This window comes from Winogradskyella sp., assembly GCF_016744625.1.
In the GTDB taxonomy this organism is placed as follows: domain Bacteria; phylum Bacteroidota; class Bacteroidia; order Flavobacteriales; family Flavobacteriaceae; genus Winogradskyella.
Map to the genome: position 1 here is coordinate 1 of NZ_JADGDZ010000007.1, position 57,671 is coordinate 57,671.

The window sequence follows — 57,671 nt, forward strand, 5'->3', positions numbered from 1 at the left end:
CTTTTTGTTTGCGTTCTTCGAGTAGTTTAATTTCATTTTGTTTGATGATGAGTTCTTGCTCCTTCTTTTCGGTTTGGTATTGCACTTCTAGCTCGTTCATACGTTTAATATTTTCTTCACTTAATATTTCATCATGAAGTTTGTGATAATCTGTATGATATTCATATGCTTTTTTGTAACGACCTAATCCTGCATACGATTTAGACATCTCAAGAAGATCACCAATCTTCTTTTTACGAGTGCCAGTTTCTTCAGCGATTTGCAAAGCATCTTTCATATGTCTAAGTGCTTTTCTGTATTCACCCTTTAAATTATAAAGTTCTCCCAAATGACGGTGATTTAAGCCAATCAGTGAGGTTTCACCATACTGCTTGCTAATTTCCAAAGCTTTATTATAGTAGTCTTCTGCTAGTAGCAAACTATCTTGTTGGGCATAAATCCAACCTATATTATCATAAGCACCAGCTAAATCATTATTGTAATTTTTCTCTTTATAATATGGAACAGCCTCGAACAATAAAAACTTAGCTTCTTCATATTCTTTCTGACCTTTTAAGTTAAGAGCCAAATTCACATTAATGGCAGCCAAATCATCTTGTAAATTCAATTTTTTAAAAACGACTTTGGCTTTGTTGTAATATTCATTAGAGATGTCATAATTACCAATATCGCCTTGTATGTTGCCAATATTCCAATGGCTTGCTGCAATGCTTTCTTCCGTGTCTCCAATGTTCTCTTTTAGTTTTAAACTCTGCATATGTACTTCTAAACATTCCTTAAAGCGTCCCAAACTACTTAATGAATTCGCCTTATTATTCAGTGCATAAGACACTTGCTCCATATCATCGAGTTCTGTGTACATTTTTATAACATCGTCATAAATTTCTACCGATTTTTCATATTGAGAAGTCATGTTATGATAAACACCTAAGTAGTTTGTTGTCCTGGCAATAAACTTTTTATTTTTTAGCCGTTTCGCTAAAGCTACAGTACTATCTAAATAGGGTTTTGAAGCCAATGAATCTACATACAGATATTCTGCCCAAAGCATTGCATAAGTTATTATTTGTGTAGTATCGGTTTGTTTTGTAACAACTTGTAATAAACTGTCAACTCGTTTTTGATTTTGGCTATGTCCACCATAAAAACATAACATGAAAATTAAAATTAATGAGGAAAGCAATTTGTCCACCTTTGTGTGGACAACTGTAATTTTTATAGTAAAAGGGACATTAGTGGAAGCTTTTGCGATACTCATAGTTTCTGGTTGTTAGGTTATCTAAGATAATGCTATTTATTATTTAATTTTAAATCGCTGAAAATCAATTTCTTAAGTAGGTGTAAAACAATGTTGTCTACCTATAATAAATATCAATAAAAAATTAAAACGTCGCATCTTTTTATGGTGGACAAAAGGTGGACATGCCACTATTTACGTAAAATCAGGCTTTATTTTCTCTAATATTGTTTCAACAAAACTGGTTTCATGTCTAAAAATTACATCATCCTAATAGTTGTACTTCTCATGAGTTTTTCATGTTTTAGCCAACAACTCTACTTTGAGTTAGGAACAACAATCTCGTCTTTTGATTATGAAAATTCTCAAGGAAGACCACTTGATAATTTATTGTCTAAATCAAAATCATATTACGGAATGGGTTATAGGCAAAGTGTAAATCGAAGCAACACATTGTTTGTATCACTTGGGGCATCCTACACCAATTATGGAGCAATAGGTAGTGAAGCTAGTATTGATAACTATTTTGAATGGGATGTAAGTTACTTAGGTATAAAAGCAGGATTAGGAATAAAAATAATAGAACTAGGAGATCTTTCATTTTTAGGAAATGTTTCAATGGCTTCGGAGTTTTTAATACGAGGAAATCAAACCATAAATAATGATGTCTTTGACCTAGTTGGTGAAGAAGAATTTAATAATTACATTTTTTTCTTCAGAGGTGGAATAGAGATGCAATACCCATTGTCTAGGAATACAGCAATTTTTGCTGGCTATACTTATGGGAAATCAGTATTACTTAGTACTCCTGATGTAGGAGAAACATTAAAATTGAATGCACATCAATTTGGTTTAGGTTTTATAATAAATCTGCCAAGGTGTAACTGTGATTATTACAGATTTTAGGTTTTATACCAGTTATTATTTGAAATTAAAATAGAAAGGAAAAAGCGCATTTTATTACGGTAATTTCAATTGGTAAATGGTATTAGTAGACAAAAGGTGGACATTAAACTAATCTCTATTATTAATAAAGATTTAATTATAAATTTCGAATAATGAATGATTTAAATAAGATGAATAAACGAAAGAATTATATAAAGACATTTCTATTTACGCTAGTACTGTTTTGTTTTGTGCAAGAATTTCAGGCACAAGAAAATTCAGGGTATCGTATTGTTAGATCTAATTTAGGGAGCAGTGGCTCATCTCAATCTGTATTGACTTCAAATGGAACTTATAAGATCAGTCAAAGCATTGGCCAGTCTAGTGTTATTGGTACGTATTCTAATAGTGGTTATGTTTTAAGACAAGGCTATCAACAACCTTCAACTAACATAAATTTCATTACAGAGTTTAATTATAATCTAAATGCAAAAGTACACCCAAACCCTTTTAAGCATTCAGTAATCATTACGTTTAGTAGTGTGATGCGAAAAGATATTTCTGTATTAATGTATGATGTTAATACAAAGGTAATTCATGCTCAAGAGTTTTTACCAGCACAACAAGTTGAATTGAGAATAAAAGATATCTCTAGCGGAACTTACTTTTTAAAAGTGCTGTCAGGTAAAAAACACTTTAATACAAAATTGATTAAGATTTAAAAAAGAACGAATAATTATAAAAACACCAACTATGAAAAAAGTGATAACCTTAGTATTCTTTGTTTGTTTTATGTTGCAAGTTTTTGCACAAACAGATGGTATTACATATCAAGCCGTAATTATTACTCCAGATGATTTGGAATTACCTGGAGTAGATTCACCTGGAAATTATTTACCAAATACCACAATTGCTATTCGATTTACGATATACGATAGTAGTAATCAATTAGAATTTCAGGAAGTGCAGATTACTGAAACAGATGATTTTGGTCGTATAAATCTTTTAATTGGAGATGGTGATCATGATTATTTTAAAGAAATGAATTGGGATGGTACACCTAAGGATTTAAAAGTAGAAATTGACTTTGAAGCAGGAAGTAGCTTTATTGAAATGAGCAGAGAAAGACTGACCTTTTTGCCTTATGCATATCATAGAAATATTACTGCTACAGGCACATTAACTGTAGATGATAGAACATTTCTAAATGGTGAATTGCAAGTTGAAGGACCAACCAACTTAAACAGCACTTTAGATGTAAACAATGGCAATCCGACAAACCTTACAGGAACTTTAAACGTTGATGAAGAAACAAATTTAAATGCTGCATTTAATGTAAACAACGGAAGTCCGTCGCTTCTATCAGGTAACTTAACAGTTAATGGTAATAGTGCGTTAAATGGAACTCTAGATGTGATAGGTTTAACAACATTAGGTGATTTGACAGTGAATGGGCAGGCTAGTTTTGGAGATTTAACAGCAGAAGCACTTGTAGTTAACCAAAGTACAAACCTAAACGGAACTACAGTTATTGATGGATTAGGCAACCAAGTAAAAATAATGTCCAATTTACCAGATGTAGATTCAGGTAATGCACTAAAAGGGAATCATCCACTTTTAATTGAAGGAGGTAACAATGGTTTGGCTATAGAAGTTAATGGTAATAGAAGTAATAGTACAAATTTTATAACCTTTTATGATGAAATGCGAGCGGCACCTTGGGGAAGAATAGAAGGAGAAAACCCTAATGAGTTTCAATTTAATGCTGATTGGGAGTTTGATCAAAGCTCATTAGATTATGACATTTTTGATGCTTGGATAGATTATGGTTCTGCACTAGCAGATGAAATTATTGCTGCTGCTCAGGTTATAAAAGCGGCTTCAGATTACAGGCCATGTGCTGGTTTTGGCGCTTGTATTGTAACTCCAGGTCCAGCAGATATCATTTTTTCTGCATTAGAAATGCTTTCTTCAGCAGCTCAGGCAATTGCAGCTGCATTTGCCATAGATCGTGCAAATGATAATAAAGATTTGTATAACTCTAATAAAGAATCACTTCAAGGAGTTACTTATGCGTCTGGAGCTGGTGATTATGCCGAATACTTATTGAGAAATGATGTGAACGAGCGTATGACTTATGGAGATATTATTGGAGTTAGAGGTGGAAAAATATCTAAGAATACTTTAAATGCTGAGAGAGTGATGGTTATTTCTTATAAACCAATTGTTTTGGGTAATATGCCAAAAAGCAAAGAACAAGATTATGAAAAAGTGGCTTTTATGGGACAAGTACCAGTTAAAGTTTTTGGCAAAGTGAAAGTTGGAGACTATATCATTCCTAGTGGTAAAAATGATGGTATTGGTATAGCTATATCTCCTTCAGAAATTAATACATCTAATGTGAAACAAATTGTAGGAATCGCATGGGAAAACTTTGAAGGCCTAGCTAGTTTTAATATGATAAATGTAGCTGTTGGTTTAAATAAAAATGATAACAATCCAATATTAGTACAGTTAGAAGACAAAGTAAAACAACAAGATATAGAAATTAATAGCTTAAAAAATGAGATAACTAAGATATACGAAATGCTCTCTGCTAATATAACTACGGCTCAGGTTACACAATTAAATAGTACATCTCACGAAGACGAAAATTCAAATACAATTGCGTACGATGACAGAAAGTTTGAAATTCTAGATACTCCAAGAGGAGAGATCATTTATTTTGAAATTACTAGAGAAGATATTGAAAAGGCATTAATAATGGCTCAGGAGCAGATGTATGCCCAAGGCATTGATATAGAAAATCATGTTTTTTGGAAAAAAATGAAGACTGATCCAAAGTTTAAGAATCAAATAATGGAAAGGGTTATAACTAAATTAGATAAGCAATTGCATTACCATAAAGACATCAGCTTAAAATCTAAAAATTAAACCCATCTAAAGTTTTATAACTATCAGTATTATGAAAAAAAATGTGCTAATTTCTTTTTTAGTCATGTTATTTGCTGTGTTCTTTTTAGATGCGCAAACGACTTCTATTCCAGATGCAATTTTTGAAGATTATCTTGAAACTCACGCTGAAGACGGAGCGCTAGTTGCTATTGGTGACGCAACCAGTATGGGAGATGGTATTGCCAATAATGGTTTGGTTTTAACCAATAGAATTAATACAGTAATATCACTTAATGTTGATGGTTTAGGAATTTCAAACCTCTCAGGAATTGCTGATTTTCTAGCTTTAGAAACCTTAATTTGTAGTAATAATAGCTTATCAAACATAGATGTTTCAAGTAATACGAGTCTAATTTCATTATTGTGCGGTTCTAATTTTTTAAATGCGCTATCAATTAATAGTAACATAAACTTAGAGACATTAAACTGTTCAGATAATCAAATTCAAAGTTTAGATGTTTCAAATAATTCAGTTTTAATGAGCCTAACAGCTTCAGGTAATCAGCTTGCTGCAATTGATGTTTCTAACAACACAGATCTTTTTATACTAAGTATTTCAAGTAATAGAATTGCTGGTGAGTTGGTAGTGAGCAACAATTCGAATTTGGAAAGTTTATTTTGTTCTTCAAATCAGATTAATACCTTAAACTTATTAGCCAATACAGTTTTGAAAAATCTAGATGCGTCTAACAATGCATTAACTACTTTAGATTTAAGTACCATAAATACAATAGTATGTCCAGATCCACAAACAGATCCATTAACGGTATGTCAAGGTGCTGCTAATATTAATGTGTCTAGAAATCTGTTAATCTCTTTAGTTGTAGCTAATGGCTACAATGATTTACTTACTACAATAAACTCAACTGAAAACCCTGATTTATTCTGTATTCAAATTGATAGTGGTTTTACACCATCTGGTTGGATAAAAGATGATTGGACCTATTATAGCGAAAACATTTGTGAAGATATTTATACATACGTTCCAGACGATAATTTTGAACAGGCCTTAATTGATTTAAGTTTAGATGACACTTTAGATAATTTAGTGTTAACCGCAAATATAAATGCGATTACAGATTTGAATATCTCTAATGCGTCCATATCGAGTTTAATCGGAATTGAAGATTTCTTAGCCTTAGAAATTTTAGATTGTAGTACAAATACCCTTGAAATTATAGACCTTTCAAATAATACAGAATTACAACAATTAGATGTCACTAATAATGATTTGTTGACTTTAGATTTAAGTGTAAACGCGGATTTAACAACTTTATATTGCGCGAGTAACTCAATTAGTACGATAGATTTAAGTAATAATACGGCATTAACAACACTCAATTGCTCTAACAATGCATTGACAACTTTAAACGTGAGTGATAATGTATTATTAAGTGATTTAGATTGCTCATTTAATCAAATTGAAAGTTTAAATCTTACTACCAATACTGCATTAGTAAGTTTGTTGTGCAACGATAACAACTTGTTTTCGTTAAACCTTAACAATGGAACTAATACTTTAATTACCACGTTTAGTGTCATAAATAACGTAAGTTTATTCTGTATTCAAGTGGATGATGCTGCCTTTTCGGATGCAGCTGCTGGTTGGCAAAAAGATGCTTCAGCTACCTATAATTTAGCATGTGGTACTTATGTTCCAGATGATAATTTTGAGCAAGCTTTAATCGATCAAGGCATTGATACGGACAACACACTAAATAATTTTGTTGCGACTATAGATATAGCTATGCTACAGACATTAAATGTATCTGGACTTGCCATTTCAGACTTAACAGGAATCCAAGACTTTGTAGCTTTACAGGATTTGAATTGTTCAGACAATGATTTGTCAGTTTTAAATTTAGAGGCTAATACAGATTTAATAAATTTAGAGTGTTCAGACAATCAAATTGAAGATTTAGACCTTACAGCAAATACGGATTTAACGTCTGTACTTTGTAATATGAATGCCTTATTAACTCTCAATATTGAAAATGGAAACAATAATTTGTTAACCGTTTTTATTACCACTAACAATTCAACGCTTTTCTGTATCAATGTAGATGATGCTATTGTCGGAACTATTCCTGGTGCTTGGCAAAAAGATGCTTTCACAGCCTATAATGGAGATTGTGCGAATGATCGATTTACAGCAATACCTGATACTTTTTTTGAACAAGTTTTAATTGACTTAGACTATGATGATGTTATAAACGGTCAAGTACTAACATCGAATATCGAACATATTCTTAGTTTAGAAGTTAGTGATGAAAGTATTTCAGATCTAACTGGGATTCAAGATTTTAAGTCGCTTATAGAATTAGATTGTAGTGGCAACTTTTTAGATGCATTAGATGTTAGTGAACTAGTCTATTTAGAGCGTTTAAACTGTAGTTCTAATTATTTGCTCACAAATGATATTAACGATGCTAATGGTTTGCTTAATACTACAGGAACAGTAAGTTTAAGAGAACTGTATTGTGCTGGTAATAATTTAAATAATCTAGATGCATCTCAAAACACCAATCTAGAAGTATTGGATTGTGCCGACAATAATTTATCAGTTCTAAATATAAACACCAATACATTTTTGAGAATTCTAAATTGTTCTAATAATGATTTAACGAATTTAGATATAAGTGGTAATACGAGTTTAGAAGATGTAAATTGTGATAGTAATGAACTTAATGATTTAACTACTACAGGAGTAAATAATACAACATTAACGCGTTTAAGCTGTGCTAATAATAACCTAGCGAGTTTGTTGGTTAATAATTATCAAGGATTAATCACATTGAGCTGTGGATCCAATGAATTAACCCAATTAAATGTTACAAACAATACAGCTTTAAGTTTCCTATCGATTTCTCTTAATCAGATTTCAGATATTAATCTATTAAATAATTCAGATTTAGTTGAAGTTAGAGTCTCTCAAAACAATCTGTCTCAATTAGATGTGTCTGCAAATACGGTTTTAGAAAACTTGAATTGCGGTTTTAATATCATCATCCAATTAGAGGTAAATACGAATCCGCTTCTCGAATTTTTATCATGTTCAAACAATCAATTAACAGAATTAGATTTAAGTAATAATGCTAATTTAATTGAAGCTAATTTCAGCTCGAATATGATAACGAGTGTAACGCTATCCAACAATTTAGGAACATTAAAAACATTTAATGCAAGCAACAATCAGATCGAAGGAGATATAGATTTAACGACAATGGCGATTTCTGCATGTGCTTTTCAACCAAATCAAGTAGAGTTTTGCCCAGAACTAATTTCTATAAATATTTCAAATAATCTTTTCAGTTTTGTAAATATTCAAAATGGTCTAAATACTGAGATTGTCAATTTCAATTCTACAGGAAATCCAAATTTAGAATGTATTCAAGTTGATGATGTAAACACTATTGGAGCAATTTGGATTAAAGATGAAGCTACAGCATACAATGAAGATTGCAATTTTGGAGAAACTTATGTGCCAGACGATAATTTTGAACAAGCTTTAATCGATTTTGGGTTTGATTCAGGTCCTTTAAACAATTATGTGTTAACCGCAAATATTGAAGCGCTTATAAGTTTAAACGTTAGCGGAAATGCTATTGCTGACTTAACAGGTATTGAAGACTTTGCTGTACTAGAAAACTTGAATTGCTCAAATAATACAATAACTGAACTCGATTTAAGTTCAAATACAAACTTGTTAAATCTTGATTGTTCGAACAATATATTAACTGATTTAGAGGTTTCAAATAATACAGATTTAACAACACTTAATTGTTCTAGTAGTACAATAAGTAATCTCGATTTAAGTGCAAATATAAGTCTTACCGATTTAAATATTAGCGATAATTCATTTACAGCTTTTATGCCAAGCGACGTCTTGTCTTTACAAATTTTTAATTGTGATAATAATGACATCGTTGAGCTAGATTTTCAACAAAATCAAGAGTTAACTGGTATAAGTTGTGAATCTAATTTATTAGAAACGCTGAATATTAAAAATGGACAAAACGCAATTCTAACAAATCTCAATGCAATTAATAATCCAGATTTGGGATGTATTGAAACTGATAATGGAACAGTACCAGCTGGAGCGACATGGATAATTGATGCAACAGCGCAATTCGCCATCAACTGTTTTTTCGGTGAAACCTATGTTCCAGATGATAATTTTGAACAAGCTCTAATCGATTTAGGATATGATTCTGGTCCTTTAGACGACTATGTAATTACCGCAGCTATTGAAGATATAAATTTCTTAAACATAAGCGGACGAGAAATTTCAGATTTAACAGGTATTGAGGATTTTATAAGTTTAACAAACTTAAATTTTGAAGAGAATAACATCACTACGATAGATTTAAGTAATAATGTTTCCTTAATGAGTCTAGATGCTTCCGATAATTCACTTTCAGACATAGATATTTCATTACTTACAGATTTAACGGACTTAGATGTTTCTAATAATAACTTAACTCAGTTAAATGCAGACACTAATATAAACCTCGAAGATTTAGATGTTTCAATCAATGGAATTACAAATTTAAATGTCAATGGATTGATAAACTTAGAAGATTTAAACTGTGCATCTAACCATTTGAGTAGTTTAGATGTGACTCAAAACCCTAATTTAACAACATTGTTTTGCCAGTCTAATCTATTAATTGCCGATCAGTTGAATCTGCAAAATGGTAATAATGAAAATTTACTCATATTTAATGCAACGAGTAACCCAGATTTAGGATGTATTTTGGTTGATAACCCTTTGACAGTCATCGAAAATACAGATGGCACTTATGATAATTGGTTTAAAGATGAATCAGCTAGTTATCAAACAATTTGTGAAGATGCAGATAATGATGGAGTACCAAATGAAGACGATCTTTGTCCAAACACACCATTCGGAGCTGCAGTAGATTTGTCTGGCTGTGCTTATCCCGATTTACCAAATGATAATTTTACAGTGTCTATAACAGGTGAAACCTGTTTAAATAGTAACAACGGTAAAGTAACTATAGTAACTCAAGAACTTTATAACTATACAGCGACAGTAACTGGTCAGAATATTCTAGAAGGAACAGGTGCCGTTTTTTCTCAAGACTACAATTTTACAAACGATGTTGATATATTCAATCTGTTGGCAGACACGTATGAAATGTGCATCACCATCGAAGAATGGCCAGATTACGAAATTTGCTATACCATTGTGATTACACAACCAGATCCATTAACAGTTTTTGCGAGCAGACTATCATCAAGTAATGAAATTTCCTTAGATATGTCTGGTGGTACAATATATTATATTGAATTTAATGGAGAGTTATTTACCACTCACAGTTCGACATTTACGTTCCAACTTAAATCAGGGACTAATAACCTAAAAGTGAAAACTGATTTAGAATGTCAAGGGATTTATGAAGAGCAAATAATAATGACAGATAATTTCCTTGTATATCCAAACCCTTTTAACAATCTCATTACTATTTACGACGGAAAAATAGGAGAAGAAGTTAGCATTACTATGTATTCCATGTTTGGAAAATTAGTTTTAGCGGAAACTTATGTTAATCAAGGCGGAGATATGAAAGTTGATACAAGTGCCTTAGCAAGTGGAATGTACCTTATCAGAGTACAATCAAAGGCTATAACATCGACATATAAGATTATAAAAGAATAAACACATGAAACGAGCATGTTCAAAGTTTTATCACTCAAGGGAATGATTAATAGCGAACAGCATGTGACAGATTTAAAAACAATAAATAAAAATACATGAAAAAGATAGCATACATAGTGTCTTTAGTCCTTCTTGTTTCTGGTTGTAGCGATACTAGAGATCAAAATCCAGGAAATAATGATGATGTTGGAAGCGGAGAAGATCCACTTACTGGAGTACAATTGGTTTTTCCTTATCAGGACGAATTATGTAATGAAGGTACAGACTTAACACCAACAGAAAGCACCGTTTTCTTTGAATGGATGCCTAACGATAATGCTGAAATCTATACATTAACCATAGAAAATTTAGAGACAGGTACTATTACAGAATATGAAACAGTAGATTTTATATTTTCAGTAACAATAGAACGCGCACAAGCATTTAGATGGTTTGTAAATTATAATTTTCAAGAGCAACCTCAAGAAAGTGCTATTTGGAATTTTTATAATGCTGGTTCAGGAGTGCAAACTTATGCACCTTTTCCTGCTGAGATACTTGCACCTAGTATGGCGCAAACAATTCCTGCTACAAACACTTCTGTAAATTTGCAATGGAGTGGAAGTGATGTAGATGATGATATTGTAGCTTACGATGTGTATTTTGGAACCAATAACGATCCAAGTATAATTGCAAATGATATTTCTGTGAACCAACAAACGGTTTCAGTTGTATCTGGTACTATTTATTATTGGAATGTTGTTACCAAAGATGCTGAAGGCAATATATCAGAATCTGGTGTCCATCAGTTTAGTGTTTTGTAATAATTGATAAAAATAAATATAAGGTTCCCTTCTTTGGATGGGTTAAGGGTTATTAAATCCACTTCATTTAGAAGGCAAACTATTAACAAAAGCAAAACTTTGCTCAAAATAGCTAACCATTAAATTTTTATCATTCCAAAGCGATTCTGGTACTAAAACATAATCCTTCATTTTTGCACCATGAGAATAGTAAAAACCTGTATTATGTTTTTTCATAAATAGTGCAGCCTCATCTTTTGGTAAACGAATACCAATTTCTGCATCCTTATTGAGTAACGTAAACATATAACTATTAGATGAGGTGTAAATCATGGTTTTGCCTTTACGCTCAAAACCGTTACAGGCTTCTGTAATAGTATCGTAAACTTTTAGTGCGTCGTTCCAATTCATAACCTATCTATGTTGATCCACCAATATAGCGTTACCATCTGGATCTAATACCACAAAACTCGCAGGACCAGAAGTAGATGTTTCATCGATTTCACTAGCGAATGCAATATCTTTAGATTTTAAATGCTTTTGAATATCTCGTACATCATCAAAGTTCTCAAGTTCATTTGCACTCTGATCCCAACCAGGATTGAAGGTGAGAATGTTATTTTCAAACATCCCTTGAAACAAACCAACGAGTGATTCTTCATTTTTCATGATGAGGTAATTCTTTTCGAGGTCGCCTGCAAAAACCGAAAACCCTAAAGTTTCGTAAAATGCTTTGGATGCCTTAATGTCTTTAACTGCAAGACTAATTGAAAATGCTCCTAGTTTCATATGTTTTTATTTATTGTTTTTAAATCTGTCATATGCTGTTCGCTATTAATCAATTTCTTTATTGATAATATTTTGAACAAGCTCGTTTCATAATGTGCTGATTTAGTTAGTAGTTAAAGGTAGTGAAAACTAAGTTTCATATCACACCTTGACCAAAAGTGAGTAAATTAGAGTCAGGATCGAGCAAAGAAAATTCTTTTTGTCTCCATGGTTTAATATCTAATTTTCCATTTGGGTGAATGGCTATTTTCTTATCCAATAACTCTTGGTAAAATCTGTCAATATTATCAGTTCTAATATAGATTTGTCCATAATTCTCTTTAGGATTAAGGTCTTTAAATTCAAAAAAATGAAGTTCTATCGTATCTTTCTTTAACATTAAATAGCCTTGGTAATCTTCTTTGCCTATTTCATTAAAGCCTAATTGATTTATATAATAATCTCTGGTTACTGCTTTATTACGCATTGGTAATTTTGGATGGATTTCTGTGAGCATTGAAAATTAATTTATGGATTTAAAACATAATCTATTATATCTATTCAGCATTCAAATAAACAGGCTTCCCAAAACCTAATGCTTCTAATTTATGTAGTTGAGTTTCTGCGTCTCCTACAATTAAATAAATCATTTGGTTGGGTTTAATGTAATTTTTAATGAGTGTTTTTACATCTTCAACGGTTAAGTCTTTTACAATAGCTTCACGCTGTTTTGCATAATTATCCGTAAATCCGTAGTTACTAATGTTAGTTAGCATATTCAATTTTGCTCCAAGAGTTTCAAAAGCTCTTGCATTACTTTTAATAGTGTAACTTTTGGTGACTTCTAAATCAGATTCAGAATAATTTGTGCCATAATTCTCTAATATTTGTTTTACTAAACTTGAAGCTTCAAATGTTGCATTAGTACGTATACTACTGCTAATCGTAAATTTACCTTTATGAGCTGAGCCAGAAAATCCAGAACGAATTCCATAAGTATAGCCTTTGCCTTCTCGTAATTCTTGGGTAAGTTGAGATGCAAAACTGCCACCACCAAGACGATAATTCATTACGGTAGATGCGTAATAATCTTTTTGAGTTACTTTTAAAGCAGGATATCCAAAACGAATTACAGATTGTTTAGCTCCAGGTACATCATAGAAATACACTTTTGAAGTTTCAGGATATAATGGCATTGCTAATTCTGGTAGAGCAACGTCTTTAGATTCCCATGTTGTATTAATATTTTCTAATGCTTTTATAACATCGGTTTCTGAAATTGCTCCAACAATATGCATATTGGTTAACTTAGGTGTGAGGTTTGTGTTATAATAATTCTGTAAATCTATTAGTGTGATACTATTTACAGAAGCTTCTGTTCCTCTATTGTTATAGGCCAAAATATTATTGTCTCCGTAAAGCAGTTTTGCGAATTCATTTGCTGCAATACTATTTGGATTTGCTTTACTACGCTGAATATTACTTATTGTACTTTGTTTTAGAAGGCCGAATTCTTTTTCGTCCCAACGTGGCTCTAAGAGAATTTCAGTTAATAAAGCCATAGTGGTATCAAAATGTTTTGATAAGGTTGTACCAGAAATAATGATGCTTTCATCTGAGGCATAAGCATTAATTCTTGCGCCTATACTTTCAATGGCATTTTCTAAGGTTTCTGGTGTTTTGTTTTTAGTACCTTTAGTCATAAGGTTTGCTAAAAGATTAGAAACACCAACTTTATCTTTGTTTTCTAGCAAAAGGCCACCATCGATCTGCATTTCAAACTGTACTAATGGGACTTCAGTATTTTCAATCCCAAACACTTTAATACCTGAGTTTAGCTCGTTTTTCCATACTTTAGGAATAGTAAGTTCTGGACTTTCTCCATAAGCTGGTTCTATACTTCTATCGAAACTACTAGCCGTATTTTCGTAAGTAGTAGTTATACTAGGATCGAAACTTTCTTCGGCTCCTTCAATAATTTTTTCTTCAACTACATTGGCTAATTGCGAATTATCTAATACTAAACTCTTTTGTCCTTTAGGAACAAAGCTTGTTGCTAGATAGTTTTTGTTTTTTATATACGTATTGTAAACGCTCATTACATCTTCGGGAGTTACTGCTAAAATGTTTTTTACATCCTGATTTATAAATCCTGGATCTCCTGCAAAAATCTCGTATTGTGCTAGTTGAAAGCCTTTACCCAAAACACTCGATAAACCATTATAGAAACTGGTTTCTTGTCCTGCTTTAATTCTTTTTAAATCTGTTTCAGAAATGCCATTGAGTTCAAAATCTTTAAGACCATCAGTTATAGCGGTTGCTACTGAATTTAAATCGGTTTGATTAAATGCCGTAACGCTTAGCATTAATTGTCCAGCGATTTCAGAAGAATTCTGCCCCATTCTTACATTACTTGTCAATTGTTGGTCTTCAACTAATATTTTATATAATGGTGCTTTTTTGCCTTCAGTTAGATATTGTGATAATACACTCAATGCATAAGCATCAGGATGATATTGATAAACTGCAGGCCAAGTCATGGTTAATCTTGGTGCACGTGCAAAATTGTCTTCATAATACAAACGTTTCGATTCTTTTAGAGTGACTGATTGTTTTTCCGTTTTAGGAATGTCTTCACCACGAGGAATTTCATCAAAGTATTTTTTCACCCAAGCTTTAGTTTGCGAAACATCAATATCTCCAGCAATGGTTAAAGTCACATTATTTGGTACATACCAACGTTTGTAGAATTCTTTGACATCAGCTAAGGTTGCATTTTGTAAATCTTCTAAAGAGCCAATAACTTCCCAACTATATGGATGGCCTTCAGGATAAAGATTACTATTAATGACAGACGAATTATGTCCGTAAGGTTGATTATCTACGCGTTGGCGTTTTTCGTTTTTAACTACTTGTTTTTCTTTTGCTAAAACGGGTTCAGTAACCGTATTAATAAAGTAACCTAATTTATCTGCTTCTGCCCAAATCATTTTTTCTAAAGCATCTATTGGTACGGTTTGAAAGTAATTAGTTCGGTCTCTACTTGTAGATCCATTAGCACCAGAACCACCAATACGCGCACTCATTTGGTCTAAACCTCCTTTGCCTAAATTTTCGGATTCTAGGAATAATAAATGCTCAAATAAATGAGCAAAACCTGTTCTTCCTTCTTTTTCTCTAGCCGAACCAACATGAGCAGTTAAAGCCACAGCAGCAACAGGATCTGATTTATCAACGTGAAGAATAACTTGCAAGCCATTGTCTAAAGTGAATTTTTCGTAATTGACTTTAAATTCTTTAGTTGATTCTTTTGTTTCGTTTTGTTTACATGATATTATTGTAAATAAAACAACGAAAACTAGGAGTAATGATTTAATGTGTTTCATGATTGATGAAATTATGTTTTTACTGTCGGGTCAAGCGTAGTTGAGACCTCATTGTGATTATTTTTATATTGTCTCTCAACTACGCTCGAGATGACGGGTTTTTATAATTAAAGTTCGTAAGCATTATTATTTACAAAGAAAATTGAGTTGACTAAAAATAATTTTCCATTTTCCCAAAAGCTTCTAAACAAGGTGTTTTCTACCATGTAAATAAAACTTCCATTTCCCATAGGTTCTTCTCCAAATACTAAGGTTTGGTTTAGGTTTTTTAGTACGTCTTTGCCTGCAAAACCAGAATAAACTTTCGTACCATCTATATGTGCCACATTGTAACCACTATCTAGTAAACTGTATGCAGAACTACCACGTTTAAACGTAAAATAGTGGTTGTTATAACCAAAAGCCATAGGATGTGTGTCATCGATCTTAGTTTTAAAAATCGCACCAGTAATTAAGTTGTTACTATACTCACGTTCGCGATCTGCATAAGGGGTTAAATTGTCTTTATCTTCATCCTCTTCAGAATCTTTAGTTTTTAAACTAAACCCTTCTTTACCAGCAAAACTTCTAAGCGCTCCATCTATAGCTATTACTTTTCCACCAGAACGTACCCAATCTTTTAGTTTTTTCATATTGCTCTCATTGAGAACACTTTCGTAATAGCCATTAGGTATAATCAACACGTTGAATTTATTTAAGTTAGTATTACTTAAATTATCTGTATTAATTGAGGTTAAAGGATAGTGTAATTGCTGCTCAAAGAAATGCCAGATTTCACCATAACTTAAGGAAGAAGTGCCTTCGCCAGAGAGCACTGCGATTTTTTGCTTGTTTACTAACTTAATGTCTGGCGAACCAATATCTGGTGTCGTTTGCGAAAAACCTGTGTTGATTTGCGTTAGAGGTTGCGCATGGTTTTGAGCAATAGTATTTAATGTGGCTACAAAGTCTTTTACATGCAGATTGTCTCCTTTTGTAATAATTAAAGAACCGCGTTCAAATGCATTACCAGCAGATGTAAATGGTTTTTCAGTAAAACGAACTCTGAAGCTTTGCTTTAATAATTCAGCTAAAAATTGGGCATCTTCCATGGAGTTCCATTTGCTCACATAACCATAAGTATCATTTAATACCTGAAGTGATTTGCGTTCTAATAATTTATTACTGACCACTTTTTTTGTACTTGCAATAGCATCGAGTCCATATGCATAAGGAACTGACCAAGCAGTAATGTCATAGGTCAATGAATCTGTGAGTTTAGCATTTGGTTCAAACAACACCTTTACCATTTTTCCTTTTGGTTGATTAGTGTGTACAACTAGAGCTTCATTAGTAACGTTCATTGTGCCTTGTTGACCTGTTTTATAATCATAGCCAGAAACTGTTTTGGTATTGGCATTTTCGTGTGAAATGTCGTGCTTATCTAAAAGTATTTTAAGACTATTCAAATTATCAGTATTGCCTTTAACCACATAACTCTTATACTTTAAGTTTGAATTATCAAAGAACTTAGCAAACTCTGTATTCAATTGTTTTGCGTTTTTTGAAGCGATTTCTACTGTAGAAATTCCTGTTGTGGTATGATGCGTTAAACGCTCTACTAAAGTTAAAACATGGCCTTCGTCATTCAAAATACCAAGTCCAGCCATTCCATGACCTCCTTGCTCGTAAGTCATACCAATTGCTCCCATATATGTTGGATAAGTGTCTCCATAACTAGGATAGAATAAATCGAAGCGTTCTCTGGTAAAGAATAACCAACCTTCAGCATCAAAATACTTAGCATGATTTTTCCCGATTTGTGTCTGAAAATCGCGTTGCCAATCACTAATGATTTCATGAAATGGCTCTGCTGCAGGAGCAAAATAATACGGTTCGTTAATGCCTTGCTCATGAAAATCGACATGAATATGTGGCATCCATTTATTATAAGCCGTAAGTCTAGATGCAGATTCAACCTGTGTTGCCCAAGCCCAATCCCTATTTAAGTCAAACAAGTAATGATTTGGTCGTCCTCCAGGCCAAGGTTCGTTATGTTCGCTGGCATTTCTATCAATATCATAAGGCTGACTTGCCGTTTCATTATACCAATTAACGTAACGATCTCTACCATCTGGATTAATACAAGGATCTATAATTACAACCGTATTCTCTAATAAGTCTTTGCTTTCTGTGAGTAATTTGTAAAGCGTCAACATAGAGGCTTCTGTACTCGAGGCTTCATTACCATGTACATTATAACTCAACCAAACGATAGCAACATTAGTAGAACTAGGAGAACCATCTAATAAGCCTGTATTTTTTAGGTTATTCTCTCGGATTGTTTCGAGGTTTTTAATATTCGCCTCACTCGATATATAAGCTAAGTATAAAGGTCTTCGCTCATTGGTTTTTCCATACTGTTCTAGCTTTACCTGATTAGGAGCTTTCTTTGCTACAGACTTAAAATAATCAATAACCTGATGATATCGACTAAACTGAGTCCCAATATCGTAACCTAAAAAGTCACTTGGAGATTGAATATTTTGTGCAATTGATAAGGTTTGGAAACTTAATCCGACAAGTAAAAGAACTAATAGTTTTTGCATTTAAAAGACGTTTGGTTGATTGCTAGTAAAGATACATAGCGCAAGCGAATTAACTAAAAATTAGCAGTTAAAAAATTGAAGTGCATTATATTTATGCCATAATTTAGTGATACGTATGCCAACTGACTATATTCCGTTTAGAGAAACTAACTATTTCTCGGATTTTATTTGTGATTATTTAGATCAAAAACCAAAATTGAAGTCTTTATATAATCGGTTTCCATTATTAGAGAATTTTGAAGCTCAGATTGAAGAAAAGCAAATGTCTGTTCGAGCGCAGTCGAGAACTATCCTAGTTAAAGCGCTAAAGGTACAATACTCTAATCTTGAAACTTCAGAGTTAACTCTTAATCATATTGAAAGTTTAAAGTCAGAAAACACCTTTACAATTACAACAGGTCATCAACTTAATTTATTCACAGGACCATTATACTTTCTATATAAGATTATTTCAACCATAAACCTTACTAAGCAATTAAAAGAGAACTACCCAAAGTATAATTTTGTACCTATCTATTGGATGGCTTCCGAAGATCATGATTTTGAAGAAATCAATTATTTCAATTTTAAAGGAAAGAAAATACAATGGAACTCTAAGCAAACAGGTGCGGTTGGTCATTTTAGTACAAAAGGTTTAGATGCAGTAATGGAAGTGATCTCTGCTGAATTCGGACCAGGAAAAAACGCAGAGCAGTTAATAGAATGGTTTAAAAACGCTTATTTGAATCATGATAATTTAGCTGATGCAACAAGATACTTGGCTAACGAATTATTTGGAGAACATGGTTTAGTGATTTTAGATTCAGATCATAAAGATTTAAAACGCTTATTTATTCCGAATATAGAAAGAGAATTAGTTGAGCAAACTGCTTTTAAGCATGTTTCTGAAACCAATAAAACACTTGAAGATTTAGGTTTAAAGGTTCAAGTAAATCCAAGAGAAATCAATTTCTTTTATATAGATAAAGATTTAAGAGAGCGAATTGTTTTTGAAGATGATATGTTCAAAGTAAACAATACAAATATCTCTTGGAGCAAGAGTGAATTACTAAAACACCTCGATGAGGTGCCAGAACGCTTTTCGCCAAATGTGATTATGCGACCATTGTATCAAGAAGTGATTTTACCAAATCTATGTTATATAGGTGGAGGAGGAGAAATGATTTATTGGTTGCAACTAAAATCCAATTTTGAAGCACAGCAAGTTACATTTCCAATGTTATTATTGCGTAATTCGACTTTAGTGAAAACGGAAAAGCAAGCATCAAAATTAGATAAACTTAATATTTCTGATAAAGATATATTTTTAAAGCGCAGTAGTTTTATCAACAAAAAAGTTAGAAAAATATCAAATATAGATATTGATTTTTCAGAACAAATTAAACATTTAGAAGAACAATTTAAGGATTTGCATCTACTCGCGGAGCAAACGGATAAGTCATTTGTAGGAGCTGTAAAAGCTCAAGAAACTAAGCAATTAAAAGGCTTAAAATATCTTGAAGAACGACTGCTAAAGGCTCAAAAAAAGAAATTAGCAGATCAAATTAGTCGTTGCACAGAATTGCAAGAGCAGTTGTTTCCTGGACAAAGTTTACAAGAACGGAACACTAATTTCTCGGAGTTGTATTTGGAACATGGAGAAGATTTAATTCCAAATTTGATAAAATCCTTGCAGCCTTTAAAAGGAGAGTTTTTAGTGTTAACAATTTGATATAAAATTTGTTTGCTAGTTGTTTTAATTTTGGTTGCAATTATTATTTTTGCGCATGCAACACAACAAAGTCCTAATTTTAGATTTCGGATCGCAATACACACAACTTATTGCGCGACGCGTTAGAGAATTAAATATCTATTGCGAAATACACCCTTTCAATAAAATTCCTTCAGATTCAAACAGCTTTAAAGCGGTTATATTATCGGGTAGTCCAAACTCAGTAAGAGGTGAAGATGTTTTGCATCCAGATCTTTCTGGCATAAGAGGTGAAAAACCAATGCTTGCCGTTTGCTATGGTGCGCAATATTTGGCGCATTTTTCTGGCGGTGAAGTCTCTGAATCTAATACAAGAGAATATGGTAGAGCCAATTTAGGCTTTATAAAATCTGATGAAGATTTTTTTGAAAACATACATGAGAGTAGTCAAGTATGGATGAGTCATAGTGATACTATTAAAAAATTGCCTTCAGGAGGTGTGCTTTTAGCGAGTACTAGTGATGTTGAAAATGCAGCATATAAGATTGAGGGAGAAGATACGTATGCGATTCAATTTCATCCAGAAGTATATCATACAACGGATGGTCATCAGTTATTACAGAATTTTTTAGTAAAAATAGCAAAACTCGAACAAGATTGGACTCCAAATGCTTTTGTAGAAGAGACAGTAGAAGACCTTAAAGCAAAATTAGGAAACGATAAAGTGGTATTAGGATTATCTGGTGGAGTAGATTCTTCAGTTGCTGCAATGTTATTGCATAAAGCTATTGGGAAAAACCTCTATTGTATCTTTGTTAATAATGGCTTGCTTAGAAAAAATGAGTTCGAAGATGTACTGCATCAATACGAAGGCATGGGATTTAACGTTAAAGGTGTAGATGCTTCGGCACGCTTTTTGGATGCTTTGAAGGGATTGAGTGATCCTGAGCTTAAAAGAAAAGCAATTGGGAAAGAGTTCATTGCCGTTTTTGATGATGAAGCACATCTTATACAAGACGTAAAATGGTTAGCGCAAGGCACTATTTATCCAGATGTTATTGAAAGTGTTTCGGCAACAGGTGGTCCAAGTGCAACAATAAAAAGTCATCATAATGTAGGTGGTTTACCAGACTTTATGAAACTTAAAATTGTAGAGCCATTAAAGGCTTTGTTTAAAGATGAGGTAAGACGCGTTGGTGCTTCTATGAATATGGATAGTCAGTTATTAGGTCGTCATCCATTTCCAGGACCAGGATTAGCAATTCGTATTCTTGGAGATCTAACTGAAGAGAAAGTGCGTATATTACAAGAGGTCGATGCTATTTTTATTAATAACCTTCGTTCTTGGAATTTATATGATAAAGTATGGCAAGCAGGAGCAATGCTACTACCAGTTAATAGTGTAGGAGTGATGGGAGATGAGCGTACTTACGAAAAATGTGTAGCGCTTAGAGCTGTAGAAAGTACAGACGGAATGACTGCAGATTGGGTAAATTTACCGTATGAGTTTTTGCAAAAGACCTCAAACGAAATTATAAATAAAGTAAAAGGTGTGAATAGAGTTGTATATGACATCAGCTCAAAACCACCTGCAACAATTGAATGGGAATAAATTTAGTGACTTATTTGCTGAATTTGTTTCCAAAAATAGGATTAGCTAAAATAAAATACATGAAGAATTTTTTAACCATCATATTAATTATTTTTACGATTTCTCTTAATGCTCAGAACTACAAGGAGCACAAAGTGAAAGCTGGTGAAACTATTGAAAGTATTGCGAAACAGTATTTAGTAACACCTTTTGATATTTATGCATTGAATCCAGATGCAAAATCAAAGTTTCAAACCAATACGGTTTTAATTATTCCTAATTCTAAAATTAAAAACGCACATATTGAAGAGGAAGTGCGTGAGTTAATAGGTTATAAAAAGCACAAAGTAAAGCGTAAGGAAACTTTATATGGCTTAACTCAAAAGTATAGTGTTACTGAAGAAGAAATTAAGAAAGCCAATCGTTTCTTGTATTCCGAAAATCTTAAAAAAGGTGATAAAATTAGAATTCCTAAATACAGAACAGTCATTTCAAAGCAGACACTGAACAATACAGTTAAAAAATACAAAGTCCAACCCAAAGAAGGCAAATGGAGAATTGCTTATAAATTTGGAATTACTGTTGCTGAGTTAGAAGATTTAAATCCTGGAATGAACTCCATTATTCAATCTGGAGATGAGCTTAATGTGCCTAACATTAAGGATAAAGAAGAAAAACCTATTGAAACGACTTCTAATTATTATGAAGTTTTACCTAAAGAAGGGTTTTACAGACTGAAAGTGAAATTAGGATTAACACAAGAACAGTTAGAAGAGTTAAACCCTGAATTAAAAGACACTGGTTTAAAAGCTGGTATGGTTTTAAAGGTACCTTCTAATGTTGATGTCGCAGGTAGTTTGATAGATGTAGAGACTACAAGCCTTGAATCTAGTTTAAAGAATTTTAAAACTAAAAAATTAGCTCTAATGATGCCTTACCGTTTAAATAGAATCGATATAGATTCTGTGAAAGAAACGAAGGCAATGATTAAAAACAGTCGATTACTTTCTATTGTTTTAGATTTTCATATTGGTGTAACAATGGCATTAGACTCTGCTAAACAATTAGGGATTTCTACAGATTTAAAAGTATTAGATACACAATACCAACCAGCAACAACTAGAGAATTGTTAACCGATAATGATTTTTCTGATTATGATGCAGTCATCGGACCAATGGAAGAAAAGAGTTTTGACCGTGTGGCTTTAGCCTTAAGAAAAGATAGAATTCCTGTTATAGCAGCAATGAATAAGCCTAAAGAGGTTTATAACAATGTGTTTCAAACCATTCCGGAGGATAAATTGTTGCGAAAAGCAATGATTGATTTTGTGAAAGCCGATAGTTTAAAAACTAAGGTGGTTATTATTTCAGATCAGGCACATCGTGCATCTAGTGAAGCTTTAAAAGGAGAGTTCGCTAATTCAAAATTGATATTTTCAAGAAAGACTAAGAAAAATCCTAAAGATGCGTTCTTTATTTATCCAACAGATTTAGAAAATGTATTTACTGCTGGTAAAACGATAGTGTTTTTAGAAACGAGCAGTAACTCATTTGCATCGAGTGTTATTAGTATGCTTAATGGTTTAATTGTAGATAAAACAGAAATTGTTCTAGCGACTTTAGATAAGAATAAAGCTTTTGAAGGTAAAGATATAGATAACAATAACTTGTCTAATCTCAAGTTTCATTATCCATCTGTAAACAAAGATTTTGATGAAACTAAATCGAATGCTTTTGCAAGAGCTTATAGAAAAGAATATGGTGTATCACCAAGTAAATATGTAGCTCGTGGTTTTGATATTACTTTAGATATTTTAATGCGATTAGCATCTGAGGATAATTTGTATGAAGCCTCTAGTGATATGATTGAAACTGAGTATATCGAAAATAAATTTAGATACAACAAATCCTTATTTGGTGGTTATGTAAACGAAGCAGTTTATATCGTGAAATACGATGAATTAAGAATCGTAAAGGCTAATTAAAAGGCAATAATAGCAAAGGAATAGCGTTTCCTTCTAAAGGTGTAGTTTGCAATTAGAAATCGCTATTAACTGTAGTTTATGTATATTAAATCTCTCATTTTTTGTCTTCTATTTCTTGTTGTTGGAAAAACCTCTAACGAAGATACCATGACGTGGGATGAAACTCGAAAACTTACTTGGGCAGATTTTAAAGCGAGTCCAGATGTAAGTTCTGATGCTGTGGCATTAACCGCTTCTGGTATTACTTTTGGCTACTCTGTTAAAACTTCGGGAGAACGGATTATCGATTTTTCTACATCAGTTGAAGCACATTTTTATCCGAATAAATCTTGGTATCTACAAGATAAAGGCAATACTTATATCTTAGGACATGAGCAATTACATTTTGATATTACCGAATTATATACACGTAAGTTTAGAGAGCAATTGAGTCGATTGGTAGTTAGCCAAAATGTAAAGAAACAGATGCAGCGTCTACATACTTCAATTAATGAAGCACTCAATGAAACTCAAAAACGTTATGATGCGCAAAGTAGCCACTCTATAAATGAGGACATGCAAAAGCAATGGGAAACGTTTATACAAGAAGAGCTTAAAAAACTAGATAAATACAAATCTAAGTAATGCTAGAAGGTAGTAAAGAAGCACTTATTGAGTTAGCACATTACAAGATGCCTTTTGGTAAATACAAAGACAGATACCTAGTTGATGTTCCAGAATACTATTATGTATGGTTTAAGCAAAAAGGATTTCCTGAAGGCAAACTTGGTCGCATGATGATACAAATGCATGATATTAAAATCAATGGATTAGAAGAATTGATTTATAACATAAAGCGTAATTTTAAGAAGTAGGTTTTTACTTTTTTATTTCCATTAATAAGTATGCAAAATCATTTCTTAGTTCTATGATTTTCCCTGTATTTATACTCAATCCGACTGATGATTTTCCATCACCAAAAGTTGATAAATTACCTGAGCCAAATGCATAGAAAATCACAGGCTGTTTTTCTTTCCATTGATGATAAACTGTCATTCCAGTAAAACCACCTTTATTTATTTTAACAGTTTTATTTTTAGGTATCTCAAATCTGAATATTTCATTTGCTTTTAATTCAATTTTATTTTCATCAATTTTAAACTTTTGAGTTTTAGTATCATTTCCGAAAAAGTAAATTACATTGGTTTCGTTATTGTTTTTGTTTTCTTCCTGGAATTTCGGCAATACAGAGAATAGTTCTATGGTAACTGACGTTTTATTTTTCGAATTCTCATTATGAATAAACTTAAAGGCATTTGCGGAAAAATCAATAGCCATTTTTTGAATACCTCTTATTATTTCATTGAAATCATCTGATTTTACTTTAATTTTCGCAATAAAATAATAGTCATTTAATTCGGTTTTTGAATTAATAAAAGTTAATCCTTTTTCTTTTATGTTAGGAACACTATCAGTTTTTTTGATCACTTCAATTTCTTGAGAAAAAGCAGATGTAATAGCAAATAGAAAAATAATTTTAAGTAGTAGGTTTTTCATTTTTTATTTTTTTTCAAATTAAAGGGAATGATTCGTTGATGTAAAAGCGTTTAGATGTTTTATATTCAACGTTAAACGAAGTTAGGCTTTTATTTATGCAAAGTCAAGCACTCAAATTAGTAATACACTGCTCTCTAAGCTCCCAAATTTCATTAAAACTAAATGGAATGTTTTGTTCTTTTATCCATGTTTTAATAAAAGCCTTGTGAAAATCTACTTTAAATTGGGCAACTTGGTGTGGTTCAATTTCTTGTTCTAATAGTACGTCATTCTTAATTCTATTAAAATCAGAATTTCTAGACGTAAAATCGATGCGCTCTCCATCTATAAATAAATAACAGTGAGCTTCAGGTATATATTGAAGATTAACTTTAACTAGTATGTCTCCAATTTTTGGAGTGTTACTAGAATTCATTTTATAAATACCAAGAATCAGTTTTATATTAGGAATGGCATTTAAACTTGCTATTTCTTTTAAAAGTGCATGTTTAGAGCTGCATGTTCCTTTTTTGTCTTTTAATACTAAAGATAAATCTGTTCTGTTATCATTTCTTCCATAAGGCAGGTTTTTAATAAAATCGGTAAGCTCATTCCAGGATGAAATATTACTCTTTTTTAGAATTTTTGTTAATTCATCACTAGATACTAATTCAAAATTTTCTCTCATTATAAAAATGGTGTTTGTTTATGAAAACTGTATCAATTCCCAAACTATTTAAGAATTTGAAATTAAATTTAGTAATAACTATTGAGTTTTAATTACCTAATGTGTATATGGTATTTTGACTGATTTTTGTGTTGTTACGAACAATATGTCCTTTTAAAAATGAGGTTTAACTGCTTTTTTTAGATATAGGTTAGAGATTGTATAAATTCGTCTCTCCCTCTTCTAAACCCTACTTAGATGAAACTACTCAACGTAATTACCAAAGATAAGTTAAGTGTTATAATAAGCCTATTTGTTTTAATATTAACGGCATTATCAGTACAAAATTTCTATCCCTCTGATGATACTTCGACAAAACTCAATACTAAATTTACGTTATTTCCATTTGCTATAAATGACACTAGCACTTTAGATATTAAAACGGCATTTTTTGCAAAAGATCCTTATGCTGAGTTTTTAAAGTTAAAGTCTTCAAAAAACATATTGTTTGCTTCGTCAGCTTCTTTTACATCTTCTATAAAAAGTGAGAATAATTTTCCCGTAGGTTTTTGTGCAGAAAATGGTGAAATACTTAATAAAATGCCACATCAAACTATGGATGGTTTGGTTATTATTAGTAATGAGTTACAGGATTTTAATTCAATTAAAGTCATTGATTTAGATAAGACAAGCGATAATTGTAATGTTAGTGAATGTGATAATCATTTTCCGCATAGTAATATTAGAGACAATCTAAATGAAACATATTCGTTTATAAGTGCTGTTAAAAAATATAAATTGTCTGGTTTTCAAACACAATTAGTTTATACAAAGTTTAAATCTGATAAAGAGAATTTTGAATTGCTCTTTAATGGAAACAATGATCGTGCAAGACGTTTTTTAGCTATTTGTGAAAAAGATAATGTTTTGCACCACGTTATTGTAGATGCTCTTAATAAAGATTTTTTAATGGCTTCAGCAAAAGAAGCAATAATGTTTCTAAGAGCGTCTAATTATAATGTAGATTTTATGTTAAATTTAGACACAGGGAGTAAGGATATAATGTACGCTCATGATGGTGAGGATTTTAAGAATCTAAGACCAAATCCAATCACATCTTCTGCAAAGATTGAGAATGCCTCAAGTTTATTAGTATATTATACCGAAAAGCAATAGCTTTCTGATTAACATAAAGCTTATGCGCCTCAAAAGAATACTCCTCTTTAAAATCGTTTTACTAATTAATTTTTCTAATATATTTGCTCAAGAATTAATAGACAACTCTTCTATTGAAAAGATGTTTAATGTAATGTCTTTAGATAGTTTAGAAATTATTATCACAAAAGACTATGGGATTAATGAGTTAAACTCTGGTTTTAACATTGCAGTTAAAATGTCTAAACTTGAAAGCGACAGTTTGATGCATCAAAAAGGTGTTAATTTATTAGCTGTTTTAGCAAAAGTGTTTACGAGGAAAATTCAAAGTAAGGATATTGATTTTGATCATCCAAAGACTAAAGAATTACAATTGCGTTTTGAAAACGAAAAATACTTTATTGAACAACCAAAAGTATCTAGGTTTATAAAACTTGCAAATTATTTATGTAATGGTGAATACGCTTATGTTCATAAAAGACTAATAATAACTAAAATTTATAAGGTTTTTTTAACCTGTATTATAATTTATATAATCGTTTTTTTATTAAGCTTTTATAACAAATTTAGATGGAAATATAACAACAGGTTTAAACGTTTTACTTATGTTTTTATTGTGATTTTTATTTTGCTATTTATAGTTTTTAAATTAACATGTCATAGCTATGTGAAAGCGTATTCTTTTTATGGCATTTCAGTTTAAATCTTTCTTTTTTTTTAGAATATAATAGGTCGCTATAAAAAGAAATAGTAGCCATTCTGAGCCATAAAGACAATAATCTTTAATAGTAAAAATAGCATCTAAATTTAAGTTACTTAAGTATTCTGATTTTGATAAATCATTGTAAAGTAGTTTAAACTTTTCATCAAATATAAATTGAATTATTGGTTGAGCAATAATCGTTATAATGGTTAATAGAATAAACCATAACGTCGATAATTTTGACATATTAAGACCCCAAAACCTCCATTTATTATTTAATAATAGGATTAGTATTATACTTGTAATAAGAGTAACACTAAAACTAAAAATTGGTAAGTAATATTTAAAATGAATTAAGACAAAACCATCAGAAAAACCATAAATAAGATATATGTTTATAAGTATTTCTAGGAATACATGAGTAGCTTTTAATAAAACAAAGCCTAATAAAAGCCATGGTATTAGTTTAAAGAATGACTTTGTTTGTTTCATTTATAGTTTTAATCTTATTTAGTTTCCAAGAATTATATAAAGATATTGTAAAAGTATCTCCTTTATAAAGTTCTTGGTACAATATCTCTGTATATGGTCTACTTTTAGTTATTAGTTTTAGCTTAAAGCTTGCTTTAGTAGAATCTTTTAAAATAAACTTATCTATAACAAGGGCTGTAACTTTTAAATCGCTAGGCTCTTTAAATTGCCATGTATTATCAGGGCAATTATAATCTATAGCATTGTTATGTTCGTCAACTGGCATTTTTATAGTAAGAGTATCCATTATATCAAAACTATGATATGTATAAACTGCCTTAAGTCGTAATTTGCTTTCACATTTTTCGATAGGTTGCCAATAATTTTTTATTGAATTAACCTCCTTTTGGAGTCCTATGTTTTTCTCATTAATAAAGTTGTGATAGGTGTTTAAGATAAGTCCAGATTTATTTTGAACTCTAACTATTCCTAATGAGTCAAAAAAAGAATTTAGTTTATCAGCGTAAGGATGACTATTTAATAGCTGTTCTTGGAGTTGATTTTCTATGCTATAATCATAAAAAACAGGAGTATATTCTTTAGACTCAAGAGATTTAAAATTCAATTTATCTTCAGTAGTCCAATTATTATCTAAATAATCGAAAGCAAGTTTCAAGGTCTTAGGAATAGGCTCTTTTTCTTGGCAAGAGAAGAATGAAACTATTATTAAAATTGTAACAAAACGAAAAATCAAAAGGACATAGGCTTTATTCGTTTACGAAGTTCGACTTTTTTATTTAGTATGCAAAACCTAAAATCTTAGAAACAATGTAAATAGAAGAGTTTAAACACTAGAAAAATAACATATCAACAAACCATAAACAATTCTTAGAATACTCGTTTTATTTCGTAAATTTGCCTGCGTTTAACAGCGCAACATGACCACAAACCCTAAGTATATTTTTGTAACTGGTGGAGTGTCTTCTTCTCTTGGAAAAGGCATTATCGCAGCATCCTTGGCTAAACTCTTACAGGCACAAGGTTACAGAACTACAATTCAGAAATTAGATCCTTACATTAATATTGATCCAGGAACCTTAAATCCCTATGAACATGGTGAATGTTATGTCACTGATGATGGAGCAGAAACGGATTTAGATTTAGGGCATTACGAACGTTTTTTAAACGTACCAACTTCTCAAGCCAATAATGTTACTACTGGTAAAATCTATCAAAGCGTTATTGATAAAGAACGTCGTGGTGAGTTTTTAGGGAAAACGGTTCAGGTAATTCCTCATATTACAGACGAGATAAAACATAGAATTCAGATTCTTGGTAATTCTGGAGATTATGATATAGTACTTACAGAAATTGGAGGAACTGTTGGTGATATTGAATCCTTACCATATATTGAAGCAGTGCGTCAATTACAATGGGATTTAGGCGATAACAATGCTTTGGTAATTCATTTAACATTAGTACCATACTTATCTGCAGCTGGTGAATTAAAAACAAAGCCAACCCAACACAGTGTAAAGACTTTAATGGAAAGTGGAGTACATGCTGATATTTTGGTATGTAGAACTGAGCACGAATTAAATGATGGTCTTAAAGCAAAATTAGCACGTTTTTGTAATGTGAAGAAGGAAGCTGTGATTCAATCTATAGATGCTTCTACAATCTACGATGTGCCAAATTTAATGTTAGAAGAAGGCTTAGATAAAGTTGTTTTAGATAAGTTGAAACTTAAAAGCGATGTACCAGATTTAGGTCGTTGGAATGAGTTTTTAAAGCGTCATAAAAACCCTAAGAGTGAAGTTGTTATTGGTTTAATCGGGAAATATGTTGAGCTTCAAGATTCTTACAAATCAATTTTAGAGGCTTTTATTCATGCAGGAGCAGAAAATGAAGTAAAAGTTAGAGTAGAGCCTATTCATTCAGAATATTTAAATGAAGATAATATAGAATTTAAATTAGGTCACCTTGATGGTGTTCTAGTGGCACCTGGTTTTGGTGAGCGAGGCATTGAAGGTAAGATTGAAGCGGTTAAATATGTACGTGAAAACAATATTCCTTTTTTAGGTATTTGTTTAGGGATGCAAATGGCTGTTATAGAATATGCTAGAAATGTACTTAAGCTAGAAGATGCCAACTCTATTGAGATGGATGAAAAGACAAAACATCCAGTCATTAATCTAATGGAATCTCAAAAAAATGTAGTTAACAAAGGCGGAACTATGCGTTTAGGAGCTTGGGATTGTGAAATTGTTAAAGATAGTATTGCTTATAAAGTTTATGGTGAAACTTCAATAACGGAACGTCATAGACATCGTTTTGAGTTTAATGATGATTATAAGGTACAAATTGAAGCTGCTGGAATGAAAGCCACTGGTTTAAATCCTAAAACAGGATTAGTAGAAATTATTGAAATACCAAGTCATAACTGGTTTGTTGGTGTGCAATATCATCCAGAATACAAAAGTACTGTAGCGAATCCGCATCCATTATTTGTGGAGTTTGTTAGTGCAGCACTAAAATTTAAGAAGAAAAAATAATGTGCCACTTTGGCGTAAAGTTAAATTTGGATAACTATTTGAGTTAACCAATTAATACCACTCAAGACCTGTTCGGTTTACAAAACCTGACAGGTCTAAAATTGAAAATCAATGGAAGAAAAGAAATTCGACATTAACTCTATAATTGGATTCGTACTCATTTTTGGGATACTGTTATATATAATGTATCAAAACAGTCCGACACCTGAGGAAATTGAAGCTGAAAAAGTAGCACAGCAAGAGCAGGTTGAAGCAGAACAAAAAGTGAGCAAACAAAATGAAGCTGTAGTCACTACTTCAAATGATTATGGGAATACCACAGCTTTAGATTCTACACAACTTGTGGCAGCTCAGAGTAAGATAGGTGCACTTTCTTATGCTTTAACATTATCAGGTGAGGATATTACGACTGTAGAAACAGATGTTTTCGAACTTAAGTTTAATAGAAATGGTGGTCATTTGGCTCAGGTTAAACTGAGAAATTTTGTCGATTACGATTCTGTGCCTATTTACTTAGTTAAAGATAATAATAGTGCTTTTAATATCACATTTAGCACTTCAGATAGTCGTACACATAACACGCAAGATTTTCCTTTTCAGCCTAGTGTTACAAAAAGTGGAGAGAATACTGTAGTTTCTATGAAGCTTAAATTTTCTGAATCTGAATATTTAGAATACCGTTACGAGTTAAAGCCTAATGACTATATGATTGATTTTTCAATTAAGTCACAAGGTTTAAGTGGAGTATTTAATACCTCACAGCCTATTACTTTAGATTGGAAACAGAAACAGATTAGACATGCTAAAAGTATAAGTTACGAAAACCGTTATACAAGGTTAACTTATATGCACGATGAAGATAAAGTTGATAAATTATCTCAAATGGGAGATGATGATGAAACCGTTGAAGGTGTAGAGTGGTTATCTTACAGACAGTTCTTCTTTAGTTCTATATTAGTTGCAAACGATAGTCCTTTTAAGGATGTGGTTATGACGTCTAAAAACTTAGTAGAAGATGAAGAAATAGATACTCTTTTTACTAAAATGTACACGTCAAAGTTTCCTTTGGCTTATAATGGAGGAGAGATTAATAAGAGCTTAGGGTTGTATTATGGGCCAACTGAGGCTAAGACTTTAAAGGCTTATAATAAAGGCTTAGATGAAAGTATTCCATTTGGTTGGGGGATTTTTGGTTGGATTAATAAAATGATTTTTATTCCATTGTTTGGATTCCTAAGTGGATTTTTGCCTTATGGTATTGCTATTATTGTGATGACTATCTTGGTAAAAATAGTATTGTCTTTTGTACAATATAAGCAGTTCTTATCTCAAGCAAAGATGAAAATCTTAAAGCCAGAGTTAGATGCTGTTAGAGAAAAGTACAAAGACAATAAGTTAAAGGCACAACAAGAAACCATGGCAATACAGAGTAAAGCTGGTGCTAGCCCTTTAAGTGGTTGTTTACCAGGTTTAATGCAAATTCCTGTATTCTATGCGTTGTTTATGTTCTTTCCAACAGCATTTGAGTTAAGACAAAAAAGTTTCCTTTGGGCAGATGATTTAAGTTCTTTTGATTCTGTATTAGATTTACCTTTTAATATTCCATTTTATGGAGATCACGTAAGTTTATTTCCAATATTGGCAGCAGTTGCAATTTTCTTTTATATGAAAATGACAACAGGTCAACAAATGGCAACACAGCCAACACAAGAAGGGATGCCAGATATGGGTAAAATGATGAAATACATGATTTATTTCTCGCCAATCTTAATGTTAGTTTTCTTTAATAACTATGCATCTGGTTTGAGTTTATATTATTTCATATCTAACTTAATTAGTATTGGTATTATGATAGTGATTAAAAACTACATTATCGATGAAGATAAAGTTTTAGCTAAGATTGAAGTCAGTAAAACAAAACCTAAGAAGCAAAATAAGTTTCAGAAGAAAATGGCTGATATGATGGCTCAAGCTGAGCAGCAAAAACAGGAGCAGCAAAAGAGAAAGAAATAATTTTTGTTTTTTTGAGTTTAACTAATATGACTACACAAAAATTAGTTTTAAGTATTTCTTTTGTATGGATTTGTTTTATGAGCTTTGCTCAGAAATCTATTAATCAGTTCGATAAAGAAAATAAACGCCACGGTTTATGGACTAAAGATTACCATAAAACAGATCAAAAACGATATGAAGGTGTTTTTGATCATGGTAAAGAGATAGATTCGTTTAAGTATTACACCTTATCAAAAGGGAAAAGTGTTTTAAGTGCAGTTAAAGTTTTTAATAAGAAAGACAGTTTAGCGAATGTGACTTTTTTTGCGTCCAATAAAAAAGTAATAAGCCATGGAAAAATGAATGGCAGAAGATATATTGGACAATGGGTTTTTTATCATAAGAATTCAGCGGCTAAAATGATTGTTGAAAATTACAATGCTAATGGCCTATTAGAAGGAGAGCGTTTTGTTTACTACAAAAATGATTTACTTGCGGAAAAGGCATTTTATAAAAAAGGAAAGTTAAATGGTGAAGCCAAATGGTTTTCTGAAAAAAACATAGTATTGAGGATTACAAATTATAAGGACGATATACTACATGGTAAGTCCGTTAATTCTGATTCAGAAGGCAACATAACATCCGAAGGGAATTATATAGAAGATGAAAAAAAGGGGATTTGGAAATATTATAAAGCTGGCAAATTGTCTAAAGAAATAGATCATACCATTAATAAAGTTATAAAGAAATACGAATAGTTTTTAACTATATATTCTATAGAATTTTGAAATAGCAATCTTAATACGATTGCTATTTTTATTTGTAATTTTGCCGAAGTTTTTAGACAAATAATAATGTTTGAATTCGTCTCTTCGAGTGAGATTCCTTTTTTGGAATTTTATCGAGAAGTATTTAAAAGAATTGAAGGTTCTCGATACAATTCCGATAAAAAATCGGAATCACTCGAACTGACGTATAAATAAACAGTGAATTAATTAAAAAGAGATTCCAGCCAAAAGGCAGGAAATTATATGAAACGAGTAATTGTAGGGCTTTCTGGTGGAGTAGATTCTAGCGTTGCAGCCTATCTATTAAAAGAGCAAGGTTACGAGGTTATAGGCCTGTTTATGAAGAACTGGCACGATGATTCTGTGACTATTTCAGATGAGTGTCCTTGGTTAGAAGATAGTAATGACGCTATGTTGGTCGCTGATAAATTGGGTATTCCTTTTCAAACGGTCGATTTAAGTGTGCAATACAAAGAACGTATTGTAGATTATATGTTTAACGAATACGAAAAAGGCCGCACTCCAAATCCGGATGTACTTTGTAACCGAGAAATAAAGTTCGATGTCTTTATGGATATTGCTCTAGAGCTAGGTGCAGATTATGTTGCAACTGGTCATTATTGCAGAAAAGGAACGATTGAGAAAGATGATAAAGAGGTACACCAACTTTTAGCTGGTGCAGATAACAATAAAGACCAATCGTATTTCTTATGTCAATTATCTCAAACACAATTGGCAAAAGCCTTATTTCCTATAGGTGAATTATTAAAACCAGAAGTAAGAGCCATTGCAAAAGCACAAGATTTAATTACAGCAGAAAAGAAAGATTCTCAAGGTTTATGTTTCATTGGTAAAGTTAGACTTCCTGAGTTTCTTCAACAGCAATTAAAGCCTAAAGCAGGTGATATTGTTGAGATTGAAGATACGTTTGAAACTTATAGCCAAGTTATTCCAGAATTTAATTCAAAAGAAAACGAATTAGCGTTTTTATCTAAAAAGCCAGTTTATAGTATATCCGACGGAAAAGTTGTAGGTCAGCATCAAGGTGCGCATTACTTTACTAAAGGACAACGAAAAGGATTAGCAGTTGGTGGAACAGTAGAACCTCTTTTTGTTATCGATACTGACGTCAATGAGAATATCATTTATACTGGTCAAGGAAAAAACCATCCAGGTTTATATAGGAATGTATTGTTTGTAACCAATGAAGAATTACATTGGGTCAGAGAAGATTTAACTTTGTCAGAAGGTGAGACGATGTCAGTAATGGCTAGAATTAGATATAGGCAACAACTCGAAAAAGCAACACTTCATAAAGTAGTTTCAGGTTTATATGTAGAGTTCGAAAACAAACAATCTGCAATTACTGAAGGACAGTTCGTTGCTTGGTATCTTAAGGACGAATTGGTAGGTTCAGGAGTTATTTCTTAGTGAAATTAAAGTTTGCTGAGTAAAATTTTACGATATCAAACTTTTTAATTGAACTAATCCCGCTGAAGAACGGGATCTCATATAAGCATAAAGAGTTTAAGACTAATTCCGTAAATTGCAATAAAAAAGCCATGTTAAGAAAATTAACCATGCTTTTATTGCTCCTCATTACAATAAACAGCTATGCTCAAGAAGATGCTTGGATTTATCTTACAGATAAGCCAAATGTATCTGCTGCTTTGGCAGATCCTATTAGTATTCTCACACAAAAAGCAATCAATAGAAAACAGAATCATAACGTTATTATTGATGAACGTGATGTACCTGTAAATGAATCTTACATTTCAGATTTAAAAACGCAAATAGGAATCACGGTTTTGGCAAAATCAAAATGGTTTAATGCAGTACATGTAAGAGGAACTGAAGCAGATATTAATGCTTTAGGTACATTAATTTATATAGATAGTATTGATTTTGCAGATAACGGCTTAGATGTGTTATCGCGTTCTGAAGCGATTCAAGATAAAACAAATGTTGAGGATGAGAATGTGATATTTACCTATGGTGATACACAAAATCAGGTAGAAATGATTAATGTAGATAATTTGCATGTTGCAGATTTTACAGGAGAAGGTATTACAATTGCAGTTATGGATTCTGGTTTCCCTAATGTAGATACGATGGGAGCTTTTCAACGTTTAAGAGATAATGGGGATTTGCTAAATGGTTACGATTTTGTACATAGAGATTCAGATGTGTATGCAAGCGCAGCAAGTTCTCATGGCACGAGAGTTCTTAGTAATATGGCAGGTTTTGTGCAAGATCAATTTGTGGGCACAGCACCAGATGCGTCGTATTATTTATTTCTAACAGAAGATGCGGCCAGTGAAACACCAGTTGAAGAAAGTTATTGGGTAGAAGCTGCTGAGCGTGCAGATAGTTTGGGAGTAGACATGATAAATACATCCTTAGGTTATAGAGTGTTCGATAATGCGAACTACAATTATACTCCAGCAGATATGAATGGCCAAGTGGCTTTTATAACTAAAGGAGCTTCTATTGCTGTAGAAAAAGGAATTTTAGTAGTTGTAAGTGCTGGTAATGCTGGTGCAACTGCATGGCAAACTGTTGGTGCGCCTGCTGATTCTCCAGATGTGTTATCCATAGGAGGAGTAGATGCAGCTGGTGATTATGTGCCATTTAGTTCTCAAGGTGGTGCAGCGCAAGTTGGCTATCAAAAACCAGATGTGGTTGCTAGAGCAGGTAATGCTTATGTAATAAATGAAACTAATAGCATTGTTCAAAATAATGGAACCTCATTTAGTGGACCAATTTTGTGCGGAGGGATTGCATCCTTATGGCAGGCGATTCCAGATGCTTCACCAACTGAAGTGATGGACTATGTAAGACAGTCAGCTTCTCAGTATACAACTCCAGATGATTTATTAGGTTATGGGATTCCAGATTTAGATTTGGCAAGAAGTATTGCGCTATCTATTGATGAAGAATTGATTGAATACTTTAGTTTTTATCCAAATCCTGTTAATGATGAATTAAACCTTAGGTTGCCTTCATCTGCAAATCAGGTGGAGCTTTCAATTTATAATCAACTAGGTCAGCAAGTTTTGCGCAAAGCTATTCAAGCAGATTATAAAACGGTTGATGTTTCAAGTTTAGCAACAGGAATTTATATAATGAAACTTTCTTCGGAAACGAATTCAAAAACATTCAAATTTATTCGTAGTTCATATTAAGTCGATACGTCAGTTCGAGAGATTTTGAAGTATTAGAAATCGTATCGAGAACTATGCTATAGTTTAAATTTTTATTCTCGATACAAATTTCACTCATTTGTATCGTGAAATTCACTCGAATTGACGAATTTTATAATCTATATAAGATACAAATTCATAAAATGACTAATAGAATCACAACACTTTTCAATATAAAACACCCAATCATCCAAGCTGGTATGATATGGAATAGTGGTTGGAGACTAGCTTCAGCTGCAAGTAACTCAGGAGTTTTAGGATTAATTGGAGCAGGTTCCATGTATCCAGATGTACTTAGAGAGCACATTCAGAAATGTAAAGCTGCAACCAACAAACCGTTTGGTGTCAATGTGCCAATGCTATATCCAAACATCACTGAGATAATGGATATTATTGTAGAAGAAGGGGTAAAGATTGTCTTTACATCTGCAGGAAACCCAAAGACTTGGACCAAATGGTTACAGGATAAAGGTATAACTGTAGTACATGTGGTGAGTAGCGTAAAGTTTGCCTTAAAAGCACAAGACGCAGGAGTAGATGCTATCGTAGCCGAAGGTTTTGAAGCAGGAGGACACAATGGAAGAGATGAAACCACAACCTTAACGTTGATTCCTATGGTTAAAGAACAACTTCAAATTCCATTAATCGCAGCAGGAGGTATTGCTACAGGAAAAGCCATGCTAGCTTGTATGGTTTTAGGAGCAGATGGAGTACAAGTTGGCAGTCGTTTTGTAGCTAGTGAAGAATCTTCTGCACACCAAGCCTTTAAGCAGATGGTTGTTAATGCTAAAGAAGGAGATACGCAATTAACCTTAAAAGAATTAGCACCTGTACGACTCATAAAAAATAAGTTTTACAACGAATTACAAGAACTCTATAAAACGGCACCAACACCAGAACAGCTTAAAGAACTTTTAGGAAGAGCAAGAGCCAAACGTGGTATGTTTGAAGGTGATTTAGATGATGGTGAATTAGAAATTGGGCAAATCGCTGGATTGATTAACGATGTTAAGCCAGTTGCTGAGATTGTTGAAGATATGGTTGCTGAGTTTGAAGAGGCTAAACTTAATATTGGTTCACATTAGTTAAAAACGCTCTTATTGCTTTAAAATTACGTAGTTCTACGTATTGATTTTATACTATAGAAAAACTAACTTCGCTTAACGTTTGATATAAGTCATTAAAACGACGTCATATCATAACATTGGCAGTAATTTAAAAAAATGAGTGAACAATCAATAATATTAGCCAAAATAGCAGCTCTGAAAAAGAGCTTTGAAAGTATTGAATATGGTTACGGAGATAGATGTATTGGAAGTAGTATTGAACCGTTACTTCCTCGATACGAAACTCTAATTAAAAAATTAGAAACCCAATTTGACGGATTATTTGATGATTTGCCGAATTTGTCTTTGCCCAAATCATTGGGTAATAGCGGAAATGATAGCTTGTATCAAAGATATGGAATTACACCATTAATAAATAATCTTGATTATGTGTTGGAGGTTTATTCAAATATGCGAATTGGAGAAAAAACTGAAAAAATAAAAAAAGCTAATAGAGTTTTTATAAGTCACGGAAGAAGTGAAGAATGGAGAAAGCTTCAAGCTTATTTAGAAAAAGACCTTGAACATAATACTCTGGAATTAGCACAAGAGGCAAATTTAGGAAGAACAATTTTACAAAAATTATCGGAAGAAGCGCAGAAATGTTCAGTGGCTGTAATCGTAATGACTGGAGATGATATTACAGAAGATGGCGATATAAGAGCAAGAGAAAATGTAATGCACGAAATTGGATTCTTTCAAGGTTTTTATGGACTGAATAATGTGGTTCTACTTCACGAAAGTGGAGTAAATATTCCAAGTAATATTCACGGTCTAGTTTATATTCCGTTTGCAAAAGATACAATTGATGCAACTTTCGGTGCACTACATAGAGAATTAAAAGTTTTAATGAATTAAACGATTATGGGAAAATATACAATTAAAGATTTTAAAAGAGGAGACAAGGTTTACCATTTAAGCAACACAACATTAATTATGGTAGTAATTGATGTTCATAATGATATAAACGAAGTTGAATGTCGTTGGCTTGATAAAAGTGGAAAAATTCAAATTATTGGTTTCTTTGGAGAAGAGTTGGGAAAAACAGACGACTTAAGACCATCTATTAGTTTTGGATCAATATAAAAACTACTGGCAACACCGTATATAATTTATTGCTAGTTCTAGCCTACTTACGAAAATCCTCGCGGATTTTCTATTTGGTTTGTATTTGCTAATTAGGTGCTTAAATCACGCAACAAACCATATACAACAACGTTAAGCGCTCCTCAAAATTTATAAAAACAACTCAAATCAAAATAATAACTTTTGTGTTTTGTTTTGAGTAATTATAAAAAAACTCCAATACTAAATAAGCATTGGAGTTTTATATTTTAATAGTTTTTAATTTTTACTGTTTTATGAATTTCTCGGTAAATACTTTCCCTTCAGATTCTAAACGCAAAATATAATTGCCTTGGCTTAAGTTAGACACATCAATAGAGTGTTGTTCTAACTTTAAGTTCATCACACGTTTTCCTTCAATATTAAAAATTGTTGCAATTTTTCCAACCAAGTTGACAGAGCTATTAATATTAATCACTTTTCCAACAGGATTAGGGTGGATAGTAATACTTTTAAACGCCTCGTCTTCAATGTTTAATACATTTTGCCCTTCAATAATTATATGATGTGTATTAATTGTAGGATTTGTTATGTTATCAACAATACCAGATGGCCAGTAAATAATAATATTAGTAATAGCAGTATCTGTTCCAATTCCGAAATGTGTGTTTAACGAACTCATAAAACGAAATCCTTCTCCACTTCTTACATCACGAATTTGAATACCAGAAGCTGTATGAACTTCGACTCTGGCTCCAATACCGTTAATATTACTTTGAACTCCAGTAGTGGTAATTTTAATCCAATTATTACTGTTAGCGTCATTTGTTAATAAAGTAGTACCAGAAATAGCATCAATAAATCCGTCGTTATTCATATCTCCAAAAGAACCATTGTTTCCAGATAAAATATTTTCATAGGCATTAAATGTCATATCGCCTTTTCCAAATAGGATATTTCCGTTAGAAGCAATATCTAAATTTCCATCGTTGTCAAAATCGTGTGTACAGTTTTCAATACCTGTAGCTGTTAAATCTAAAACTCCAGATGTAGCAGTTACATTAACGAAAACACCATTACCATCATTTCTTAATAATTTAGACACACCAGAACTAGCACCAATATACATATCCATGTCACCATCATTATCAAAATCTCCCCAAGCTGAAGACCATGTTTGTATGGTGTCGTCTAGCCCTTGAGCTGGTGCAGTATCTGTGTAAGTTCCATCACCATTATTAGTGAATAGTTGATTGATTGGTCCACCACCACATTTTGCAATAAACATGTCTAAATCTCTATCATTATCATAATCAATCCAAATAGAACCATAGTTTCCTCTTACAAGTCCTAAATCGCCTTGTCCATAAGATAAATTTCCGCTACCATCATTTATATAATATACATTGGCATCAACATCATGGCATACAAAGGCATCTAAGTGACCATCATTATTAATGTCGGCAAAGTTAGAGCGTTGAGAGAATACGTCTTCTGGACCTGAAATTTCTGTAAACCCAGTTCCCGAAGCATTGGCTTTCATAAAAGTAACACCATTTCCTCCTCCATATAATAAATCGGTATACCCATTTCTATCAAAATCGGCAGCAGCCAAACTCCAAGAAGGTGAATTGTCTGCACTCGTTGTACCTATATTTGTTGCTGTACCACTTAATCCACCACCAACTTGTTGGTAGAAAATATTTACATTGGTATTACCAATAGAAACAACATCATCTAAAAAGTCACCATTCATATCTACGGCAGCTCTTTGTGTTCCAGAAGTTGAAACTGTTGAACTTGTAAATGTTGAAGGAGCTGGTGGGTTTGATGTTGAAAACACTAAAGGTCCTCCCCAAATACTAGTATCTAATCCACAAATTGCACGTACATATACTTCATATACTATACCTGGATCTAAGGCTGTTAAGTTTGCACTTGCTGTACTTGTAGCAGTTCCTGATCCTGTTGGAATTCCTGTTCCAGAAGTCTGTACAACATACTCCCAATTACTTTCTCCACTATTTGCTGTCCAAGATACGGTTGCTGAGGTTTGCGTTACAGCACTAACTCCAATACTTGAAGGAGCAATACAGAAGGATCCACACGTTTCTACACGTACATAGTCAATAGACATATCTCCTGCAAAACCTGTTCCTGTTCCTGTATGGCTAAATTCTAAATATATTACCTGTCCTACATAGACATCTAAGTTGATACCAATAGGAATCCATGCTTCAGTTCCACTTGTTTGTAATTCTCCTGTATGTGAAAATACTGTTGTAAAAGAACCACCTATAGAAGTTCCGACCTTTACATTTAAAGTTCCCATATCCTCTCCATACGCATGCATATAGAAAGATAATTCTGCACCATCTGTTGCTGTTGATAAATCTATTGCAGGGCTTATTGCAGAAGCTGTAGCTGTTGTGTTTCCAGAGGCTTCGTAATTCATGAAGTTTGAACCACTAAACGCATTGTTAGGTCCAGTACCACCAGATCCTGATTCGTTAGGGATTTCCCAACTTCCGTTTCCACCGTTTAAATCTCCAGCCCAACCAGAAGTTGAATCAAACTCTTCTGTATAGATAAAAGTCGAAGATCCGGAAGCGCATGTAACACCAACTGGTCCTGGAGGTGGACAATTACTTTGTGTTATTGAGCTGCTGTTTACAGAACAATTAACATCCTGATCATTTTGAATATTGATGACAACGTTAGTAGCGTTTAGATATGGCCCGAATTGAACCGTTCCAGAAGCATTTAATGATTGTGTAGCACTAGATTGATTGTCAGATACTGTTAAAGAAGTAGCGCTTCCAAAATCAGTAACGTTAACATCTATTAAAAATCCATTACTTGCAGCACAGTCATCTACAATCGTATAGGTTGCTGTTGGGTTTGAACATGTTGCACAATTGACATCGAAATCCCAAGGCACATAATTATTATCTGCGCAATTGATTGTATTATCAGAATTTATAGAAACAGTAATCGTATCGCCATTAGATTGAAATGTAAGACCAGTTAAATCTCCATTATTTCCATATCCGTTGTATAATTCGGTGCCATTCGTATTTAGTACAATCAATTTATCAAAATTATTTTCTACTCGTCCTGCATTGAATGTCACTCGTAAATCTGATCCATCAGAACTTGTAAAAACGAAATTTGTAGTGTCGCTATCGGTATAACAATACGTTGTGTTTGTAGGTCCTACTGCACAATCTACTGTGATTTGCGCACCTGCAAAAAAGCAAGATATTAGTAAGGTTAGTAATAGTGTAATTTTTTTCATAAGTCATTTTTTTTACACTATGATATCGAAAGGATTCGCTTCATAGTGTTGGTTATAGTTATTCGCATTCTGTTGTTAAGCCATCAATCCATTCGCCTATAAGCGCAACGGCTTCTTCATGGATAATGGTTCTGCCTAACAATGGCATTCTCAATTCTTCTGCTTCTGTATTTATTCTAAGATACATTACAGAACGTTCTTTTAAGGCTGGTGCTACAATTTTTGTCATTCCAGGGATTGCTGTCTCCGGATCTACACAAACACCTAAGTTAGTTTCATTAACTGTTTCATTAAAGGCAAAGCGCACTGGTCTGTAATCGCAATATGATAATTCTGAGTGACAATGAGCACAATTGACATCAATATACGAGCGTACTCGTATGTCAATGGGTTGTGTTTCATCGCTCCATTTAATAACTGTATTAATTGTTGCAGGTAAGTTATCTTCTAAATAGTCTTCTGCTATTAATTTTTCTAATTGGTTTTGAGAACCATCAGTATAAGTATATATGCTATTTAAGTTTTGCGGTTTTAAACCAATAGGGATTGGATTGGATTGGCTGTTATGGCAGGTAAAGCATTTCGCATGGGATGGAATTCTATAATTTGTGCTTTTTGCAATACCATTTTCCAGAAAATCTATATTGGTAGATGAACCGTCAAGACTAAACATTGCCTCTGATTGATCGTCATTCCATATATAATCAGCAAAATGCCAATCGTCTGCTTTCCTTAACATTAAGCGTGTTTCTATAATACGCGTAGTGTTAGCTGGTTGTACATTGTTGTAATAAAATGTTTTGATTAGAATTGTTCCTACAGGAAAATCTAAAGGCTTATTATCTCCTACATAAGTGGCTTTTACATCACTAGGCATCCAAACAAAGCGTTTCTTTTTGGCGTAGTCTGTAAATAAGGTTGAAATTGGTTCGTAAGGAATAACTCCAAGTACAGGTTCTTGTGCTTTCATACTGCCTTCAAAAAAGTTGTATTCTGAAAGTGTATTAAAAGGGAAAGCGTCCATATCTAATACTACAGGTGAAACAGGTATTGGAACATAATCGTCCTCACCAGTAGAATCGTTATCATTGCTACAAGAAAATTGCACAACAATAAATAGTGCTAGACTAGCATGTATTAGTAGTTTTTTGATGATGTTTTGTTTTGGTTTTAGCACGAATATAATAAAAATATTGTTTGCTTAATTGACTACAAGTCTGTTACCCTTATTATATAACATTTGAACGTACTTTTATCCTACCAATTGATTAATATTCTTTTTAAATATGAGAATTTTTTAATAAAATAAGAAAAGCTATGTTGGTCTGCATGGCTCAAGGCACAGATAGTGTGAAAGTTGATAATTGATTTTACTGCTGACTGTCCATCTTAACTAACAAAATGTGACTGAGACGACAAAGTGTTATTTAAGGATTACAAACTGAAACACCTTAAATAATATATGAAAATAATTACTTATCTTAGGTTAGTGTTTTTTTATAATGATTGAATACAACGAAATATTTAAAAAAATGAAAAAAATAATACCTCTTTTACTATTATTAATAGTCTTTTTACCATCATTTGCTATAGATATAGTTAGTACTTCTGCCTCTCAAGTAATAGGAGGTTTAAATGTAAATGTTAAAACTTTTGAAGTTGAAGGTTTCAATCTTTTAAGTAGTGATTTTTCAATAGAAGATAGCATTATAAATCTTTCAATTTGTTACAGCAAAGATGGCACTTTAGCTTATACTAATTTAGAGCATGATTTTTTTATTCCTCTAATTAATAGTGGTAATTACACTATTAATGTAGATATTGTTTTATCGTCATTCCAGTCTACAATATGTGATTCATCCGTTGTGACTAATACAGCTTCAACTACTGCAGAATATACTTCTTTGTCAGTCAATAGTTTTGAGGATTCAGAAAGGGATAGTTTTAGTATATATCCTAATCCTGCATCAACAAAAGTCAATTTAGATTTAGAGAAAGTGTTCTATAAGCGAATTTATTTACTAGATAGCTTTGGTAGGGTTGTAAGAAGTTTTGATGAATTACACAAAAAAAATATTGAATTTGACATTTCTGACTTAAATGATGGTATTTATTTTATTGTAATTGAAGCTGATAATAGAGTTTTCTACAAAAAACTGTTAAAGAAATAGCAAAGTCTAACAACCCATTATACATACACGTACGTGTCATGGATCTTATATTCTAAAACACGTTATAGTTCTCCTCTTTTTCTATTTAAAGATATTTAATGCAAACTAAAGAAACACGTTAAGCTAAACCACCCAAATTCACCTCATAATTAATTCGCACAACAAAAACCTAAGCACTACTTTTGCGCCATGGTTTTAAGCAACTATACCAAAGAATTTAAATATAACCTTAAACTAGCATCTCCAGTGATTCTAGGTATGCTTGGGCACACCTTTGTCAGTTTTGTAGATAATGTGATGGTTGGGCAATTAGGTGCTGCAGAATTAGCAGCTGTGTCTTTAGGTAATAGCTTTATTTTTATTGCGATGTCTTTGGGTATTGGATTTTCTACAGCCATTACACCTTTAGTTGCAGAAGCAGATTCTGAGCAGAACTTTACTAAAGGAAAATCTGTTTTTAAACATGGCTTTTTTCTGTGTACGGTTTTGGGTTTATTGTTATTCTTAATGTTGCTTGTTGCCAAACCATTAATGTATGTGATGGATCAACCAGAGGAAGTCGTAGAGCTCGCTATTCCGTATTTAGATTTGGTGGCTTTTTCTTTGGTGCCTTTAATTATATTTCAGGCCTTTAAGCAGTTTAGTGATGGCTTGTCTTTGACTAAATATCCAATGTATGCGACGATTGTGGCTAATATTTTAAACGTGGTTATCAATTACGTTTTAATCTTTGGTAAGTTTGGTTTTCCGGAAATGGGAATTGTTGGAGCAGCAGTAGGTACTTTAATATCTCGCTTTGTTATGTTGTTTTACTTATGGTGGTTATTGGCAAAACGAGATAAATCTAAAGCCTATGTTACCAATATAAAGTTCTTTAAACTCAGTAAACAACCAATTAATAAATTAATGAATTTAGGCATGCCAAGTGCCATGCAGATGTTTTTTGAAGTCGGCATATTTACAGCTGCAATTTGGTTGAGTGGTACTTTGGGAGCAAATGCTCAAGCAGCCAATCAAATAGCATTAAACTTATCGTCTATGACTTTTATGGTAGCTATGGGATTAAGCGTAGCTGCTATGATACGAGTTGGTAATCAAAAAGGATTAAAAGATTTTAAAGCTTTAAAACGTATTGCAGAATCTATCTTTTTGGTTGGCTTTATTTTCGCCGTTGTGTTTGCACTGTTCTTTGTGGTTTTTCATACGATGCTTCCAGATTTGTATGTGGATTTAGATGATCCTACTAATGCCTTAGATACAGCTGAGGTTGTAGAAATTGCAGCGACTTTATTATTAGCAGCTGCTGTTTTTCAGATTAGCGATAGCCTTCAAGTTATTACACTTGGCGCATTACGTGGCTTACAAGATGTTAAGATTCCGACTATAATAACCTTTATTTCGTATTGGGTTATTGGTTTTCCGATTAGTTATTTTTTAGGCAAGGAGGAAGCTTATGGAAGTCTAGGAATATGGCTCGGACTATTAGCAGGATTAAGTGTCGCTGCAATTTTATTGTATTTTAGGTTTAATTATCTCACAAAGCGTTTAATTTTGCAACAAGACAAAAGTTAGAATATGGAATTACCAAAATTCATTTTAGGAGACAATACAGATCATCCAGATGCGATTTACATTATACATACAGAATTTCCGAGGTTTATCATAAATCTTGAAAACGACGAAGTAGAATGGTTTGAGGAATTTGATCAACATGATGAAAAAGAATTGGAAACTGAAACTGAAAATTATATTCAACAAGCTACAGACTTTTACGATAGAGAAGTAGAGCGTTACGACGATTAATGTTAGAGCAACTTTTAGAATTAGATACAGAACTTTTTTTATATCTCAATGGGTTGGGCTCTTCAACTTGGGATGGTTTATGGTTAGTTATCACTGATGAGTTCACTTTTGCTCCCTTATACGCTATTCTTTTATTTTTAATTTATAAAAATTATGGTTTAAAACCTTTGTTAATTATGGTTGTGGTTATAGCAGCTATGATAACTTTTACAGATCAAACGACGAATATTGTAAAGCGTTCTGTGCTTCGTTTTAGACCTTGTGCTTGCGAAGATATTATGGATATGATTAGATATATAGCAGAGCGTTGCAGTTCTAATCGTAGTTTCTTTTCTGGCCATGCTGCTAATTCTATGGCTGCAGCTGTATTTGGCGGTTTGGTATTACGACCTTACTATAAAAAGCTTATTTTTATTCTCTTATTTTGGAGTTTTATTGTCGCTTATAGTCGAATCTATGTTGGTGTACATTATCCAATTGATATTCTATGCGGAATGACATTTGGTGCGCTCGCAGGTTTTGGATTCTATAAGTTAAATAAATACCTTCTTAAACGATTTACTTCAAAGTAAGTTTATAAAGCTGATTGACCAATCTTGTTTTGTAACCTCTAGAATCTTTAGTAGAGAAGTTTAAATCGTAAGTATCCAAAAATTCAATTGTATATAACTTCGATAATGATTCAATTGTTTCAGGTTTGGCTTTATTGGTTAATAAGCAGAATTGCTTTTCATTAGGAATAGCATAGCCTTCGCTGGTTGTAATACTTGGAATCTTGTCTCCATAATTATAAATCACTTCTGGTGCGATATAGTCTAAACTATATACTTTAAGGTTTTGGTCATTTAGTTGTGATACAGGTTTATAATTATCTTGAGTATGTGTCTTAGATATTGGCAATGCAAACAAACCTATACTTACCATAAATGCAATTACCAAATAGAATACGTTTTTAATGTTCTTTACTTTTAGATTTTTGAAAATTAGAACACCAATACCTAATAAAGCTAAAGATGTAATTATAAATCTAAATAAAACTATTCCGACTAAAACTTCATTCGAAAAAAACCAAACCACCCAAAACAAGGTTGCAATAGTTGCAATCAATCCAAATTGAAAATAAACAGGAATCGTTTCTTTTTTAGACTTCAAATTTTTGAATTCACGAATTAAATACTCAATATAAAATCCAATATTGATTGCTAAAGGAATTAAAACAGGCATCAGGTAACGCGATTTCTTTTCAGGAATAATAGATAAGAGAATCACTGCAATAATTGTCCAAAAGAAACTAAAACGATAAGCCTTTAAATTTGAAACTCTAGATTTTAGATAAGGATAGAGTAAGCTAATAAAAGCAGGTACAGTCCATAAGCCACTTTGCACAAAGAAACTCCAGTAATAATAAAAAGGTCTAACGTTATAACTACTCCAATTAGACGTTTCGCGTTCTGCAATAGTTGTAAAGGTTTCAGGATCTGCAACACGTACATGAAAATACCACCAACCACCTAATACAATTCCGAATATTAAAAGACTAAAGAGTTTCAAGAAATGAAGTGGACCGCCTTTAAATTTAAAAGCAATACCATAGGCAATTACAAAAGGTAAAAACAGTACATACAATGAAACAGGACCTTTGGATAATACAGAACCAGCTAAAAAGAGCACAAACAGTAAGCTATGTGTAATTGGTGTTTTTGCTTTATGGAACAATTGAAATAATTGTAACAAAGCCATTAGCATAAAACCATGCGTGTAAATATCCCAAGGTGCTTCAATGGTAATACCTATAACATAAAATGAAGTTAGTACAATAAATCCATTGATTAAGCTATGTGATTTAGGAAGTTCTAATTTTTTAGAAAGTAGATAGGTTGATATGCCTATACTGGCTAGAAAGAGTAGAGCAGGCCAACGTAAAGCTAAGACCGATTTAATTCCAAAAACAAATCCGAAAGCTGCTGTAATCCATGTTGGTAAAGGCGGTTTTTGATAACGTGCTTCTCCATTCATAGTGGTTAAAATCCAATTGTTATCGGTGAGCATTTCTCTTGCTGAAATAAAATTTCGAGCTTCCATAATACTCACAGGAATTGAGTCAATTGTAAAACCAAGCATCACAATAACGAAAAGCAATAAACCAAGAATAGGATATTTTTCTAAGAGCTTAATCATTTGTTTGTCTTATTAAATAGGCATTACGTGCATAAATGATGAGTCCAAATAAATGACCTACAAAAAGCACTGGATCTTCTCTGATAATCGCGTAAGTTAATATTAAACCAGCTCCAATTAAACTTAAAACCCAAAAACCCATTGGTAAAGTTGATTCTTTATTACGTTCAGAATGAATCCACTGATATACAAAGCGCAAAGTAAAAATGACTTGTGCTACAATACCAAGAATTAATAACCAAAGTGGAATAGCTTCATTTTTAAATAGAAGTTCTATGTCTATTTTGTTATTGTTGTAATAGAATACGACAATAAGAATGGGAACTATAAATAATAAATACTGAACAATTTTTGGAAATTTTTTCCATTGCCCTTGTAATTGTAGGTTTCTGATGTAGATAAAATACGTTAAACTTTGCCCAAGCATAATGGCGAAATCTAATCGTAAATAGCCATAAATAAATAGTAAGAAAGAGGCAACTAAACTAAGTGTCCAAAATGTTGTTGGAGTGATAACTTTGCGTTGCTTTTCTGAAGTAATCCATTGAATGATTAACCGAGAAGAAAATAAAATCTGGGCTAAAAATCCGATACTGTAAATGATCCAATCCTTCATTTACTGGATTTAGCTACGTCGTAATTAATATATTTTTTCTTCATCCACAAGTATGCAAAACAATCCATCAAAGGTCCAAGAAGTCTATTCCAAAGTCCGAACTTTGCTGTTCCCGCAATCCTTGGAAAATGCTGAACTGTTATTTGAGTAACACGTCCGTTTTGTAACATAACCATTGCTGGTAAAAAGCGATGTAAACCTCTAAACATAGGAATACGTTTTGCATAATCAGTTCTAATAACCTTAAGCGGACAACCGGTGTCATCCATACCATCGTGAGTAAAAGCGCGTCTAATACCATTGGCAATTTTAGAGGACATGTTTTTTACAAAAGAATCTTTTCGGTTAGAGCGTACTCCAGTTACCAACTCATGTGTGTCAATATGTTCTAAAAGGATATTAAAATCCTCAGGTGACGTTTGTAAATCTGAATCTATATAGCCAACTAACTCAGAATCAACATGGTCAAAGCCAGCTTTTATAGCAGCACTTAAACCTCTATTTTCTTTAAATAAAATGTATTCGAAGGCTTCGTTACGTTGGCATATATTTTCAATTAAAGCTTGACTATTATCTTTAGAACCATCATTAACAAAAAGAATAGATGTTGGTACTGTTGCAATATTCAGATAGTTAGAAAGTTCAGTTTCTACACGTTCTAAATTTTCCTCTTCGTTATAAACAGGAACTACAATAGTGAACTTATATGTCATGCGTTTGATTGCTTAGTCTGTGCAAAAGTATTGTTTTTTCTATTAGAACGAAAGTAAGTATTCGGCAGCTGCAAATGGTGTCGTTTTTCCTGTTTCAACCAATTTAATTTGAGCTTGTAATTCTGCTTTAATCTTAGCTGAATTATAGAAATTAGATTTTAAGCGTTCTTCAATAGTTTGTAACAGCCAAAACTTATTTTGATTATTTCTGTTGACTTCAAAATATTTGTTAGATGTGGTTGTTGATTTATAATCTTTAATCATGCCCCAAACTTCAGGAATGCCTTCTTGTTTTAACGCACTACAAAGCGATACTTTTGGTGACCACTCTGATTCTTTTGAAGGATATAAATGTAAAGCTCTATTAAATTCAACTTTAGCTAATTTTGCTGCTTTCACATTATCACCATCTGCTTTATTTATCACAATAGCATCTGCCATTTCTATGATACCACGTTTTATACCTTGTAATTCATCACCAGCTCCAGCTAATTTTAAAAGGAGAAAGAAATCGACCATACTATGTACAGCGGTTTCGCTCTGCCCAACACCAACTGTTTCTATAATAATAGTATCAAATCCAGCAGCTTCACATAGAATAATAGTTTCTCTGGTTTTTCTGGCAACACCTCCAAGAGAATCACCAGATGGAGATGGTCTAATAAAAGCATTCTTATCTTTTACTAAGTCTTCCATTCGAGTTTTATCTCCTAAAATACTACCTCTACTTAAACTGCTACTTGGATCTATAGCTAAAACAGCAACTTTTTTACCTAAGCTAGTTAGATGACATCCAAAGGCTTCAATAAAGGTGCTTTTTCCAACACCAGGAACTCCAGTAATTCCTATTCTTATAGATTTGTTTGCAAAAGGCAAGCAAGCCGTAATGATATTATGTGCTTTTTGGGTATGGGTAGAATTGGTGCTTTCTACTAAAGTTATTGCACGACTCAAAGCGGAAATGTCTCCAGATGTAATACCAGAAACTAAGTCTTGTATAGAAGGCTTTTTTTGGCGATTAACTTTTATAGTCTTAGCAGAATCAGAACTTAAGGATTCAGGTGGTGTTATACCATCTTGCTCATTGAGAGCAGATTTATATGTTTGGTTTTTTTTTGCCACCTTAGATCTGTTATGGTTTTTTAGAGGTGCGTTCTTCAATAGGAACTTCAACCTTAGTACTATCCCAAGCCATAGAGAGTTTTAAACTTCCTGTGGTATTATCGAAAGCAATTGTGAATTCTTCAACGGTTTCATCTATTTGTTTTGTTGGGACTTCAATTTCAATCACATCATAATTTGGATCCCACATTGGTACCATTCTTTCATTCACGCCCCAATCATATTGCTTAGAATTAAACATCACTTTCCAAGATTTATCCATAGGAACCGTCCAAATGGTATATTTTCCTTTCTTTAAAAGCATACCATCAATTACTAAATCTTTATTGGTAGAAAAGGTAGTAGCTTCATTAGCTCCTGTTCGCCAGACTTTATCAAAAGGAACAAGTGCTCCAAATATTTCACGTTCGCGTTTAGATGGTCTGTTGTATTCCACTTTTAAATCTAAATCATTGAGTGAAATCTTAGCAGAATCTTTTGGACTTAAGCGTGGTGAGAAAATATTTTCAACAAAGACAGAATATAAAAGTAAGCCTAGTGCCAATATAGACAGAATAATGAGGAGGCGTTTTAACATAGTAATTAATCTTAAATAGAATTTTAGAATTTAAAGATAATTCAATTCCCTAAATTTATAGAATAGTAACGTCTAATTTTAAGTAATTCTTATAAAATGAAAATTTTTTAAGAATTTTTGTCACACTTAAAAATAGGTGTCGTCTTTAGTGTGTAACCAATCAAAAACCAAAACTAAAATCAGCACGTTTCAAATTCATATTGTTGAAAAATGCAAGCAGAATGATAGACAAGCTCAAATGGAGTTGTATAATCAATACTGTAACGGGATGCTAATCGTCGCGCTTCGATTTGTAAAGGATACAATGGAAGCTGAAGATATTGTACAAGAGGCGTTTATAAAAGCGTTTTCAAAATTAGAACAATATAAGGCTGAAGTGAGTTTTGGAGCGTGGTTAAAGCGTATTGTTATTAATAGATGTATTGATGTTTTAAAATCGAAACGTCAGCGTTTAATAGAATTAGAAGAGCATCATTTAAATGTTGTGGATGCGGATTATGAGAATGAATGGTTGGTAGATGACGAAATTACTATAGACGAAGTGAAATTAGCGATGGAGCGTTTGCCCGAAAAATACAGATATGTGGTAATGCTGTATTTAGTTGAAGGTTACGATCACCAAGAAATATCAGAAATTTTGAATATTTCTGAAGTCGCCTCAAGAACACAATTATCGAGAGGTAAGCAAAAATTGCAAAACGAATTAAAATTAAAGATAAATGGCACAAGATCTTAGAAACCTGTTTGAAGAAGACCCTAAGGAGCAGCATATAAAAATGTCTGAAGGTCATGAAGCACGTTTTCTTCAAAAATTAGGTAAAGAATTACCGAAAAAGACATCAACGAACCTATTTAGTTTCTTAAATATAGCAGCAAGTGTTATTGTATTATTAGGATTGAGTTATGGAGCATTTCAGTTTTTTCAAACACCTTCAGCCGATCCAATAGAACCTACTATAGTTGAAAGTGCAGGGCCAAAAACTTTAGGAGCTGTTTCACCAGAATTAAAGAAAGTTGAAGACTATTATTTGGCTAGTATTAACTTAGAATTATCTAAAGTGCAGTTAACACCAGAGAACAAGGAGTTGTTTGATGGTTATGTACAGCGTCTTAAGGAATTAAATGAAGAATACGACAGGCTAACATTAGAGTTGAATGACAATGGTCCTAATGAAGAAACTTTAAATGCACTTATAGATAACCTAAAATTTAGACTAAACTTAGTGATGCGTCTTAAAGAAAAACTTCAAGAGTTTAATGACGACTCATTTATGCAAGATAGTATATAATCACAATCAATAAATCAAAAAATGAATAGTTAAATCAAAAAAATCATGAACAACACAATCAAAATTTTAATGCTCTGTCTTTTAACCTCTTTTGGTTATGCCCAGAAAAAATTAAGCAAAACATCACAATCAATTAAGGTAAATAAAGATGTGGTAGTTGACTTAAACACTAGTTATGTAGAAATACAATTAGAAACTTGGAACAGAGACATTGTAGAAGTAGAAGCTTATATTGAAAGTAGCAAACTATCCGAAGAAGAACTAGAAAGAGCTTTAGAAGCTTGGAACCTTAAAGTAGAAGGTTCTAATGGTAAGGTTACAATTTCATCTAATGGTGGGAGAAACATAGGATTATTTGGTGAAGGCGATTACGGAGACTTATTGAAAGATTTAGAAATTCAATTAGCAGATTTACCAGAAATGCCAGAAATGCCAGAGATGCCGAACATGCCACATATGGCAGAAATGCCTGAAATGCCAGAAATGCCGGAGTTACCTGAATTGCCAGAAGGAGTTAAATCCATATCTTTTGATTATGATAGATATCAAAAAGATGGTGAGAAATACTTAACAGAATGGAGCAAAAAGTACGAAAAAGAAGGTGGTAAAGAACTTCAAAAAAGTATGGAAGAATGGGCCAGAAAGTTTGGGGAATCTGGTTACCAAGAGAAAATGGAAAAATGGGGAGAAGAATACGGAAAGCGTTTTGAAGGCAAATGGGCAAAAGATATGGAGAAATGGGGAGAAGAATTTGGTGAAAAGTTTGGTAAAGAATGGGAAGAGAAAATGGAAGCTTGGGGAGAACGTTTTGGAAAAGAAATGGAAGTGCGTGCCAAGGCTATGGAGAGGCGAGCAGAAGCAATGGAAGAGCGTAATGAAAAGCGTTCTAAAGAAATGGTTAAGCGTATGGAAGAAAGAGCAGAACGTATGGAAGAACGAAGAGAGTCTATCTTAGTAAGACGTTTAGAGTCTGGTAGTAATAGTAAAGTAAAAAAAGTGATTAAAATAAAAATCCCTAAAAAAGCGAAACTTAAAACGAACATAAGACATGGTGAGTTAAAATTGTCTTCAGTTATTTATAACATGAAAGGAGATATATCGCACTCATTTTTTGTAGCAGAACACATTGATGGAAGTGACACTTCCATCAATGTGTCTTATTCGCCAGTGGTTATTGATACTTGGGATTTAGGTACACTGAATCTTAATTTTGTTGATAAAGCTCAGATTAAAAATGCTAATAATTTAGTATTGAATTCTAAGTCGTCTAATATTAATATTGAGAGCTTAACAGACACTGGTATTATAGATGGTAGCTTTGGTGATCTTACTATTTCTAATCTTACAACATCGTTTAAGAACCTGAATTTGGTTTTAGAGAATAGCGATGCATTAATCAACTTACCTAAAAATATTGATTATAGTATGTATTTTAAGGGGAGTCGTTCTAAGTATAATAATAAGCCGACAACTCAGAAAACGATTCGAAATTATCCTGATGGACAAAGTTCTAATAGAAATATTATTGTAAATGCTAAGTTTAGTAATGTGATTATGAATTAAAATTACCTCTAAGTGTATTATTTTTTATTCTGAATTTGTTTTCAGAATCTCAATTTCCTTTTCTTCTCTCCATTTCATAAAATAGACTCATATTTTTATGGAAATTTTGTTTTTATATCGATTACTTCTTTCTAAGCTTTTTTTTAATTTATCAAAGCACATTCTTTAATTACTGCATCGTATAAAGTAATACCTATGTATCACTAAGTAGAACAAATCATGGCTTTAAGCTATGCCAATCATGATGATTATCTTAGAATGAATAGCCAACTTAATTTAGAATTCTATTAAGAGAATTATCCTGATTCTAATTTGCTCTTCAGGCTTTAATATTTTGAGGTTTATTTTTTTTCTTAGAAAGAAAATTTCTGATTTAACATAATGCTAAGTATAAAACAAACCAGCCTATATGATGAAGTTATAAAAGAAATGAACTACAAATTTGGTGATGTTTTTTATTTTTGAAGGCTATGTTATTTCCGAAATTAAAGAAGGTATTAGCTTTTCTTGGGAAACTCATGCACATCCAATAATAAAGGATGTTATTGATTATACTAAATGTGATGGTAGCGATTTGGTTTATTTATCTCACAGAATTTACTCATATTCTGTGGTGCCAACAGATTGGCTAAAACTCTTTAGAAATAGTTTCGATTTAAAAGGCTATGGTATCATTGGTTATACAGGTGTTAGTTTTGTAAATACCGTTATAGAAAACCTGTTTTTTAAAAAGAAAATAAGGCGATTTACTACAGTAGATGCTGCTGTGCAGTGGGCAAAAAGTTTTAATCTTGTTGAGGCTGGAGGTTAACAAATATTTTTCTATACCTTTTATATAATAGATTTGCTATTAAGAATTCTACGACTTTTTCAATGCCAAACTCAACTGTTTTCCAAAAATGGCAGCAATGCCAGCAGCTAAACCACCAACGATTCCTGTAGCTAACATTAATATAAAAGGATTACCTCCTAAAGGCAATAAAACGGCAATGCGTTTGGCTAAAGTATAATCATTACCACTACTCAAAATAAAACTATAAACTGCCCAAAATAAGAGAATAGCTAAAAAGGGTACAAAGAATACTGCAGCTCGTTTTAATGGTACAAATAAAGCACTTGCTAAAGCAGCAGTCATTATAGACCACCAAGGAAGAAATAATGATAAAATGATTGCTAAAACAATCGTTACTATAAAATTGGTTGTATTTGTTTTCATTAGTTACTAGGTGTTAAGATTTGTGTGCCAATCATAGCATCTGTAGCTTCGTTGGTTTGCATAAAGTTGAGACTGTAATACTTTCCTGCAGCCCAATCATCTATAAAATTATCGTAGTATTTACTGCCAGGATTACCAGATTGTCCACCAGGGTAAATCCCAATAGCTGTAGGAGGGGATGTCATTTCTACAATCATTCTCCAAGATGGTCCGTGATTTTCTGAAGTTGCATTTACAATATTTCGATCACCACCAATAGGAATATCAAATCTAGAAAATGCAGGTAGGGCTTGTAATAAATGACCAGCATATGTGCCTTTGTAATTCACCCAAGTGTAGTCTCCTTCTTCTGCTTTAATTTCTATTAAACGTTTTGCTGCTTTTTTAAAGGCTAATAAAAATAAGTCCTTGGCCGTTTCGGTTTCTGGTGTTTCAACTATATCCATAAAGGCATCATCTCCTTTGTTTTTTAGCAAGTAAATAGTTTGATATGTGTATGGAGCATCGAGTGCTGTATCTTCAATATCAAACTCATCCCAAACCATATTATAAAGTTTGCCATACCATTGACGCCAAATACTTGGACCAACTTCGTTAATGTCGTTATTATATCTCCATGCCTTAGCTTCATCATAGATCGCTTTTTCTTCCGAATTTAAACTAGAAATGTCCATAGTTTCCAACATGTAAGGCATGAGTTCTGCAGCTTTAAGATTGTAATTGTTATTGTGTAAATCTTTAAAATCTTGAATACTAAACTTGTCTTTAGAACTAAAGAAATCGTTTATCACACGATTACGATACGTTTCGTAACCATCGTTATATACAAAATAGGGATAAGCTTCATCTACAGGATGCTGATTAGCAGAACTTACAAAACCGCGTTCAGGATTTTTAGTGTGCGCATTAAACTGTTGCGGAATAAAACTTTGCCAATCATTTTCGGATTTACTGCCATCCATTACAAATTTACCTTGATCTTCCCATTTATTAGGAAACATTCCTTGAATCCATAAGGCGATGTCTCCTTCAGTAGATGCAAAGACAAAGTTTTGAGCAGGTGCTACCCAATATTTTAAAGCATTAGTATAATCATTATAATTTTTAGCTTTATTCAATTCTAAAAATGTACGTTGTCCATTTCCGGGAATATGTCCTGTCCATTGCATGGCATAGCCAGCTAACTCTTTATCTGATTTAAAGTTTTTATCATACATTACAGGACCATGATGTGTATATAAAACAGAGTCCTTGTAGCTTGGTTTGCCTTTTATTTTAATCTCTTCAACTCTTACTGTTATGTCTTTCCATTGGTCATCGAATTTATATTTGGTTCGGTCTTCATTGAATTCAATTTTATACCAATCAATAACATCTCTTGTAGCATTAGTTTCTCCCCAGGCAATATGTTGGTTAAAACCAGAAATGACTGCTATAGCTCCAGGAAGCGTGGCACCAAAAGAGTTATGAGTTGGTGTGCTCAGTTGCATCACATACCATATACAAGGTAAATTGAGTCCTAAATGCGGATCATTGGCTAAAATAGGGTGTCCGGAATACGATTTTTCTCCAGAAATAGCCCAATTATTACTGCCGTTATCTGGATTTGGTTTGTCTATAGTTTCTGTAATAGAATCTAATAGGATTTGGCTTGTAGGTTTTGGAGTTTGAGGAACATCAACAAAGCTCCAGTCTGTTTCTTTAGGAATTATAGGTTCTGTATTATCAAAAAAATCTGGGAATAATAAATCGAAACGCTCTTTACCAAATAGACGTAAAGCATTGGTGTTTTCCATGTCTTCATCTCCACCAGCTAGCATTTTGGTCATATACATTAACAGTAAAGCTGTTTTTTTTGGTGACCATGATTCTGGTTTATAATCGAGCAGTTTATATTCTACAGGATAATCTTTTGGGTCTAATTGATCAATATAACTATTTACTCCATCTGCGTAAGCTTGAGCAATAGCAGTAGTTTCTTTGTCTTCAGATATTTTTTTTAAGGTTTGCTCTGCTCCAAAAACCATACCTCTTCGTCGTTCTTGTCTGTCGTAATTTAAAGCTCCTTCACCTATAATCTCAGATAAACGACCAGCTGAGGCATAGGTTTGAAATTCCATTTGCCAAAGTCTATGCTTAGCAGTTAAATAGCCTTGAGCTCTATATAAATCTAAATCATTCTGAGCAAAAATATGCGGAATCAATTGGGCATCGTAATGCACAGTAACTTTATCTGTTAATCCAGGAATTGTTATTTCGCCAGTAGTAGATTCATCAGTTTCGTTTTGCCAAACTCCAGAATAGGGATTAAGAAATTTTCCGATAGGAGGAATAGCTCTAAATTTGGTATTTAAA

The 57,671-nt window shown here is 32.6% G+C and carries 47 protein-coding genes (1 of these 47 running past the window's edge); 28 read left to right on the plus strand and 19 right to left on the minus strand.

What is annotated here, in order from left to right:
- Window positions 1-1,258 (minus strand): tetratricopeptide repeat protein (locus QZZ53_RS02830; protein WP_296381248.1); only part of this gene is annotated, 1,258 nt, incomplete at its 3' end.
- Between the two features lie 228 nt (window positions 1,259-1,486).
- Here QZZ53_RS02830 and QZZ53_RS02835 point away from each other — a divergent pair.
- The 5 genes from QZZ53_RS02835 to QZZ53_RS02855 all read left to right on the plus strand — a co-directional run bounded on the left by QZZ53_RS02835 (window position 1,487) and on the right by QZZ53_RS02855 (window position 11,563).
- Window positions 1,487-2,143 carry an outer membrane beta-barrel protein gene (locus QZZ53_RS02835; protein WP_296381251.1) on the plus strand — a complete coding sequence of 219 codons (657 nt, stop codon included), beginning with the start codon at window positions 1,487-1,489 and terminating at the stop codon, window positions 2,141-2,143.
- A 152-nt stretch (window positions 2,144-2,295) separates the two neighbouring features.
- Window positions 2,296-2,844, plus strand: coding sequence for a T9SS type A sorting domain-containing protein (locus tag QZZ53_RS02840; RefSeq protein WP_296381254.1), 549 nt, complete (start codon window positions 2,296-2,298; stop codon window positions 2,842-2,844).
- A 31-nt stretch (window positions 2,845-2,875) separates the two neighbouring features.
- Window positions 2,876-5,056: a hypothetical protein gene (locus tag QZZ53_RS02845; protein WP_296381256.1), complete on the plus strand. Its 2,181-nt coding sequence runs from the start codon at window positions 2,876-2,878 to the stop codon at window positions 5,054-5,056.
- Between the two features lie 31 nt (window positions 5,057-5,087).
- Window positions 5,088-10,760, plus strand: coding sequence for a T9SS type A sorting domain-containing protein (locus QZZ53_RS02850; RefSeq protein ID WP_296381257.1), 5,673 nt, complete (start codon window positions 5,088-5,090; stop codon window positions 10,758-10,760).
- Window positions 10,761-10,855: 95 nt separating this feature from the next.
- Complete coding sequence (locus QZZ53_RS02855; RefSeq protein WP_296381260.1) at window positions 10,856-11,563, plus strand: hypothetical protein; 708 nt, start codon at window positions 10,856-10,858, stop codon at window positions 11,561-11,563.
- Window positions 11,564-11,626: 63 nt separating this feature from the next.
- On the opposite strand, the gene QZZ53_RS02860 is transcribed toward QZZ53_RS02855, so the two are convergent.
- From QZZ53_RS02860 to QZZ53_RS02880, 5 genes are all read right to left on the minus strand, one after another.
- Window positions 11,627-11,953: a hypothetical protein gene (locus QZZ53_RS02860; RefSeq protein ID WP_296381262.1), complete on the minus strand. Its 327-nt coding sequence runs from the start codon at window positions 11,951-11,953 to the stop codon at window positions 11,627-11,629.
- A 3-nt stretch (window positions 11,954-11,956) separates the two neighbouring features.
- Window positions 11,957-12,331, minus strand: coding sequence for a VOC family protein (locus QZZ53_RS02865; protein WP_296381264.1), 375 nt, complete (start codon window positions 12,329-12,331; stop codon window positions 11,957-11,959).
- A 136-nt stretch (window positions 12,332-12,467) separates the two neighbouring features.
- Window positions 12,468-12,827, minus strand: a complete 360-nt coding sequence (locus tag QZZ53_RS02870) for a VOC family protein (protein WP_296381266.1) — start codon at window positions 12,825-12,827, stop codon at window positions 12,468-12,470.
- Window positions 12,828-12,867: 40 nt separating this feature from the next.
- Complete coding sequence (locus tag QZZ53_RS02875; RefSeq protein WP_296381267.1) at window positions 12,868-15,696, minus strand: pitrilysin family protein; 2,829 nt, start codon at window positions 15,694-15,696, stop codon at window positions 12,868-12,870.
- Between the two features lie 107 nt (window positions 15,697-15,803).
- Window positions 15,804-18,284 carry a M14 family metallopeptidase gene (locus tag QZZ53_RS02880; protein ID WP_296381269.1) on the minus strand — a complete coding sequence of 827 codons (2,481 nt, stop codon included), beginning with the start codon at window positions 18,282-18,284 and terminating at the stop codon, window positions 15,804-15,806.
- Window positions 18,285-18,399: 115 nt separating this feature from the next.
- Between QZZ53_RS02880 and bshC the strand changes: the two genes are divergently transcribed.
- The 5 genes from bshC to QZZ53_RS02905 all read left to right on the plus strand — a co-directional run bounded on the left by bshC (window position 18,400) and on the right by QZZ53_RS02905 (window position 24,404).
- A complete protein-coding gene (gene bshC, locus QZZ53_RS02885) occupies window positions 18,400-19,995 on the plus strand; it encodes a bacillithiol biosynthesis cysteine-adding enzyme BshC (protein ID WP_296381271.1) in 1,596 nt (531 codons plus the stop codon).
- Window positions 19,996-20,050: 55 nt separating this feature from the next.
- Window positions 20,051-21,586: a glutamine-hydrolyzing GMP synthase gene (guaA, locus tag QZZ53_RS02890; protein WP_296381273.1), complete on the plus strand. Its 1,536-nt coding sequence runs from the start codon at window positions 20,051-20,053 to the stop codon at window positions 21,584-21,586.
- Window positions 21,587-21,645: 59 nt separating this feature from the next.
- Window positions 21,646-23,550, plus strand: a complete 1,905-nt coding sequence (locus QZZ53_RS02895; protein WP_296381275.1) for a LysM peptidoglycan-binding domain-containing protein — start codon at window positions 21,646-21,648, stop codon at window positions 23,548-23,550.
- Between the two features lie 78 nt (window positions 23,551-23,628).
- The gene (locus QZZ53_RS02900) at window positions 23,629-24,174 is read left to right on the plus strand and encodes a DUF922 domain-containing protein (RefSeq protein WP_296381277.1); all 546 of its coding nucleotides are present in this window, start codon (window positions 23,629-23,631) and stop codon (window positions 24,172-24,174) included.
- Window positions 24,174-24,404, plus strand: coding sequence for a DUF3820 family protein (locus QZZ53_RS02905; RefSeq protein WP_296381279.1), 231 nt, complete (start codon window positions 24,174-24,176; stop codon window positions 24,402-24,404). Before QZZ53_RS02900 ends, QZZ53_RS02905 begins: the two co-directional genes overlap by 1 nt.
- Window positions 24,405-24,408: 4 nt before the next feature.
- Here QZZ53_RS02905 and QZZ53_RS02910 read toward each other — a convergent pair whose 3' ends face one another.
- A complete protein-coding gene (locus QZZ53_RS02910; RefSeq protein ID WP_296381281.1) occupies window positions 24,409-25,086 on the minus strand; it encodes a hypothetical protein in 678 nt (225 codons plus the stop codon).
- A 103-nt stretch (window positions 25,087-25,189) separates the two neighbouring features.
- Window positions 25,190-25,753 (minus strand): hypothetical protein, encoded by a 564-nt coding sequence (locus QZZ53_RS02915; RefSeq protein WP_296381283.1) that lies wholly within the window; start codon window positions 25,751-25,753, stop codon window positions 25,190-25,192.
- A 237-nt stretch (window positions 25,754-25,990) separates the two neighbouring features.
- On the opposite strand from QZZ53_RS02915, the gene QZZ53_RS02920 reads away from it, so the two are divergent.
- Both QZZ53_RS02920 and QZZ53_RS02925 read left to right on the plus strand, forming a co-directional pair.
- A complete protein-coding gene (locus QZZ53_RS02920) occupies window positions 25,991-26,908 on the plus strand; it encodes a hypothetical protein (RefSeq protein ID WP_296381285.1) in 918 nt (305 codons plus the stop codon).
- 22 nt (window positions 26,909-26,930) lie between these two features.
- Window positions 26,931-27,590 carry a hypothetical protein gene (locus QZZ53_RS02925; protein WP_296381287.1) on the plus strand — a complete coding sequence of 220 codons (660 nt, stop codon included), beginning with the start codon at window positions 26,931-26,933 and terminating at the stop codon, window positions 27,588-27,590.
- On the opposite strand, the gene QZZ53_RS02930 is transcribed toward QZZ53_RS02925, so the two are convergent.
- The gene (locus QZZ53_RS02930; protein ID WP_296381288.1) at window positions 27,582-28,082 is read right to left on the minus strand and encodes a hypothetical protein; all 501 of its coding nucleotides are present in this window, start codon (window positions 28,080-28,082) and stop codon (window positions 27,582-27,584) included. The genes QZZ53_RS02925 and QZZ53_RS02930 overlap by 9 nt on opposite strands.
- Window positions 28,057-28,815, minus strand: coding sequence for a DUF6794 domain-containing protein (locus QZZ53_RS02935; RefSeq protein WP_296381290.1), 759 nt, complete (start codon window positions 28,813-28,815; stop codon window positions 28,057-28,059). Before QZZ53_RS02935 ends, QZZ53_RS02930 begins: the two co-directional genes overlap by 26 nt.
- 184 nt (window positions 28,816-28,999) lie before the next feature.
- Between QZZ53_RS02935 and QZZ53_RS02940 the strand changes: the two genes are divergently transcribed.
- The 8 genes from QZZ53_RS02940 to QZZ53_RS02975 all read left to right on the plus strand — a co-directional run bounded on the left by QZZ53_RS02940 (window position 29,000) and on the right by QZZ53_RS02975 (window position 38,791).
- Window positions 29,000-30,616: a CTP synthase gene (locus QZZ53_RS02940; RefSeq protein ID WP_296381292.1), complete on the plus strand. Its 1,617-nt coding sequence runs from the start codon at window positions 29,000-29,002 to the stop codon at window positions 30,614-30,616.
- Between the two features lie 111 nt (window positions 30,617-30,727).
- On the plus strand, window positions 30,728-32,629 hold the full coding sequence (gene yidC / locus QZZ53_RS02945) for a membrane protein insertase YidC (RefSeq protein WP_296381293.1): 1,902 nt from the start codon (window positions 30,728-30,730) through the stop codon (window positions 32,627-32,629).
- A 26-nt stretch (window positions 32,630-32,655) separates the two neighbouring features.
- Window positions 32,656-33,366 (plus strand): toxin-antitoxin system YwqK family antitoxin, encoded by a 711-nt coding sequence (locus tag QZZ53_RS02950; RefSeq protein WP_296381295.1) that lies wholly within the window; start codon window positions 32,656-32,658, stop codon window positions 33,364-33,366.
- A gap of 273 nt (window positions 33,367-33,639) precedes the next feature.
- Window positions 33,640-34,827 (plus strand): tRNA 2-thiouridine(34) synthase MnmA, encoded by a 1,188-nt coding sequence (gene mnmA / locus QZZ53_RS02955; RefSeq protein WP_296381297.1) that lies wholly within the window; start codon window positions 33,640-33,642, stop codon window positions 34,825-34,827.
- Between the two features lie 131 nt (window positions 34,828-34,958).
- Window positions 34,959-36,581 carry a S8 family serine peptidase gene (locus QZZ53_RS02960; RefSeq protein WP_296381299.1) on the plus strand — a complete coding sequence of 541 codons (1,623 nt, stop codon included), beginning with the start codon at window positions 34,959-34,961 and terminating at the stop codon, window positions 36,579-36,581.
- 161 nt (window positions 36,582-36,742) lie between these two features.
- Window positions 36,743-37,684 carry a nitronate monooxygenase gene (locus tag QZZ53_RS02965; protein ID WP_296381301.1) on the plus strand — a complete coding sequence of 314 codons (942 nt, stop codon included), beginning with the start codon at window positions 36,743-36,745 and terminating at the stop codon, window positions 37,682-37,684.
- Between the two features lie 138 nt (window positions 37,685-37,822).
- The gene (locus tag QZZ53_RS02970; RefSeq protein ID WP_296381303.1) at window positions 37,823-38,563 is read left to right on the plus strand and encodes a nucleotide-binding protein; all 741 of its coding nucleotides are present in this window, start codon (window positions 37,823-37,825) and stop codon (window positions 38,561-38,563) included.
- Window positions 38,564-38,569: 6 nt separating this feature from the next.
- Window positions 38,570-38,791: a hypothetical protein gene (locus QZZ53_RS02975; protein WP_296381305.1), complete on the plus strand. Its 222-nt coding sequence runs from the start codon at window positions 38,570-38,572 to the stop codon at window positions 38,789-38,791.
- A 265-nt stretch (window positions 38,792-39,056) separates the two neighbouring features.
- On the opposite strand, the gene QZZ53_RS02980 is transcribed toward QZZ53_RS02975, so the two are convergent.
- Complete coding sequence (locus QZZ53_RS02980) at window positions 39,057-42,068, minus strand: FG-GAP-like repeat-containing protein (protein WP_296381307.1); 3,012 nt, start codon at window positions 42,066-42,068, stop codon at window positions 39,057-39,059.
- A 58-nt stretch (window positions 42,069-42,126) separates the two neighbouring features.
- On the minus strand, window positions 42,127-43,245 hold the full coding sequence (locus QZZ53_RS02985; protein WP_296381308.1) for a hypothetical protein: 1,119 nt from the start codon (window positions 43,243-43,245) through the stop codon (window positions 42,127-42,129).
- A gap of 355 nt (window positions 43,246-43,600) precedes the next feature.
- Here QZZ53_RS02985 and QZZ53_RS02990 point away from each other — a divergent pair, with 355 nt between their 5' ends.
- The 4 genes from QZZ53_RS02990 to QZZ53_RS03005 all read left to right on the plus strand — a co-directional run bounded on the left by QZZ53_RS02990 (window position 43,601) and on the right by QZZ53_RS03005 (window position 46,614).
- The gene (locus QZZ53_RS02990) at window positions 43,601-44,239 is read left to right on the plus strand and encodes a T9SS type A sorting domain-containing protein (RefSeq protein ID WP_296381309.1); all 639 of its coding nucleotides are present in this window, start codon (window positions 43,601-43,603) and stop codon (window positions 44,237-44,239) included.
- Window positions 44,240-44,428: 189 nt separating this feature from the next.
- Window positions 44,429-45,811, plus strand: coding sequence for an MATE family efflux transporter (locus tag QZZ53_RS02995; RefSeq protein WP_296381310.1), 1,383 nt, complete (start codon window positions 44,429-44,431; stop codon window positions 45,809-45,811).
- Window positions 45,812-45,814: 3 nt separating this feature from the next.
- On the plus strand, window positions 45,815-46,042 hold the full coding sequence (locus tag QZZ53_RS03000) for a hypothetical protein (protein WP_296381313.1): 228 nt from the start codon (window positions 45,815-45,817) through the stop codon (window positions 46,040-46,042).
- A complete protein-coding gene (locus QZZ53_RS03005) occupies window positions 46,042-46,614 on the plus strand; it encodes a phosphatase PAP2 family protein (RefSeq protein ID WP_296381315.1) in 573 nt (190 codons plus the stop codon). Before QZZ53_RS03000 ends, QZZ53_RS03005 begins: the two co-directional genes overlap by 1 nt.
- Here the strand turns inward: QZZ53_RS03005 and QZZ53_RS03010 are convergent.
- From QZZ53_RS03010 to QZZ53_RS03030, 5 genes are read right to left on the minus strand one after another with little or no spacing between them, the layout of a single operon-like run.
- Window positions 46,601-48,220 (minus strand): glycosyltransferase, encoded by a 1,620-nt coding sequence (locus QZZ53_RS03010; protein ID WP_296381317.1) that lies wholly within the window; start codon window positions 48,218-48,220, stop codon window positions 46,601-46,603. The genes QZZ53_RS03005 and QZZ53_RS03010 overlap by 14 nt on opposite strands.
- On the minus strand, window positions 48,213-48,836 hold the full coding sequence (locus QZZ53_RS03015; protein ID WP_296381319.1) for a lipid-A-disaccharide synthase N-terminal domain-containing protein: 624 nt from the start codon (window positions 48,834-48,836) through the stop codon (window positions 48,213-48,215). The genes QZZ53_RS03010 and QZZ53_RS03015 overlap by 8 nt, the downstream gene beginning before the upstream one ends.
- Window positions 48,833-49,549, minus strand: coding sequence for a glycosyltransferase family 2 protein (locus QZZ53_RS03020; RefSeq protein ID WP_296381320.1), 717 nt, complete (start codon window positions 49,547-49,549; stop codon window positions 48,833-48,835). Before QZZ53_RS03020 ends, QZZ53_RS03015 begins: the two co-directional genes overlap by 4 nt.
- A gap of 42 nt (window positions 49,550-49,591) precedes the next feature.
- Window positions 49,592-50,671 carry a methylmalonyl Co-A mutase-associated GTPase MeaB gene (meaB, locus tag QZZ53_RS03025; protein ID WP_296381322.1) on the minus strand — a complete coding sequence of 360 codons (1,080 nt, stop codon included), beginning with the start codon at window positions 50,669-50,671 and terminating at the stop codon, window positions 49,592-49,594.
- A 10-nt stretch (window positions 50,672-50,681) separates the two neighbouring features.
- Entirely contained in the window at window positions 50,682-51,248 is a 567-nt protein-coding gene (locus tag QZZ53_RS03030; RefSeq protein WP_296381325.1) for a DUF2911 domain-containing protein, read from the minus strand.
- Window positions 51,249-51,396: 148 nt separating this feature from the next.
- Between QZZ53_RS03030 and QZZ53_RS03035 the strand changes: the two genes are divergently transcribed.
- From QZZ53_RS03035 to QZZ53_RS03050, 4 genes are all read left to right on the plus strand, one after another.
- Window positions 51,397-51,984 (plus strand): RNA polymerase sigma factor, encoded by a 588-nt coding sequence (locus tag QZZ53_RS03035; protein WP_296381327.1) that lies wholly within the window; start codon window positions 51,397-51,399, stop codon window positions 51,982-51,984.
- Window positions 51,968-52,537 (plus strand): hypothetical protein, encoded by a 570-nt coding sequence (locus QZZ53_RS03040; protein ID WP_296381329.1) that lies wholly within the window; start codon window positions 51,968-51,970, stop codon window positions 52,535-52,537. The genes QZZ53_RS03035 and QZZ53_RS03040 overlap by 17 nt, the downstream gene beginning before the upstream one ends.
- A gap of 45 nt (window positions 52,538-52,582) precedes the next feature.
- The gene (locus QZZ53_RS03045) at window positions 52,583-54,100 is read left to right on the plus strand and encodes a hypothetical protein (protein WP_296381332.1); all 1,518 of its coding nucleotides are present in this window, start codon (window positions 52,583-52,585) and stop codon (window positions 54,098-54,100) included.
- 448 nt (window positions 54,101-54,548) lie between these two features.
- Window positions 54,549-54,911 carry a hypothetical protein gene (locus QZZ53_RS03050; protein WP_296381334.1) on the plus strand — a complete coding sequence of 121 codons (363 nt, stop codon included), beginning with the start codon at window positions 54,549-54,551 and terminating at the stop codon, window positions 54,909-54,911.
- A 48-nt stretch (window positions 54,912-54,959) separates the two neighbouring features.
- Here the strand turns inward: QZZ53_RS03050 and QZZ53_RS03055 are convergent, their stop codons facing one another.
- Both QZZ53_RS03055 and QZZ53_RS03060 read right to left on the minus strand, forming a co-directional pair.
- The gene (locus QZZ53_RS03055) at window positions 54,960-55,316 is read right to left on the minus strand and encodes a hypothetical protein (protein WP_296381336.1); all 357 of its coding nucleotides are present in this window, start codon (window positions 55,314-55,316) and stop codon (window positions 54,960-54,962) included.
- Window positions 55,316-57,671 carry the 3' portion of a penicillin acylase family protein gene (locus QZZ53_RS03060; protein ID WP_296381338.1) on the minus strand. Its footprint extends 56 nt past the window's final position, so only the last 2,356 of its 2,412 coding nucleotides appear in the window; its start codon lies beyond the right edge, outside the window; the stop codon is at window positions 55,316-55,318. Before QZZ53_RS03060 ends, QZZ53_RS03055 begins: the two co-directional genes overlap by 1 nt.

Excerpts from the sequence above, each read along its gene's own strand:
- QZZ53_RS02835 (WP_296381251.1), top strand. The coding sequence starts at position 1,487 with ATGTCTAAAAATTACATCATCCTAATAGTTGTACTTCTCATGAGTTTT.
- QZZ53_RS02840 (WP_296381254.1), top strand. The coding sequence starts at position 2,296 with ATGAATGATTTAAATAAGATGAATAAACGAAAGAATTATATAAAGACA.
- QZZ53_RS02845 (WP_296381256.1), top strand. The coding sequence starts at position 2,876 with ATGAAAAAAGTGATAACCTTAGTATTCTTTGTTTGTTTTATGTTGCAA.
- QZZ53_RS02850 (WP_296381257.1), top strand. The coding sequence starts at position 5,088 with ATGAAAAAAAATGTGCTAATTTCTTTTTTAGTCATGTTATTTGCTGTG.
- QZZ53_RS02855 (WP_296381260.1), top strand. The coding sequence starts at position 10,856 with ATGAAAAAGATAGCATACATAGTGTCTTTAGTCCTTCTTGTTTCTGGT.
- QZZ53_RS02860 (WP_296381262.1), bottom strand. The coding sequence starts at position 11,953 with ATGAATTGGAACGACGCACTAAAAGTTTACGATACTATTACAGAAGCC.
- QZZ53_RS02865 (WP_296381264.1), bottom strand. The coding sequence starts at position 12,331 with ATGAAACTAGGAGCATTTTCAATTAGTCTTGCAGTTAAAGACATTAAG.
- QZZ53_RS02870 (WP_296381266.1), bottom strand. The coding sequence starts at position 12,827 with ATGCTCACAGAAATCCATCCAAAATTACCAATGCGTAATAAAGCAGTA.
- QZZ53_RS02875 (WP_296381267.1), bottom strand. The coding sequence starts at position 15,696 with ATGAAACACATTAAATCATTACTCCTAGTTTTCGTTGTTTTATTTACA.
- QZZ53_RS02880 (WP_296381269.1), bottom strand. The coding sequence starts at position 18,284 with ATGCAAAAACTATTAGTTCTTTTACTTGTCGGATTAAGTTTCCAAACC.
- bshC (WP_296381271.1), top strand. The coding sequence starts at position 18,400 with ATGCCAACTGACTATATTCCGTTTAGAGAAACTAACTATTTCTCGGAT.
- guaA (WP_296381273.1), top strand. The coding sequence starts at position 20,051 with ATGCAACACAACAAAGTCCTAATTTTAGATTTCGGATCGCAATACACA.
- QZZ53_RS02895 (WP_296381275.1), top strand. The coding sequence starts at position 21,646 with ATGAAGAATTTTTTAACCATCATATTAATTATTTTTACGATTTCTCTT.
- QZZ53_RS02900 (WP_296381277.1), top strand. The coding sequence starts at position 23,629 with ATGTATATTAAATCTCTCATTTTTTGTCTTCTATTTCTTGTTGTTGGA.
- QZZ53_RS02905 (WP_296381279.1), top strand. The coding sequence starts at position 24,174 with ATGCTAGAAGGTAGTAAAGAAGCACTTATTGAGTTAGCACATTACAAG.
- QZZ53_RS02910 (WP_296381281.1), bottom strand. The coding sequence starts at position 25,086 with ATGAAAAACCTACTACTTAAAATTATTTTTCTATTTGCTATTACATCT.
- QZZ53_RS02915 (WP_296381283.1), bottom strand. The coding sequence starts at position 25,753 with ATGAGAGAAAATTTTGAATTAGTATCTAGTGATGAATTAACAAAAATT.
- QZZ53_RS02920 (WP_296381285.1), top strand. The coding sequence starts at position 25,991 with ATGAAACTACTCAACGTAATTACCAAAGATAAGTTAAGTGTTATAATA.
- QZZ53_RS02925 (WP_296381287.1), top strand. The coding sequence starts at position 26,931 with ATGCGCCTCAAAAGAATACTCCTCTTTAAAATCGTTTTACTAATTAAT.
- QZZ53_RS02930 (WP_296381288.1), bottom strand. The coding sequence starts at position 28,082 with ATGAAACAAACAAAGTCATTCTTTAAACTAATACCATGGCTTTTATTA.
- QZZ53_RS02940 (WP_296381292.1), top strand. The coding sequence starts at position 29,000 with ATGACCACAAACCCTAAGTATATTTTTGTAACTGGTGGAGTGTCTTCT.
- yidC (WP_296381293.1), top strand. The coding sequence starts at position 30,728 with ATGGAAGAAAAGAAATTCGACATTAACTCTATAATTGGATTCGTACTC.
- QZZ53_RS02950 (WP_296381295.1), top strand. The coding sequence starts at position 32,656 with ATGACTACACAAAAATTAGTTTTAAGTATTTCTTTTGTATGGATTTGT.
- mnmA (WP_296381297.1), top strand. The coding sequence starts at position 33,640 with ATGAAACGAGTAATTGTAGGGCTTTCTGGTGGAGTAGATTCTAGCGTT.
- QZZ53_RS02960 (WP_296381299.1), top strand. The coding sequence starts at position 34,959 with ATGTTAAGAAAATTAACCATGCTTTTATTGCTCCTCATTACAATAAAC.
- QZZ53_RS02965 (WP_296381301.1), top strand. The coding sequence starts at position 36,743 with ATGACTAATAGAATCACAACACTTTTCAATATAAAACACCCAATCATC.
- QZZ53_RS02970 (WP_296381303.1), top strand. The coding sequence starts at position 37,823 with ATGAGTGAACAATCAATAATATTAGCCAAAATAGCAGCTCTGAAAAAG.
- QZZ53_RS02975 (WP_296381305.1), top strand. The coding sequence starts at position 38,570 with ATGGGAAAATATACAATTAAAGATTTTAAAAGAGGAGACAAGGTTTAC.
- QZZ53_RS02980 (WP_296381307.1), bottom strand. The coding sequence starts at position 42,068 with ATGAAAAAAATTACACTATTACTAACCTTACTAATATCTTGCTTTTTT.
- QZZ53_RS02990 (WP_296381309.1), top strand. The coding sequence starts at position 43,601 with ATGAAAAAAATAATACCTCTTTTACTATTATTAATAGTCTTTTTACCA.
- QZZ53_RS02995 (WP_296381310.1), top strand. The coding sequence starts at position 44,429 with ATGGTTTTAAGCAACTATACCAAAGAATTTAAATATAACCTTAAACTA.
- QZZ53_RS03000 (WP_296381313.1), top strand. The coding sequence starts at position 45,815 with ATGGAATTACCAAAATTCATTTTAGGAGACAATACAGATCATCCAGAT.
- QZZ53_RS03005 (WP_296381315.1), top strand. The coding sequence starts at position 46,042 with ATGTTAGAGCAACTTTTAGAATTAGATACAGAACTTTTTTTATATCTC.
- QZZ53_RS03010 (WP_296381317.1), bottom strand. The coding sequence starts at position 48,220 with ATGATTAAGCTCTTAGAAAAATATCCTATTCTTGGTTTATTGCTTTTC.
- QZZ53_RS03015 (WP_296381319.1), bottom strand. The coding sequence starts at position 48,836 with ATGAAGGATTGGATCATTTACAGTATCGGATTTTTAGCCCAGATTTTA.
- QZZ53_RS03020 (WP_296381320.1), bottom strand. The coding sequence starts at position 49,549 with ATGACATATAAGTTCACTATTGTAGTTCCTGTTTATAACGAAGAGGAA.
- QZZ53_RS03030 (WP_296381325.1), bottom strand. The coding sequence starts at position 51,248 with ATGTTAAAACGCCTCCTCATTATTCTGTCTATATTGGCACTAGGCTTA.
- QZZ53_RS03040 (WP_296381329.1), top strand. The coding sequence starts at position 51,968 with ATGGCACAAGATCTTAGAAACCTGTTTGAAGAAGACCCTAAGGAGCAG.
- QZZ53_RS03045 (WP_296381332.1), top strand. The coding sequence starts at position 52,583 with ATGAACAACACAATCAAAATTTTAATGCTCTGTCTTTTAACCTCTTTT.
- QZZ53_RS03050 (WP_296381334.1), top strand. The coding sequence starts at position 54,549 with ATGTTTTTTATTTTTGAAGGCTATGTTATTTCCGAAATTAAAGAAGGT.
- QZZ53_RS03055 (WP_296381336.1), bottom strand. The coding sequence starts at position 55,316 with ATGAAAACAAATACAACCAATTTTATAGTAACGATTGTTTTAGCAATC.